Source organism: Chloroflexus sp. (genome assembly GCF_056331925.1).
This window is the reverse complement of sequence record NZ_JBWGQH010000032.1, coordinates 1-57,671: the sequence shown is the minus strand read 5'-3', so window position 1 is coordinate 57,671 and position 57,671 is coordinate 1. Positions and strand designations below refer to the sequence as shown.

The window sequence follows — 57,671 nt, the reverse complement described above, 5'->3', positions numbered from 1 at the left end:
ATGTTCATAGAACATGTTGTCTTCTCACTATAAATCTCCATTTTTTGTTATTCCTATCACAAAAATAGTACCTTTAGGCGATACTACTATGTACACTCGCAAGATTATGATACTGTCAACAAAATGTTCATCTTTCGACAACCCACCGTCAACGGTGACCGCACAACATCGTTGCGATTGCTGTTAGAACTGATACCCGGAGGAAGCTCATACATGGAACTCACTCGCCGGAATCTTCTTGAGGGAGGAGTTGCACTGATGGCCGGGTTAGCAGCCGCCGGTTTTGCTGCTGTAGGTAGCCCTGCTACCCCGGCTACCGCTTGTCAATACATACCCCCCTCGCTACGTACCATTGCAATGCGGCGTTTAGCATTCGGCCCTAGCCCTGAACTGATGGCGATGTACGATGCGACGCCGGGAGCAAGCGACGAAGAGCGATTCGACAACTGGGTGCGCCAGCAACTGAACCCTACAGCTATTGATGATACCCCCTGCACTAACCGGATCGCTGCAACTCAACTTAAGATTCGTTACACCCGCAACAACCAAACTGTCAACGAAGTCCGCTCACTGAGCTGGCTTAATGCTGCGCGTGAAACACTGTGGCAGCAACGTGTCGTACCAGATTTAGATTGGTCTGAACGGATACGTCCCTATGTCGAAGTACGGGTGGCAACGTGGTTGCGGGCCTTGTATAGTCGCCGGCAGCTTTTTGAGGTATTGGTCGATTTCTGGCACAATCACTTCAATGTGCGCGCAGATGCCGACTCACGGATTGCGGCGACATGGCCAGATTATGACCGCATCATTCGCACCCACGCGCTTGGCAATTTTAATGCTATGCTCCTTGATGTGACCAAGAGCGTGGCAATGATGTACTACCTCAACAACGTCAGCAATAAAGCCGGTGGTGGCGAAGGGGGTAATGAAAACTTTGCCCGTGAACTCTTCGAGTTACATACGCTCGGCAGCGATAACTATCTCAAATTTTACGATCAGCGCGGGGATATTCCGGTCGTTGAGTATGGTAATGAACGTTATGCTTCTGCTTATATCGATTACGATGTGTACGAGACGGCACGCTGCTTGACCGGTTGGACGATTGCCAACGGACGCGACGGACTACCCAACACCGGTGCATTTTATCTCTTGGAAGCTTGGCACGATAACTTCCCAAAAACCGTACTCGCTCCGGCTCCCTTACCCGGAGTTCCGCCAGCGCCTAATTTCTCATATAACAGAGGTGCGCAGGAAGACGGTGAAAAGGTCTTGCGCCTGGTGGCTCGCCACCCCGGAACAGGACGCAACCTGTGCAAGAAACTTTGCCGGCGACTCGTAGCCGATGATCCACCTGAGTCGTTGATCGATCGCGCAACCATAGTCTGGATGGAACATCGTGACTCGCCCGATCAGATCCGAAGAGTGGTGGAAACGATTTTGTTGTCACCAGAAGCCAAAAACACTTTCGGGCGAAAGGTGCGTCGTCCGTTGGAAGCAATCTGGGCCTTCTTGCGTGCTACGAATGCCACTGCACCTAACGACGTCCCTTCTGTCAATGGCGACGAGACGAAGGGAAATTATTGGCAGAGCCTCTTCTGGAGTGTCGATCAGACCGGTCACCGTTTATTTGGGTGGGATACGCCGACCGGTCACCCTGAGCGTGCTGAGTATTGGGCTAACACGAATGCGCTCACCAGGACATGGAGTATCTTCTACACGATCACGCAATCGTGGGGAGGTAACTTCGCGATTGACATCGTTGGTCAAACTCCAGCCAGTCTCTCGTGTGTCGGCATTGTTGATTTTTGGCTGCAACGGATGTTGTCCTATACACCAAGCGGCGATCTACGGACGCTACTGATCAACTTTTTGGCGCAAGGTGGTGATCCAAATCAGCCACCGCAGCCGTTGCGCGGTGCGCCGGATTGGGGAAGTGCAGACGCGGTACGTGACCGCATCAATGTTATGGTGCAATTATTGGCGATGAGTCCTGAGTTCTGGTTGCGGTAAGCGGCGCCTCACCAAAGGAGAGACTGACATGCAGTGGACACGCCGTGAGTTTCTGATGGGTTGTAGCGCCGCGATTGCCGCTATGGCAGCGGCCCGGATCGGCCACTTGGCCTTTGCTGAGCCGGCACAGCCGCAGGCCACCAATGAGATTTTTGTGCAGATCTTCTTGCGTGGTGGTTGCGATGGCCTTAGCCTGCTTAGCCCCTACGATGATACCCACTACCGTTCGGCAAGGGGGGTGTTGGCCTTGCCATTAAGCGGCCCCAACGCGCCGTTGCGGATTGATACATACAACCCTTCGTATAACACGAACAGCTTTGGCCTTAATAGCAAGATGGTGCATGTACGCGACCTCTACAACAGTGGTCATCTTGCGTTCATTCATGCCTGTGGTCTTACCGATGATACGCGCAGCCACTTCGACGCGATGGATTATATTGAGCGCGGGACACCGGGCAATAAAACCACAAACAGCGGCTGGCTCACCCGTCATTTGCAGTCGCAGGGAGGAAGCAGTAGTTTACTACCGGCAGTTGCAGCAAATACCGCCGTGCCGGCCTCACTGCTCAATCACCCGCCGGCAGTAGCACTGTCGTCGCCGAGCGGTTTCACGGTGAGCACACATTGGCGATACAACCGCGAACAAGATAATTTTCCGTTCCTGAGTACACTGCGCGAGATGTACAACCGCAGCACAGTCTATCCGTTGGCATCGGCCGGTCGGCGAGTGGCACAGGTGTTTGATCTGATGCGTACTATGGGGAGCTACACACCCGCTTCAAGTATCGCTTATCCTTCCGGTACATTTGGCGATGCGCTGAAGACGGTAGCTCAGTTGATCAAAGCTGAGATTGGTTTGCAAGTAGCGACCGTTGACTTCGGTGGCTGGGATACACACGAAGCACAGGCAAACAGTGATGGTAGTGGCTACTTACCCGATCGACTCGGTGTGCTTTCGCAGGGATTGGGCGCGTTTTACAATGATCTTGCAGCATATCACAACCGCTTGACCATCGTTGTTCTGAGCGAATTTGGTCGTCGCTTGGGACGTAACCAGTCGAACGGTACCGATCACGGACACGGAAATGTGATGATGGTACTGGGCGGCAATGTTAATGGACGCAAAGTGTATGGTACGTGGCCGGGGTTGCATCCCGATCAGCTTGATAAACGGCAAGATTTGCAGATTACAACTGACTTCCGACAAGTGCTGAGCGAGATCTTGATCCGTCGGTTGGGCAACCCTCGGCTTGGAGTGATCTTCCCTGGCTTGACGTCGTATACGCCGCTCGGCATTGTGCGTGGAGCCGATTTGCCGCCGGTACTTTCGGCGGAAACGGTAGCACCTACTACTACGGAGCATCGTATTTTCGTGCCGGTGATTCAGCACTGTCGGTAGTAGTGAGGAAGGTTCGGTGGTACAGCGTATACACATACAATGGTGTGCGATCCTCTTATTGATGATCACGGTATCATTGAGCGCATGTGCTGCACCAACACCGGTAGCCGATCTCACCCTGAATACTGGCGGTTGCATGCCAAGCAGCATCACGTTGCCACCAACACACGAACCGATGCTTACCATCCACAACACAGCGCACGAGGCGATGGTGGTGAGTATTCCTGTTATGGATCTCTGGATTGAAGTTGCACCGAGAGACAGCGGAGTCCTGGAATTACCACGCTACATTATGGGTACGTTCGATCTCTTTTGCCTCAGCGCTGCCGATCACCGCGCCCTTGGCGGCGACAACCCATTTCTCTGCGTACTTGAACCAGATGAGTTACGGCCGGTGTCACGTTCGAGTGGCAAACTGATCATCGAGCCGCACGACCGCATCCGGGAGGTGCTTGAACAGGGGCGGTAGGGTTGGCGGAAGAATGCATGCGTTCCGGTCGTGATTTACTTTGGAATGCGGCAAAATAACTGCCGCATTCCATACGTTGCTCGGCGAGAACTACCTCACGGCGGGCACTTGCTGACTGAGACAATGCCACGCACCTAATCCCCACACCACGTCGGTGGCATCAATCCCAACGATGCGCCGGTCGGGGAAACAGCGCTGCAAGACCTCACATGCTCGTTGATCGTTAGGATGATTGAAAACCGGTACAATCACCGCATGATTCGCAATGTAAAAATTAGCATACGAGGCGGGTAGCCGCTGCCCCTGATAATACACCGGTGGCGGCATCGGAATGGTAAGAATCGTCAGTGGTTTACCGGCAGCATCGTGCATATGTTGCAGACGCTGCAAATTGTCTTGGAGCACGTGATAATTTTCGTCGGTAGAATCTTCTTCGACGACCGTAACCACTGTACTCGGGGCGACAAAGCGGGCCAGATCATCGACATGACCATCGGTATCATCACCGACAATACCCTCACCAAGCCAGAGAATGGTATGGACGCCGAGCATATCGCGGAGACGTTGTTCAATCTCTGCTCGGGTCATGTGTGGGTTGCGGTTAGAGTTGAGTAAACATTGTTCGGATGTGAGCAACAACCCATTACCGTCAACCTCAATCGAGCCACCTTCGAGCACCATTCCACCGCAGAAGCGGGGCACCCCAAGATACTCGGCCATACGAGCCGGTATCTGGTTGTCAAGATCGTAGGGTGGATACTTATTGCCCCACGCATTGAACTCCCAATCAGTCGCCGCCAGTTCACGACCATGCGGGCCATCACGCACAATAAAAATAGCCCCGTGGTCACGGCACCAGGCGTCATTGGTCGGGAACTCGTGCAAGCGAATATCACCCGTAGCACCGACCTCGGCCAAAAATGCACGGGCTTGCGCAGCCATCGCTGCATCATTCACGTTGATGTGTACGGTCTCGCTGCAGGCCAGTTCGGCGACAAAACGCGCATAGACCGGCCAGATCCGTTCGATCAGCCCCGGCCAGCTCGCCTCTTTATGCGGCCACGATAGCCACGTTGCTTGATGCGGCGCCCATTCTGCGGGCATGAAGTAACCTAATTCAGCAGGCGTCGGCATCGGCTTACTCCTCATCGATATAGCGACGGGTAATCTCGCCATAAGCGTCGATACGGCGATCACGTAGGAACGGCCAGTGGGTACGTTGCACATCGATCTTGTCTAGATCGACCGGTGCAACCAACACAGCCGGTTCATCAACCGGCGCACGGGCAATCACCATTCCCGCCGGGTCGGAGATAAAACTCTGTCCCCAAAACTCAATGCCGCCATCGGGATCGCCTTCGTGTCCGGTACGGTTGATACTCACCACATAGCAGCCGTTAGCAATTCCGTGTGAACGCTGAATGATCTCCCAACTTTGATGCTGGGTGACTCCGTATTCGGCTTTTTCTGAGGGATGCCAGCCAATCGCAGTGGGATAACAGAGAATATCAGCCCCACGCAACGCCGTCAGGCGCGCCGCTTCAGGATACCACTGATCCCAGCAGATAAGCACACCAATGCGAGCGTAGCGTGTCTGGAATACTTTAAAACCAAGATCACCTGGCGTAAAATAGAACTTCTCGTAAAACAGTGGGTCGTCGGGTATGTGCATCTTGCGATATTTGCCCAGATAACGACCATCGGCATCGATTACCGCCGCCGTATTGTGGTAGAGACCTTCGGCCCGTTTCTCAAACAGACTCGCGACGATCACGACACCCAACTCAGCCGCCAACGCACTAAAACGTTCGGTACTTGGACCGGGAACCGGCTCAGCCAGCGCGAAATTGGCGTGATCCTCGCTCTGGCAAAAATACAGTGAACGAAACAGTTCCGGTAAGCAGACGATCTGCGCCCCTTGAGCCGCAGCAGTCCGAATACCGGCTTCCGCTTGCGCAAGATTAGTATCTGGATCGGCAGTACAGCGCATCTGCACTAACCCAACATTGACGATACGTTTGCTCATTTGCTTACTCCGTAACGGCTCATGACCACTCGCCGCTGTCGATCAACCATAATTCACCACGTCGAATAGCTGCTTCTACAACAGCTCCGGCAATGTACACCCATGCCTCACACGATGCGGTAGCCGTCTGAACCGTCCTGATAACCCGCTCGTAGAGATTACCGACACGACCGGGGACAAAATCCTCTAACTCATCGAGCAGCGCCAACGTTTGCCGATACTGGTTCACTGCCACTGTCATGAGTTCACCAAAAACGGTCGCGCCGGGTGGCGCCAGATCAACCGCTTCGATCAGAAATGGATATGGACCGGCGGTATAGAGCGCAGCGTTGGGCAACCAAGCCCGCATTTCACTCACCGTCCGCCCGGCCAATAGGCGAGCATAATTTGATTGTCCCCGCTTCAACGTTCCGTAGACAAAAAATGGACGCATCAACTATTTTTTGCGGTATACTAGCATTTAAGCCGCAATGTGGCCCACAGATACTATACCATCATTGTACGGGTACAGCGCTACGATCAACCAAACAAGGGTAGCGCTACTACACACCAACAAGGAGCAGCACCATGCCGATTGAAATCGCTCTCATGATCGAAGGTCAAAACGGGTTGACATGGCCACGTTGGCAGCGCCTGGCTCAAGCGGCAGAAGATCTCGGCTTTGTCGGATTGTACCGATCTGACCATTTCACCAATGCCAACCCCCCGGAAAAAGAATCGCTCGAGCTGTGGGTTTCACTGACGTGGCTGGCTTCGCACACCAAACGGATCGAATTCGGCCCACTCGTCTCACCGGTCTCGTTCCGCCATCCGGCACTCACGGCACGAATGGCAGCCGCCGTCGATGATTTGGCGGGTGGTAGATTACAGCTCGGCTTAGGCGCAGGTTGGCAAGAGCGCGAACATACCATGTTTGGCTTTGATCTCCTTCAGGTTCAGGAGCGGTTTCACCGTTTTGCCGAGGGGCTTGAGGTGGTCACACGCCTATTGCGCAGCGAGACACCAATCACGTGGATCGGGGAATACTACCAATTACGCGACGCCATCTTGCTCCCGCGTCCACAACGTCCAGGCGGTCCACCGATTGTAATCGGTGGCAACGGCGAAAAGCGCACCCTTCCGCTCACTGCCCGCTACGCCGATGAGTGGAATGCCGTGTTCGTGCCACCGGATCGCTTTGCCCAACTCAACACTAAACTCGACGAACTGTTGGTGGCAGCCGGGCGTCCTCGTGCGGCTGTCCGACGGTCGCTGATGACCGGGTCGGTCTTTGGGCGTGATGACGCTGAAGTCAAACGGATGCTCACCGGACGTGACCGGGCAACACTACGCGCACGCGGGGTGCTGGTAGGTACAGCCGGTGAAGTGATCGAACAGATTCATACCTTCGCGGCGGTAGGTGTTGAGCGGCTGATGGTGCAGTGGCTCGATTTAGATGATCTCAACCGGTTAGAAGCATTTGCTACACAGGTGTTACCGCATGTCGGTTGAGAACGGCGAAGCTCAGATCATGAACTTTTAGGCATCGTGGAATAGCTCTATCGAGTCAGGATAAGGACCACACGGTAGCAACAGCAACCATCTGATCGATATTCGTTGTACCAATTTCAGACCTCCACACGGCTGTTTAGACCTACTCGAAGCGTATCGCATTCATCAAAAACTTATGCAAACACGTTGGCAAACAACTTTATGGATCATGTTCGTTGCGCAATTCCTTTCGGCAATCGGATTTTCAATTATTTTCCCTTTTTTACCACTCTACGTCGCTTATCTCGGTGTCGCTACGGTCGGTGATATTGCCTTATGGTCTGGGTTAGTCTTCTCATTGCAAGCCCTCACCATGGCCATTGCTGCACCGATTTGGGGATCGTTGGCCGACCGGTTCGGCTACAAGTTGATGGTCGAACGAGCAATGTACGGTGGTGCAATAATTCTGTTGCTGATGGGATTTGCACGGTCGGCTGAGGAGTTAACGCTCCTACGGGCAATTCAGGGGATGATTACCGGCACGATTTCGGCAGCGAATGCGCTGGTAGCAACTGTTACCCCGCGCGAACGAATGGGGTTTGCAATGGGAACGTTGCAGATGGGACTATGGAGCGGCACAGCTACCGGCCCACTGATTGGCGGACTGATGGCCGAGACGCTGGGATTTCGGGCCACATTTATCGCAACTGCAGCGCTCTTACTTGTATCAGGTATACTGGTAACGGTAGGAGTGCGTGATGGTCGGCCAGCACCGGTAAAGCCCAAACAACAACCAACCGGAATGCTACGCGGTTGGTTGACGATTCTGCGAACTCCCGGCATCGGCCCTGCATATGGTATGCGCTTTCTGAGCAGTTTGGCGCAGACGATTTTGCTGCCGTTTGCGCCACTCTTCATCGCCAGCCTGCTCAGTGCCAACGACCCGGTGAGCGCTTATACCGGCCTGATCGTCGGGGTTTCATCTGCTGCCGGTACGGCCACAGCGATCTGGCTTGGTCGCCTCGGTGACCGGATCGGGCATCGACACGTGTTAATGGGTAGCGCACTCCTTGCCGCTCTGACCTTTGCACCACAAGGTTTGGTGAGCAATGTCTGGCAACTTCTCATCTTACAGGTGCTCAGCGGAGCAGCAATCGGCGGGATTACCCCTTCGTTAAGTGCATTGCTTGGCCGATACACGGCAACCGGCAATGAAGGGGCCGTGTATGGCCTTGATAGTTCGATTGTATCGGCAGCACGAGCAGTTGCACCCTTGATCGGCGCGTTGGTAGTAGGACCGTTCGGCTACGGAGCAGCGTTTGCGGTGAGTAGTTTAGCATGTTTCGCCATCAGTATTGGCGCAGCACGGTTGCCTATCGAAGAACGGCAGATTGTATCAAAACCGACATAGCAGCGGAGATGACCGTACTGTAAGGAGGCATTGATTTGGATCGTCGCCTTGTTTGGATTGTTGGGATCGTCACATCAGGCACGGTCCTTGTCGCCGGTTTCTTGGGTTGGCAACGGGCATTTCAATATGAACGCCTTTTTCACCTTGTCCGTCTTGATCCGCTTGGCCTCAACATGGTTCGCAGTACACCAACAATGCCAGCAACGATAGTCTTCGTTGGCGATTCACGAGCAGCAGCATGGCCAGCGCCTACCGGCGTTACGATTGACAACTGCGGTGTACCCGGTCATACGACTATGCAAACGCGGCTCAGCTACCCCCTGCTGGTGAGTCCACTCAAACCGCAATGGGTTATCATCCAAGTTGGGGTTAATGATCTGACAGCGCTCGAGGTATTTCCCCACGACACCGAGATGATCATCCAAAACACGATCACCAACGTGCGCGCAATTATCGAACTCGCCCGCGCCGATGGTAGTCGCGTTATCCTCACGACCATCTTTCCGCTCGGCCCAAATCCCTTCGAACGGATCAATCCGGGAACCGGCTTAATTGCTACCGGTATTGAGCGCGTCAATACCGCTATACGAGCAATGGCAGCACCTGATGTGCTCATCTTCGATAGTAGCGCGGTATTGGCCGGAAATGACGGTTTTGTCGCTGAAGGTTACCGTCTTGACTTGCTACACATTAATCGGGCTGGGTATCGAGCATTGAACGAAGCACTTGGTCCATTGTTAACCGCACACATCGGCCCATGAACCAAGAGCTTGCCACCACAATCTCACATGCGACGGCGTAACTCGTTGGGAACTGCACCGAGCGACATGAATACCGGGACTTCATGCCCAAGTGTGATACCGGTTGGTGTAACCGGGCAAAGATAGGCGTATATCTCAACCCCAAGTGTGCGTGCGGTACGTAACGCTCGGCTAAATGCCCGATCAATTGTCTCATCAGGAGCAAAGGCAACCCCTTGAGACCGCTGGATGATAAACACTACTGCTGCTCGTTGACCGTTACGCGCTGCGTTGGTCAATAATTCGAGATGCTGACTACCACGTTCGGTCGGAGCATCAGGAAAGACTGCAACCCCATCGATCAAACGAGTAACCGACTTGACTTCGAGCAAGCAGGTATCCAACCCTTCGCTTAGGCGAAAATCGATCCGGTGCGGGCCGAGCTGTACCTCGCGCTGAATGTTACCATAACGTGCAAACTGAGGTAATGCTCCCAACGACAGCGCAGCAGCGATTAGACGATTGGGTAGTTGGGTATCAAGTGAGACTAAATCGTTGTCTTGATAGACCGCCACCACTTGAAACGCTGTTTTGCGACCAACTTCTTCGCGCGGAGCAAGCAACAGACGAGCGCCGGGGACGAGGAGATCAACCAGACGGCCACGGTCGGCTAAATGTGCCCGCACCATGCGTCCGCCCATCTGCGCTTCAACCAAAAATTGGCCAGACCGTGCAGCAAATGTCGCCTCGATTAACGGTACGCCGGCCGAGAACGGTACGCGCACAATAGGGTGAATCTGCTGACCGGTTCCATGTCCTGTATTCATACCTTTTAGTATATCACATTAGTATATCACAGCGAGTATCATGACTTGACCTAACCGATGCCACCACCATCCGATACTCATAATGGTACAATAAGGTGGGAGCACGGCTAAGAGGAAGCGTAATGCTGACCCACGACGATATTGCCCGCGTATTGGCATACTACGACGTCGGCGAGTTACGGTCGAGCCGTCCGGCAAGTCACGGTGCGATCAACGAGACAGCATTTATCGAAACAACCGTTGGCAGGTTCGTCATCCGACGTAACCGTCGTCAGCACGGTTTGCAAGCCGTCCGCTTACGCCATCGCCTACTCGAGTGGCTGCATCAGCGCGGTTTTCCCGCACCAAGGGTGTTACCGGCTCGTAACGGCGAGCCGGTAGTCATCCTTAACGACCGGGTGTACGAACTGAGCGTCTTTATTATCGGTGATGAGTTCAACCCCAACCGACCACGCCAACTAAGTGACATTGGCCGCGTGCTGGCCAGTTATCATCGGGCGGTGAGCGACTTTCCCGATCCGCCACCTGCACCGCTACCCCGCTATCTCCCATCGAGCCTTGGTAGCTTAACCGAACGCCTGATCACGCGTGACATTCTCGGTGATTTGACAAATGCTTTGCACTGGTACGAACGACGGATCGCCGAACTACGTCGCCAGTTAAGAGATGAAGCGTATGCGGCGTTACCGCATTTACTTATCCACGGCGATATTCATCGCGATAACCTGATCTTTCGTGGCGATGCGGTGGCAGCATTAATCGATTACGATCAAATTGGCATTGATGCCCGCCTTGTCGATCTGGTTGACGGTCTGGTTGATATGGCTATCGGCGCACCGCCGCCCAACTGGTCAATGTGGGGAGTGTATCGAGCGCCGCTTGACATCGAGCGGGTAAAATTGTTGCTGAGCGCATATAATGCGATTGCACCCTTGTCGACGCGTGAAGTGAACGCCCTCCCGGCAATGCTCGAAACGGTGTGGCTGCAAGGTAATCTTCGACGTGTCTTAAGCACGCCCGATGCCGACCCTGATTATCATCTTGAGCTACTCGGGCAAGGCCGGTGGTTGTCCGAATGGATGGATCGTTATCGTGAGCAAGTGATCGCTGCGGCAATGGTATACTAACACCATACGAAACGTGGCGCTCGCACCGTACAATCTGATGGAAGACACTCGTTCGCTTTGCGTCATCCACTATCATCAACAAGAGGCATGATCACACGTATACAGCACTGGCTGGGCGTTCTGGCCCGTCTTTGGACAATCATGCTGTTCGGCGTAGTGATAAGCTTACTTGGGGGGCTGGCCATTCGCTGGTTAGTGCCGGTATTACCGTGGGCTGAAACGCCAACTGCGCAATTGCGTGATCCCTTACCGCAAAGTCAAGTTGTACCGCCGCGTAGTACCATCACGCTCGTCTTTAGCACGCCGATGAACCCGTTTACGGTTGTGCGGGCGTTACGCATCGATCCGCCAATCGCCGGCAAGCTGGAATGGTCGGAAGACCGACGTAGTGTGCGCTTGATCCCGGATCAACCGCTGCAACCGGCTACAACGTACCGTGTACAGGTGATGACCAACGCGCAGAGCCAATGGTGGCGGCCCTTGGCTCGGTCACTTGACGTTGAGTTTACCACTGCTGCCCAACCTACCGTTACCGCGGCATTGGCCCCGCAGTCGCGTACAGCCCCAATTGCGCTTATCTTTAGCCAGCCAATGGTTGAACCAGACGCAATCGGTCAACCTGCATCGCTGGAACAGATCCGAATATCACCACCGCTACAACTGAATGGCGAATGGCTTGATCGGCAAACGTTGTTGTTGCAGCCGATAACTGCCTTTACGGCCATCACCACCTACACTCTCACCCTCGATGCGAATCTCCGTGATGCACGTGGGATTGAACTTGGTCAACCGTTCCAATGGCAATTCACAACGCCATGGCCAATTCTACTCGAACATACACCATTGCCCAACGAGCAATGGGTAAATCCGCAACAGCCTCTGACCTTGGTGTTTGATGTCCCAATTGATACTCGTCTGCTCAGCTCAGCGTTAACTATTACTCCGGCTGTCAGCGGCAATTTTAGCAGTTTCATCGATGGCAATCGCTATATCACTATCTTTACCCCCTATAACGGTTGGTCACCCGGCCAAACCTATCAGATCCGCCTCCAACCCGACCCAAGTGGCGAACCGGTAGCTGCATGGAGCTTCACCGTCGAAACTGAACCGCTCCTTATCGCATCATTTCCGGGGCAAGGCCAGACGCTCGCTCCAGGTCAAGCGATTCGCTTGATCTTCAGTACCCCAATGGACGAAGCTGAGATACGTGCCGGTTTGCACGTTGATCCGCCGGTGGCAAGCCTCGAACTGGAAGTGGACGAGAATCGAATCACCTTGCAACCGCTCGTACAGGCAGCAACGACGTATACCATCACCATTGCTGCCGGTACACGTGATCGCAGTGGGGTGCCACTTGCCCGTGATGTGTCGCTCACCATTCGTACCGCCAGTGCACCACCGCAGTTACAGGTCATCGGCGAGACCATTCTCTCGTTTCTCGCCAATGTGCAACCGGTAGTAACTATCGAGCGAATGAATCTATCGGTGATCGACAGCCAATTGTACCAACTCGATCCGTCAACCCTGATCCGAGCGCTCTCACTCCGACCGACCGAATGGGCTAGCTTCGTTCCCGAACGGTATGGGCAACCGCTCGTGCGTGCATGGCGTGAGCTACTGAACGATCCGGCCGATACCCTTGTGCGTAGTTTGCTCCCGATCACGACCAACAGTGCCGGTGATCCCTTGCCGCCGGGAGCATACTATCTACGGATGACCGGTAGTGCCGGTTTGCGGGCTGACCGATTATTGCTCATCTCATCGCTGAATTTGTCGCTGTTGGTGAACAATGATGAACTGCTACTTTGGGTGACAACCGGTGGAACCGGGACACCTGCCGGCAATATTCCGTTGACGGTTTATATCGGAGAGACAGTACTGGCGCGCGGTACAAGTGACGATCAGGGGCTGTGGCGGGTACCGTTGACTGGTCTGTCAACCGGGAATAGTAGTTTGCCACTCCCGATAATTGCTTTGGCCGAAGGCAATGGCTTGGCGCTAGCCCGTACCGAACTAAGAACGACACAACCACGAATACAAGCCCTGCTTGCCCCTGATCGGTTGAGCTATCGTCCGGGTGGCGTCGTGCGAATCAACGGCTTGGTTCGTGCTCAACAACCTGATGGTCGGCTGGGGATGCCAACGAGCGGCAATTGTACCGTTCAACTCGACGGCCCAAACCTGATCGACCAACCACCCGCAGTGGCCTGTACGGTGAGTGATACCGGTATTGTTAACGGCAGTCTACAATTGAATGCCCGTACTCCACCCGGCCTCTATACAGCAACCGTCGTTATCGGCGATAGCGTCTACCGTTTGCCAATTCGAGTTAGGGAACCGTCTACCGTTACGGCCGTTCAAATCACGCCCGCACGCCCGGCCGGTCTGGCGGTTGATGTGACCCGTGCTGGACTACCGGTGAGCGGTGCAACCATCAGTTGGACACTCCGCCTCGAAACCCTCGCGGTCGCCGAACTTGACGGAGTCAACGGCGTGGTGATCGGTGGGGTGAGCGAAAACCAAGCCGGTGCCACCACCGACGCCAGCGGTCGGGCGATGATCAATCTGCCGGCCGATGAAAACCTGCTACGCCCACTACGCTATCAACTCGCTCTCACCGTCCTTCTCCCCGATGGCGAACAGCTCTCACGTGAAACAGAGGGGGTAATTACACCTCGTAGTTCGCGGTTGGTGATCGACGCTCCGGCGATCATTGAGCGCAACGAACGGGCCACCATCACGATGTGGTTGCACACAGCCGATGGTGCAGCGATTGAGAATACGTTGGTTGAACTTGAAGTGCGCCGTAACCCAACCGAACCGCCGCTGATCGTGCGTCGTGTTCGTACCAACAATGATGGTCAGGCAAGCGCCGATCTCGTACCACTCGCACCGGGCCGCTACGAACTCACCGCCCGCGCAGGCATGGCTCTCAGCCGTCGGCCCTTGTGGGTCGCCGGATTCGGTCTATCTACTGCCGAACCGCAAATCATCCCCGATCGCTCGTCCTATACAGTGGGCGAAACGGCTCGTGTCTTGATCACCGGACCGGCCGGCAGTCGAACGCTCCTCCTCATTATCGGTCAAGGCGCTCATGCCCAAACCCTCATCACTACTGCGCAGTCTGGTACGGTGCTCGATCTACCGATAAGCACTGATCTGGCGCCAATGACCCTACTCACCGCCCTGATTGATGATGGAGTACGGCATTGGATGACATCTACCACGATCTCCATCGATCCTCCACCGCCACCAGAACTGAACATCAGCCAGTCCGATGTCTTACCTGGCACAACGGTCACGTTCACGGCAACGGCAGCAACCGACACCCTGCTGGTTGTGCTCACGTCGCTCCATTCGCCGCCAGTTGACCTGACGCACTGGAATCAACCTCTCGCATCTTTAACCCGCGCACCAAAGCAACAGACCGATTTTGACGGGATTATCCTGCCGGCGAGTATTCAATCCAACCAAAACCAACACACGATCAGTGTGACCCTGCCAAATCAACTCGGCCGCTGGCGACTCAGCGTGATTGCGGTTTATCCAAACGGTATCGCTACCATCGCCAGTGCTATGCTCGATACCAACCAACTCCTTGAAGCGATTGCCATTCCTCTCCCGGCCCTACGCCCAGCCGACACGGTGACGGCAACCCTCATCCTGCGCAATCTCGGTGGACAAGACCGCACGGTGCGCAGTCGGCTTTGGCTCAATGATGGTATCCTCCTCGATCCGCTTGAACAGACCACCACCGTACCAGCCGGCACAACCGTCCCAATCGCCTGGCGCTTACAACCACAACCCGATGCCAAGCTCGTAAGTTTGCGCTATGAAGTGTTCGATACGATCAGCTTGCCACCAATTGAATACTCCATACCGGTATGGCGTGACCCTCCACTGTATACTACCGGCCAGACATACCTCGCCGCCGACCCAATCACCATCACCCTTCCCGATGGTGACAACGAAGTCGTCATTGCAGCAAGTGTCCGTGCCGCTTTGGCCGACCAAGCCCAACGGTTGTTGCAAACTACGCCCCCAACCGCGGAAACGCTGGCCGCTGCCATTGTGATCGGTCGTGAACTCGAACGTACCGCTACCACAACTGCCGAAGCCGACCGGTGGCGAACAGCTATCGAGAACGTGTTACCACAACTGCGCAGCCTTCGTAACCCCGATGGCGGATGGGGCTGGTGGCCCAATACGGCCTCCGATCCCTTCGTGACCGCCTTTGTGCTCGAAGCAATAGGCCGACTTCCTTCACCGTCTGACGAGCATCGTGAATTGAGCGAACCGGCTCTAAGCTATCTACGCCGTACACGGTTGATGCAACCGGCCGATGCTCAGGCTTATATTAATTATGTCATGTCGCTCCACGGTGCTAACCCGGCGCCGGCCCTCCCCACCGGTGCCGGACCGGCCGGACGTGCGTTTACCGCCCTGCAATTGCCAAACGAGCGTGGTACACTGCTCAATCCCTTACAAGTTACTGTGAACAGTCATTTGCTGTGGTCCGGCGCCGAAGGATTACCACCGAGCACTCTCGCCGTCAGTGCGAGCGTCATTCAGGCATTAGCGCAAGATCGTCCCTCCGATCCACGTCTTACCCAATGGCGCACGGCTCTCATACAGCACTGGCAGATCGATGGTTGGGCAACGCCGTATGAAGTGGCACGAGTTGCCCTTGCCCTTAACACCACATTATTGGCCGACGATGGCGAGGTGCAGGTCTTCCACAACAATATGTTGACAACCGACCGGCCACTAGGTGAAGTGGCACGTTTCCGGCTCAACGGCGGCACCCTGCGGATCGAACCGGCTCAGACAGCCGCACTCATCACGGTGCGTCGTCCAGCACCTCCTGCGCAGCCAAACGAAGTGCGTGCTCGCCTGCAATACCTCACCAGTACCAACTCGCTCACCGTTGATCGGCCGGTGCAGATCGAACTCATCCTGCTCACCACTCAGCCACTCTTCCGGCTTGATGTTGCCGTACCTCTCCCGGCCGGTCTGACTCCGCTCGCAGTTGACGCCGGTACTGAACTTACCGTTCAACCGATCGATCGTGAACGACGGCAAGTGCGGCTCGGCGGTGTACGATTAGCCCGTGGCGTGTATCGCATTCTCATCACGGCACAGACCACCGCAACCGGTAGCTTTACTGTGCCACCGGCATTCATCAGCATGCCGGGGAGTGATTTAGCTCCGGTCGTAGCAGAATGGCAAACGATGATTGCGATTACGCCAAAAATTGACGAATAATAGTATGGTGAAACCCGATTCAACCACTGCTAGCACTGTCGTGACATCGATGGACAAGACGATTCTCACTACGCCGCGCCTCTGGCTGCGCGTGATGGCACCGTGCGATAACGAGGCAGTTCGCGGCTATTTTTATCGAGCCTGGACGTTTGGCGAAGACTGGTTGCCAATTCCACCTGCCGATTTTTTTACCTTACAAGGGCAGCGACGCCAATTGGCTGCGGAAGAAACGATGCGCGCCACCGGCCGCAACGTGCGCCTCTTCCTCGTGCAACAGGACGACCCTTTTGAACGGATTTGCGGCGATATTTGGATCGACTGCATTGATCGTCTCGTATACCATACTGCCCTGATCGAGTGTCGCATGGAGGAACGGTCAAGCCGGAAGGGGCTGATGAGCGAAGCGTTAGCCTCCGTTATTGATTACGCCGGGCAAGTACTTGGACTTCATCGCCTCGAAGCATTGATCGCACCGCAACACATCGCTGCACGCCGCTTGGTCGAACGATGCGGATTCGCGCCGTTGCCGAACGTAACCTGTTGGCGGCAGATCGGGCAGGGCTGGGTTGAACATCAGGTATATACAATGACGCTAGCATCCTCACTTCTTGAATGCGACCACGACAGATGAGATTACTCCTCGATCTGACATTACTGCTCACCACTACTGTAATGTTCGTCGCCGATGCACCTGCTCCACACCGGCTCATCACCCAACCAATCGCGATTCGCAGCCCAACTGGGCCACTGGCTATTGGTATCAACAGTCATCTGGCAACTCGTTATCCCGACGCTGCCACGATGAAAATCCCGGCGGCGATTATCTCCGACCTGGGAGTGCAGTGGGTGCGTGAAGACCTGCATTGGTATCGCATCCAACCTCAACCCGATGTCTGGGATTGGGTATTTACCGATGCCGCTCTCCATGCGCTCAGCCGTCAGTATGTACAGATTCTGGGTGTGTTCGGCCCATCCGTTGGCTGGGCTACCGCCGATCCGACCGATCATCCCAACCTGATTTCGTTTGCCCCACCTGAAGAAGCTGCATTTGTTACCTACGTTGGGGCTGTCGTCCAACGTTATCACCATTTGATCAAGCACTGGCAGATTTGGAACGAACCGGATCAGGCCTTGTTTTGGCAACCCGCACCCGATCCCGAACGGTATACTCGTCTGTTGATCGCGACTGCGCGTGTGATCCGCACCATCGACCCAACGGCCACCATTGTGCTTGGTGGTATCAATCCCTTTGACACGACCTTTCTACGCGCTATCGCCGAGTACGGCGGCTGGGACGGCTTCGATGTAATTGCTATTCACCCCTACGTCGATCCACTCAGTCCAGAAGAGGGAAATCTTATCGCTGCTGCTGATGGTGTGCGTGCCGTGGCTGCCCGATACGGTATGAAACCGATTTGGGCTACCGAAGTTGGGTGGGCGAGTGGCCCCGGCGACCGCGATGCCCTCGGCTTGACAAATGCTGCTTATCAAGCTGCGTACCTCGCCCGTGCCTACTGTGCGCTTTGGTACGGTGGCGTGGCTGTCGTCTTTTGGTATATGCTCAAAGACGATCCACACAATCCGTATGGGCTGTTTGCGTATGGGAGCGGACGAGCCGATTTCAGCATACCCAAACCGGCAGCGACAGCGATGCGTAAACTAGCCAACACACTTGCCTCGTGTCGCCCAGAACCACCTACTACTACCGTTCCACTCCTTACCGGCAGCCAGCCTGTGCAATGGCAACGTCCCAGCCAGCCCAACGGTTCACTCCGATTGATCGAAGACGGTAGCGTCTTCCGCATCAGCTACCGCTTTACCACCCGGACAAATGATTACGTGGCCTTTGAGCTGAGCGATCCCATCCCGCTGCCCAACGACACGACCGCCATCACCGTTCAGCTTTTCGGCGACGGCAACGGAAACCGACTCCGACTTTGGTTGCGTGACAGCGAAGGTGAAACCTTCGCACTGACTGCCGGCATTATCGGCCCAACCGCCTGGCAAACCATCAATACTCCCGTGAGCCGTCGACCGATTCAGGATAAACTGATTGCCGGGAACGGCAACAAGCGACCTGACGCTCCACTCGCATTAGCGGCCATCGTTATCGATGACGAAGATGATGCCTGGACCGGAATGGGTGAAGTGCTGATCGAGCGCATCGTCGCGGTACGCACCACACTTGACGCAGCATCACTCTCGACGTATACTGTCACTCAATGGCGATGACGGGGACGAGTAGCTACCGTCTGCCCGCCAGCGAGCCCGGGATGGTGGAAGCCGGGTGGAGCCAGCGGTAGTGAATATCACCCCTGAGCCGGCAGGTGAACCGTGTGATCATCGTCACGCCTAGTAACTGCGCCCGGAATGCCCACCGTTACCAGGGCAGAGCGTTGATCGACACGCACTGTGTGCGATACGTGCATTTGATGTCCATACATTCTTCGCACCTTTGCCCGAGACGCTCACCGAGTGCGATGGCTACGTTGTTGGCGTACCATCGAAGAGGGGTGGTACCGCGGGGTTGATCAGCCTCGTCCCCACGTGGGACGGGGTATTTTGTTTTGGCGTGTATGGAGGTTGCATGTTCAAACCGGTTGATCCAAACGTTAAGTTCCCCCAACTCGAAGAAGAAGTACTGGCATGGTGGGAAGCCAACAATATCGTTGCCAAATCACTGACTGCCGGCGAAAAGCCGTTTGTCTTCTATGAGGGACCGCCAACGGCTAACGGTCGCCCTGGTCTTCACCATACCATCTCGCGCAGTTTCAAAGATGTGATTTTGCGCTATCGCTCGATGCAGGGCTATCGCATTATTGGCCGCCGTGAGGGATGGGATACCCACGGTCTGCCGGTTGAGATCGAGATCGAGAAGAAGCTCGGTTTTAGCGGCAAGCCCGACATCGAGCGGTTTGGCATCGCTGAATTTAATCGCCTCTGCCGCGAGAGCGTCTGGGAGTATATCCAAGAGTGGAAGGCGTTTACCAAACGGATCGCGTTCTGGCTGAGCGAAGACGCTTATATCACCTACGAGAATGACTATATCGAATCGACGTGGTGGATCTTCCGTCAGTTGTGGGATCGCGGCCTGCTCTTCCGTGACTATAAGGTGACCATGCACTGCCCGCGCTGTGGCACCAGCCTCAGTGACCACGAGGTGAGCCTTGGCGCGCGCGATGATGTCGATGATCCGAGCGTCTATATTAAGTTTCGCGTGAAAGGCACGACATTACCACCACCGGCAGTTGATGGTACGCTCGAAGGTGCCTTCCTGGTGGCGTGGACAACCACACCATGGACATTACCGGCCAACGTCGCTCTCGCTGTGAAGCACGATGCCGAGTATGTTGAAGTTGAACACAACGGCGAGCGGTTGGTGATGGCAGCAGCGTTGGTCAATCATGTCTTACCCGCCGAAAGTTTTACCGTGATCCGCCATTTCCGCGGTAACGATCTGGTCGGTCTTCGCTACGAACCCCTCTTCCGCGGTGTGCCCGGTACCGGCGATACCGTCGATTGGGAGACAGCCTACCGCGTGATCGCCGACGAAATTGTCAGCCTTGAGGACGGTACCGGTATCGTGCATATCGCGCCGGCCTACGGAGACCTCGACGTCGGGCGCAAGCACGGCTTACCTACCCTGTTTTCGGTTAGTCTCGACGGTCGGGTATTGCCGGAGTTTGCCGACCTTGGTTTTGCCGGTAAGTTCTTCAAAGAGGCCGATCCCGACATTATCCGCAATCTCAAGGTCCGTGGCCTCCTGTTACGGAGTGGCCGGGTGCGTCACTACTATCCATTCTGTTGGCGCTGCGGTACGCCACTCCTTTACTACGCTAAGCGTTCGTGGTACATCCGCACCACTGCATTCAAAGACGATCTCGTCGCTAACAATCAGCAAATCCATTGGGTGCCCGAACACATCCGCGATGGTCGCTTCGGCAATTGGCTTGAAAATAACATTGACTGGGCGATCAGTCGCGAACGCTATTGGGGAACACCTATTCCGATCTGGACGAACGCCGATGGCTCGCATATGGTCTGTATTGGCTCGCTTGCCGAACTCGAAGCGAAGGTAGGCCGTTCGCTCCGTGATATTGACCTCCATCGGCCCTATATTGACGAAGTAGTGTGGGAAGACCCCGAACATGGGTTGATGCGTCGGATTCCCGATGTGGCCGACTGCTGGTTCGATAGTGGTTCGATGCCGGTCGCGCAATGGCATTATCCATTCGAGAATCGTGATGTGTTCGAGATGGCCCATCCCGCCGACTATATCTGTGAGGCGGTAGACCAGACCCGCGGTTGGTTCTATACACTGCATGCGGTAAGCACGTTACTTTTCGACCGGCCGGCGTTTAAACATGTGATCTGTCTCGGCCACATTCTCGATAAAGATGGTCAAAAGATGAGCAAGAGCCGGGGCAATGTGATCGAACCCCAAGAAGTAATCAACGCTTACGGTGTTGATGCCCTGCGCTGGTACCTGTTTACCGCTGCCCCTCCCGGTAATGCCCGTCGCTTTAGCATGGATCTCGTGAGCGAGAGCATGCGTAAGTTCTTGCTTACACTCTGGAATACGTATGCGTTCTTCGTCACCTATGCCAATCTCGACCGATGGCAGCCTAACAGTGAACGTACCGCTGAGTTCCAGCCAATCGATCGCTGGGCTTTGGCCGCACTTAATCAACTTGTCCAAAAAGCAACCGCTGCCTTCGAGGATTACGATGTCTACTCGGCAGCTAACGCAATCGAGCACTTCGTTGATGAGTTGTCGAACTGGTATGTGCGCCGCAACCGTCGTCGCTTCTGGAAGAGCGAAGGCGACGCAGATAAGGAAGCTGCCTACCAGACCCTCTATACCTGTCTGGTCACCGTTGCTAAGTTAGCAGCGCCGTTTATCCCGTTTGTCAGCGAGGAGATGTATCGCAATCTGGTCGCCGAACGGGACGCTTCCGCTCCCGAAAGTGTTCATCTCGCTCGTTGGCCAGAAGTCGATCAAGCACTGCTCGATGACCAACTGGTGGCCGATACCGAAGCATTACTGACAGCAGTATCACTCGGACGAGCCGCGCGCAAACAGGCTAATATCAAGGTTCGTCAGCCCCTCAGTGAGCTGTGGCTGCGGGCTAGTACACCGACACTGCTCAACGGTGTCCGCCGTTTTGAGACGGAATTGCGCGATGAGTTGAACGTCAAAGCGGTACGTTACCTCGATGCGCAGAGCGCTGTCGTCGAGTATCGGCTGAAGCCTAATTTGCGCCTCGTCGGCAAGAAGTTCGGTAAATTGGTGCCGGCGCTCACCGCAGCATTACGCGATCTCACCGGTGATGACGCACGAGCCGCAGCGCAGGCCGTTGAAGCCGGTCAGCCGGTACACCTATCGGTTGACGGCCAAACGATTGAGCTGCTCGCCGAAGAGGTGCTAGTCGAGAGCAGTGCGCCCGCAGGGTACGCGGTTGCCGAAGCCGATGGTATGCTGGTCGCATTGAATACCACCGTGACGGAAGAACTACGTCTCGAAGGGGCCGCTCGCGATCTGGTCCGCTACGTGCAAGATGCGCGTAAGAGTGCCGGACTGGCAATCAGTGACCGCATCCGACTCTTCCTGTCCAGTCCCGATGAAACTGAACTCTTGGCGACGACACTGGCTCAATACGAGCAGTATATTAAAACCGAGACCCTCGCTGTTGAGTTGACCGTAGGCACACCGCCAGACGGTGCGCACGTTGCGACCGATGAGTTCGGCAATAGTACGATAACAATTGGGGTGGTGAAGGCCGGCTGACGCCAACAATACACTGCTGCGAGACTAAAAGAGCTGTAGGCTTGGTCCCGAGGTCCAGACGAACGGCAGCGCCTGCCTGCATCAACAATCGCAAGAAGACTATTACGGCCTTGGCACGGTTACCTACGAGCATTGCCACTCTCGCGTGGATCGCGTGCATACGATCACACCTCGGCTCTACCATGAAACCCAAACGGTAGGTGTCGAGGACGGGTACGTCCAAAGGATGCCGGCAACCCGGAAGCTGGTTTGGGCCATCAGCGACGTGGGGATGGGTACACACGCGGATGGTGTGCCAAGCCCAACGTTTTGGCATGCAGCCGATCAAGTGCCGAGTGCCGGCATCCACATCATCGCCGCTGTGCGGTCAGTGGGTGGTCCATTGTGATCACGCGTAGACGTGTCAACACTGTGGCACGCACCACAGCGGTGCCGTGAATGCAGTACTCAATCACAACCGGCCGGCAACCGCACACCTGCCCGCCCTATGACAAGTCCATTCGGCAATGGCGGTGCTGTGACATAAAGGATTCCTGCTACAGTCGGTGACGTGACGCCTGTGGAGCGATGAGCTGATATGAGTCACGCGGCTTAGCCAGAGAACGTGCACACGTTCTCGATAGCGGGAGATCCACGTATCAGATGAGAACAGTTATCACATTCGCGATCACACGGTATGGCATCGCTTCCGCTCCTCCCGCGCTGTAGCGGTGGGGCAGGTGTGGTTCGGCTCGCCAGCGGGTTTCGCCTGATCCGTCCCCCCGGCCCCGCCAATCGCTACCGTAATGCGCAACTCGATAATGTAGGGCGCCGACCTAACGCTGTGCGAGCACTGCGGCCACCATTGACGATCCGCCTCGTCGCCCGCGCGTCACATCCGGTCGGCCACTTAGTCGGTACTGCCGGTTTTGGCCTCTGGAGCTACCCGTGGGCCTGGCCCCCGCGTATGCCACAGGCAATCTGGTTCTTCTTCGGCGCACCACCACACGATATGCCGCTTGCCCTTGGCATCCCCGGTTATGGCTGGAAGGCAGCCACCATCGACACCGGACGACCAGCAGCATTGGGTTGGTTACCGGCGGCACCCCTGATCGTACCTCTGCTGAACGTACCACCGCTCTACCGCCGTCTCTGGCCCCGTATCCAACGCGCAGTCGGTGTCGCTGAAGCGGTCGTCAATGTTGACCTCACCCGGTGGCACGAGTACGAGATTCGTTGGGGAACGACTCTGAGCGAACTCCTGGTTGATGGAGTTGTCGTCTTACGGGCACCGTCACCACGCGGCCCCCTCAGTACCGTCATTTGGATCGACAACCAATACACAATCGTCCGTCCAACCGGTCGCCTCGGTTGGGGGTTGCAGGCGTGTAACGAAGCACAATGGTTGGAAGTCAATCTGTTATCTTAAATCACCAACACGACCCTTACAACTCCCACTTACGCAACTCTTCCAGCCAACGATGACTGGTCAAATCCATATGCACCGGTGTGAGGCTCGCGTAGCCTTCACTAATCGCCGCAATATCGGTCCCCTCTTCATAATGGTCTTCTGGCTCGGCACCGTCGATCCAATAGTAAGGCCGCCCACGCGGATCGTAGCGTACCACCAGCTCATCGCGATACACACGACGCCCCAACCGACCAACTTTGATCCCACGAAGCGTTTCGGGCGTCACCACCGGGATATTCAGGTTCAGTAACAACTCCGGCGGCAAACCCCGTTCGCGAATGAGCATCACCAGACGACGCACTGCCACTTGCGCCGCCCGAAAATCCCACTGCCCATCCTTTGGTCGTATTTGCGACACCGCCAACCCTGGCACACCAAACACAATCCCTTCCATCGCAGCGGCAACCGTACCAGAATAGAGCAGATCGGTGCCGAGGTTCGCGCCTAGATTGATCCCCGACACCACCAAATCAGGTTTGCGGTCGAGGAGACCCAAGATGGCCAACGCCACACAATCGGCCGGTGTCCCATCACAGATCAATGCCGGCGAACCATCACTTAACGTCCCTTCCCACGCCCGCAGCGGATCGAACAGCTTGCGGTAATGACCGGCGGCGCTCCAGTTGCGGTCAGGGGCAACCACCGCCACCTCGCCGATTTCGCTCAACACGGCGCGCAATGCCGCTAATCCCGGACTTTGGTAGCCATCGTCGTTGGTGACAAGAATGTACATACGTGGTGTCCTTATGTGAAATGCCTACGGTATGCCGATGCACACGTAGTAGAGGACGTAAACGCAAAGACGCAGAGGACGCAGAGGGTTGTGGGATAATTCGCAGAACCGCACGGCTGTGCGGCTCTACCCCCCAGCGGGGGGATGCTAGGAGGAGCATTCTGATCACTCCTTCGGCAATTCGATGTCGGTCAAGCGTACCGTCTTACGCCCTTGAAACTTAATCGTCTTTTGGCCCTCGCTCGACATTTGGCCATGCTGTTCGAGGTTGGCAATCTCTTGCTGCATCGTCGCCGCTAACTCCACTTCTCCCTGATTGAGCAGGCGCGTCACCGCACTCTTCAGCTTCTGGGTTGCACCACTCACATCGCCGGCAGCCAAATCTTGCAAGGCGCGCGTCTGTAGCTTAAATGCACTCACCTTCTCGACGATGTTCATCACCGTTGGATTAAGCTGCTGCAACTGAGCTGGATCATTGGTAAAGGTCAGCATAATATCCAACTTGGCTTTTTCTCCCACCAACTGCAATGCGGGCACGTCGTAGCTCAACTCGGCTTGCCCGATCCGGTAGGTGCCGAGCGGGCGGGGATCGATCAACAGTTCGATCAGGAGTATCCGGAGTTGCGAACTTTCGAGTTCACCGAGTTTCACACTCACCGCCCGATCACTGATCGGTTGGTAGCCGAGATTGTCGATCAGCGGTGTCACTTGCCAGACGGCGCGCGGCGTTACGCCTTGCACTAACCGCAAGGTAAGCACACTGTTCTGAATGACGGTCTGTTGGGCGCGTTGGACGGTGTGCTGGAAGTAGTTGACGATTTCGCTCGGTTGGGCGATGTAGTCGGCCACGCCCTTCGAGCGATTCGCCATCTCGATCAAAAGATCTTCGTTCCAATCTTTACCGATCCCAAGGGCAGTAATCGGCACACCCAGCCGTCCGGCATCGTCGGCCCGCAAGAGGCACTCTTTTTCGTGCTCGGTTTGGCCGTCGGTAAGTAATATGAGACGGCGTACACCCGGTGGCATCTTCTGCAACTCCTGCAACCCTTTTTCGACCGCAGGTGCAATCCGCGTCCCACCGGCATCATGAATACGGTGAACGAGATCGAGGATCATCGCGCGGTTACGCACCGGCTGAGCCGGAACCAATACTTCGGTACGATGATCGAAAATCACAATCGCAATAGAGTCCTGCTGATCGAGCAGCTCAATCGCCTTCACCACTGCTTGTCGCAATCGCTCGATCTTCTCACCCTTCATCGAACCGCTCCGGTCAAGCACAAAACAGACATTGACCGGCATTCGCACCTGTATCATCTGCGAGGCCGGCTGCGTCTCGAGCAGCACGTAGGCCACTTGTGGCGTGGTTGTGGCTGCTAAAAAGGGACGCGCTAACACGGCGCGCAGAGAAACTTCTCCAGCCATAGCACACTCCTCGTCTCAAGGCACTCGCCATCTGGCGAGAAGGCTTCGACGTATGCGACGATGCAAGGTCAGCAGTGGTTGCAATCAGGTGTATTGTATCACGAGCTTATCAGCAGATGATGAATACAAAATGAGGTAGATGCACATACCATCACTAGGAGGCAACGTGATGATGTACGCCGAGGGTACCGGTCACGAGATCGATCTTACCGCCGATACCGCATCACTCGTCCATGAAGCAGACTCGCCAACAAAAGTCGGTCAATCAATGGATCGCGTTGCATCAACAGATCAACCTCTGACCGACAATACGGACACGAAGCAACATGGTGCGCAATCCGTGCTTGCTGCGCCGGTGGGAGTAATCCTTGACAGTAATCAACTAACAGATCGGTGCTTGGGCAAAGAACGCGATACAAACGATAGCGCAACGCATGTTGCAGATTCCGCAGGGTCGCGACGCGCTGACGACAAAGAGGGCATTCGTTGAGATGGGCGAGGATCGTTTCATCGGCTTCACCATCAACAGCAGCTATCAGCTCCAGACCGGAAAGATGGGTTGCGCCGTCACTCAATTGTTCTTCCTCCATACCGGCGCACCTCCGTGAGCAACCAGTTCAGCAGGTGAACCTGCAAGCGTTTCCTGTTGAAAGAAACGCAAACGGGAACGTTTTTCACGTTCCCGCTCACACAAGATTTTAGGTATTGACTCTGTAGGTGCTCTGTATGGTTCAAAACCGCTGCTCGATCCGTGTCGCTCCGTCGCACTCGCGCCCCATGCCCTTGCGTCACCGTCTCAATCGCGCTTCATCGGTAGAGCCGCACAGCCGTGCAACTCTACCGATGACCCTAAACCTTCTGCGCCTTTGCGCCCTCTGCGCCTTTGCGCTTGAACCCTCTGCGCCTTTGCGTTTGAACCCTCTGCGCCTTTGCGTTTGAACCCTCTGCGCCTTTGCGTTCACACCTGCGCAAACAATGCCCGCAGATGGCTATTGCGGCTCAGCCGGCTCAATACGTTGCGTTTGACGTTGTACACGTCGTAGACGCTCTCGAAGAGGGAAGCGTAGCGTTCGAAGATAGCGCGCGGCGTCAGGCCGAGCACAAACGAACCGTAGACCACCACTCGCTCGCTCTCGTTGTGCAATTGACTATCAATAAAGCGCCAAAACTCTTGTCGATCAACCCGCCGCATCGCCTCTTCATCGGGCATCGTGCGTGGTGTACGGTGGATGTCGATCCGGTCTTCCGTCACCATTTCTGCCCATGATTGAGCACGTACTGCATCGATCACCACACTCGACGCGCACAGTTGCAGATATTGCAACAGTGAGGCCAGATTCGGGAACGACGCAAACCGTTCGGGAGTCACGGCACGCCAAAACTTAGCAAATGCTCCCACCACAAAATATTCGCTGCTCTCACCACTACTGGCAAATGCGCCACTGCGGCGGATCCAGCCCTCGACCAGGGCACTGTACTGCTGAAACAGATAGCTCCACGCCGTTTCATCACGCTCGACGAGGGCACGCCGGAAGAGTTCAAAGCTGTACCGTGAGTCGTGCGGCTGACCACGATAGAAACGCTCACTCTCGATCACACATCGGTGTGCCAGCTCATCTACTTCCATTGCAGCGATGTTGTCTGCTACATCCTCAATTCCAACTGATATAGGTAACGGTGTCGGTGGATCGAAAGTGGTCATTGTAGGCGCAATCATTGACTTCCTCGCTGCATTGTCGTGCGCTATCCTCCGCTGCCCAACGTTGATTCGCTGCGACTGACGGAGTTGCGCGGCTTGCGATAAACCTTCTGCGCTGCATTGTAGGAAGTTGTGCGCCTGACGAGAAGTAGTGTAGATGAGCAGGAGATGACAAATACGGTAAAAAAAAGGTTGAATTGGGAAATCGTGGACGAAAGAAGAGCGTTATCACCCACGAACAACAATGGAGGGTGAGAAGCAGACCTACTGCGCGCTTCTACCTCTATCTACCCCACTGACATCCGGTCATACCTCGCGCAAACGTGCGGCTGCTTGTTCGGGGGTTAAATCACGTTGTGGTTGACCGAGCATCTCGTAGCCGACCATAAACTTTCTCACCGTTGCCGAGCGCAGCAACGGCGGGTAAAAATGGGCATGAACGTGCCAACCGTCGTGCGGTAAGCCATCGGTAGGACGTTGATGAAAGCCCATACTATAGGGAAACGTAACATTAAAGAGCCGATCGTAGCGAGCCGTCAATTCACGCAAGATGGCGGCCAAACCTGCCCGTCCTTCATCGGCAAGATCACCAATCGCACCAACATGTGCGCGTGGCAATACCAACGTCTCAAACGGCCAAACTGCCCAAAATGGCGTCAGCGCAACCCATGTCTCATTGGCGCAGACGATCCGCTCACCCAACGACAACTCGAGCGCCAGATAATCGCAGAGGAGGCAGCGATCGTGTTCTTGCCAGTAGGCAGTTTGGGTTGCCAACTCTTTTCGCATCTCGTTGGGTAACTGCTCGTTCGCCCAAATCTGGCCGTGCGGATGCGGGTTTGACGCCCCCATCATCGCACCACGATTTTCAAAGATCAGTACCGACTGGACCCAATCAATCGCCGCCAACTCGTTATACTGCTCGACCCATACCTCAACCACCTGCTGCACTTCGTTTTGGGTCATCTGGGCCAATGTCAGATCGTGACGTGGTGAAAAGCAGACCACCCGGCAGATACCACGCTCAGCTTCAGCGTGCAGCAAGATCGGTCCGCTTGCATCACCTCCGGCCCGGACACACACCCGTTCAAAGGGAACATCGGGAAGCAGCGCGGCAAAATCGTTCTCAAACACAAACGTTGTGGTATAAGCCGGATTCCGGATTCCGTTAGCACGGGTATTGCCCGGACACAGATAGCAGGTTGGATCGTAGGTCGGTAACTCCATCGGTGGCAATTGCTCAACCTGACCCAGCCATGGCCGCTGCGTGCGATGTGGCGACACCAATACCCACTCGCCGGTAAGCAGGTTGAGACGCCGGTGTGGCCGGCTAAAGAGATCGGGCATAGACGATTCTCCCGTTCAGCGTCCGGCCAACCCGGACGTAGCAATGCCTTCGATAAAGTAGCGTTGGGCAAAGAGAAAGGCGATCAAGGTCGGTAATACGGCCAATGTCGAGCCGGCCATAATCAGATCAACGCGCGCCGCGTAGAGGGCTTGCAGATCCACCAGCCCTTGCGTTACCACCTTCCGCGTCGGGCTACTGATAATAATGAGCGGCCAGAGAAAACTGTTCCACGCATACAGAAAGGCAAACGTCGCCAGTGTCGCGATTGCCGGGCGAGCCAGCGGTAGAAAGATACGGAAGAGGATCCCCCAATGGGAAGCGCCATCGATCAGGGCGGCATCTTCAAGGTCTTTCGGGATACTCATAAAAAACTGGCGCAACAAGAAGGTACCGTAGGCGGTGAATAGCCATGGAATAATCAACGCCTCCAGCCGATCAACCCAGCCGAACACGAGCATCAGCCGATACATCGGCACAATCAAGACGGCAAACGGTACCATCAATGTAGCTAAGTACGCGCCAAATAGCCAATCGCGACCGGGGAACTCGAGGCGTGCGAAGGCATAACCGGCCAGAACAGAGGTAATCACCCAACCCAACACCACAAAGACGGTCACGATCACCGTATTGATCAACTGCGTGCCAAGCGGGACGATATTTAGTACTTCTAAATAATTCGTCCAACGGATCTCACTCGGCCACAGGGTCGGCGGCACCTGCACCACTTCGGTCGAGGGCTTCAGCGAGGAAAGCAGCATATAGATAAACGGAAAGACCATGACAAAGCCGGTCACACTCAACACGGCATACGCCAACACGCGCTCCCATGGTCGCCGTAAGATTACATTCGCCATCGCACTGCCTCGCTACTCGTAATGCACCCAGCGCCGTGACACCCGGAACTGAATGAGCGTCAACACCATAATAATCACAAACAGGAGCCACGCCAACGCTGAAGCGTAGCCCATCCGTCCACCGATAAATGCCTCGCGCCAGAGCAACGGAACAATCGTCAACATTGAATCGGCCGGTCCAACCGTATTCGAGCGGGTAAGACCGAGCGCAATTGGCACGTCAAAGATTTGCAAACAGTTGATCAGCGTTGTGACCAGCACAAAGAACGTCGTCGGCGAGAGCATCGGCACGGTAATGAAGAGAAACTGCTGCCAACGGCTGGCCCCATCAAGACTGGCCGCCTCGTAAAGTTGTGGCGGTACGCCCTGCAAACCGGCGAGAAAGATAACCATCGGTGAACACAGCGCTGCAGAGTACAAATACAATGCGTGGTGCGGGTCATTATATAGTTGTTATCGAAACCATGCAAGTATCGTAACTGTACGCTGCATAGCAACACGGCGCTCTTGGCAACCTCACGTTGCAGCATACCTCCCTAAAACGCGGTACAATGTATCCATCTACGTGCTATTATGGAGATCCTAAACACCGGAAAGGAGTGAGTTGTATGCAACCTGAGTGGAGTGGCGATCCCGAGGTCAAGCCGGTCTTATTCGCAGTAACGCTGACCGGAGCGGTCGCATTTCTCCTCATGGTGTGGCTGTTCGCATTTTACTGGTAAGGATCCGTGCGCCCGCCCTCATCACACTGAGGACGGGCGCAACCGTGTACTACTTGCTAAATCCACAATTACTGCTAAAATAGTTGATAAATCTAGGAATAAACTATGCCCGAAATCAGTACCTGCGACTCTCCACAAATCGAAGCGTACCGTCTCTTCCTGAAGCTCCACCGTCGCTTTCAGGAGCTTAACCGTGAAGAGTTTCGTCCGTATGACCTGTCAACACCGCAATACGCGATTTTGTTCTACGCAACCGAAGAGGGGGTACCGCTGAGTTATATCTGCAACGAAATGTTAGCCGACAACTCAAATCTCACCCGCTTGGTCGACCGTCTCGAGCGGCGCGGTTTGGTGCGGCGGGCAACTGATCCACGTGACCGACGGGTGACGCTCGTGCAACTGACGTCAGCCGGTAAGGCATTGATCGATGAATTACGCCCGCGTCATCGTCGACTTGTTGAACAACGGCTAAGTTATCTCTCTCCTGAAGAATTAGCGGCCTTCCACCAGGCCATGCAGCATTTGTACGATGCGCTGCAAACGCATCAAGATCAGGATAACCAACCAATACAATGAGAAGTAGCCCTGCCCTCAGCTCACCTCATCATCGTGCAGCCATATTCCGGGCCTTACGCCATCGAAATTATCGTCTCTTCTTTATCGGGCAACTGATCTCACTAACCGGGACGTGGATGCAGAGCGTTGCACAGGGCTGGCTAGTCCTCCGACTTTCCGACTCACCTTTCTTACTCGGTGCAACGGCAGCGGCCAATTCGCTGCCGGTATTGTTGTTCTCCCTGTTCGCCGGCACTGTAGCCGACCGCTTTCCAAAACGCCGCATTTTACTCGTCACTCAATCGACGGCGATGGTATTGGCGGCGATATTGGCCTTCCTAACGTTCAGTGGTGTTGTACAAATTTGGCATGTGATGATCTTGGCACTCCTGTTAGGGATCGTCAATGCATTTGATGCACCGGCTCGACAGGCCTTCACCGTTGAGATGGTGGGACGCGAAGATCTGCTCAATGCCATCGCACTCAATTCGTCAATCTTCAATGGGGCACGCACCGTCGGGCCGGCGTTGGCCGGTATGGTGGTAGCTTGGATTGGTGAAGGACCTACATTCCTGTTTAATACGCTGAGCTTTGGAGCCGTTCTCACCAGTCTTCTCTTGATGCGTCTTGATACGCAATTGCACCGCGGACCGCATCGGGGTGGAATGTTACGCGCCGGATTGGCGTATATTGCCGGTGAACCGCATGTTCGCGCCCTATTATTACGGGCCGGCGCCGTTAGTTTCTTCTGTTTCGTTCATATTCCGCTTTTGCCAATATTTGCCCGTGACATTCTTCAGATCGGAGCTACAGGTCTTGGATGGCTATCGGCAGCCAGCGGTTGTGGTTCGCTGGTCGCAGCACTCATCCTCGCCCAACTCCGCGATGATGCACCGCGCGGTAAGTTGCTATCAATCGCAGCTACCATTTATGCGCCTCTCCTTATGATGTTTACCCAAGTTCGTAGCCTACCGCTCGCATTGCTCTTCATCAGTCTCTGCGGCTGGGCCGGGGTCACCACAATGGCGCTCACCAACACACTGATTCAACTTACTGTACCCGATGAACTGCGCGGGCGGGTTATGAGCGTCTTTACCCTGCTTTTGATGGGGCTTAGCCCCTTGGGTGGTATGCTGGCCGGCAGTATCGCTGAACTGGTTGGGAGTGTACCTACCGTAGTAGCTGGCAGTGCTGTTATCGGTTGGCTCCTTGTGCTGCTCGTCGAATGGCAAACACCGCAATTACGCCGGTTATGAATGCTATTGCACCGGTGCACACGACGGTGATGATGTTAACCACGGTGCAAAGGTAATATTGCTTCCTACTGCATCACCGCTTCCCAGCGGATTACTATCCGGTTCATATGGTCCAGAAGCATGTCCCCACCAGTTATTGCGCATATCGAGCGCAATCTCACTGGCTGCGCCGCGTCCGATCCCAAACGTCAGATATGTCGGACGAATCACCGGTGTGTGCTCTTCGATTCGGTTCTGTTCGATCCGCAATGGCATGAGAAACGTACCGTCGGGTTTAACTTGCAACGTTTCGGTACGCACACTCAGCCCAAGATTATCGCCGACCAGCGCATTACAGACGACACTACCCTGTAGTATGCCATTCGTCGTTAATTGCAGATTTGCACTACCACCTCGGAAAAGATTACCCTCGACTGTCAAGTTCAGCGTCTCGCGGGCATTCTGATTAGCCAGTCGCACCATTGGTGCACCGGTGCTGAGACGGTTACCGGCAATCCGATTACCGATCAGTTTCACACTATTCCCGCGGCTGTACGAGACCTCGAGGGCGGCACCGAACGGTATATCGTTACCGGCAATCTCGCTGTGACTCAACTCGAACTGAGAGTCGACGACAAGCACGCCACCGCCGTTGTCGGTTATCCGGCTAAAGCGAACAACCAAACCACCCTCTTCACCGACCAAAACAACCCCGCCGAGACCACCACCGCGAATGTCGGTATGTTCAAGCGCGATAAAACCACCGGTCCGACCAAAAATACCACTCCAGCGCGTACCGGTCGCGGCCACAAACCGTACCGGCTGGTCGGGTTGACCGAGGGCAATCATCCGTCCACCATCAACATAGATTGCCACACCCGGCGCAAGCCGCACCTCGACTCCCGGCTCGATGATCAGTTCGCTGCCGGCAGGAATTTGAACATCACGGTTCAGCACGATCGGCCCCTGCCCGGCAGCCCAGCGTGTACTGCCTCGCAATACCAGCGCCGGGATTGGCGTCGGAGCCGGTGTGGCAGTCGGAACTGGAGTTGCCGTCGGCGGCGGTGGCACGGTCGGGCTGTCATCGATCACGAGATCGGAACTGGTTGGAGTTGGCGGTGGTGGTACCGTTGGGGGGCGAATCGTCGGTGGCGGAGCTGAAGGAGTAAACGTAGCCGTCGGCGGAATCGTTGACAAGACCGGCGGCGTACCTTCCGGCACCGGATACGCTGGCACCGTCGTGGCCGTTACCACACTTTCAGCCTGCACCGTCGCAGCGAGGGCGGTAATTTCTACCACCACACTCGTCTGCGTTTGGGCAAGATTAGACACCAAGGTAGTCGGCTGACCTACCGGATAGGCAGTACTCGGCGTGACTGCGCCACCGGCAGGTACGGTCGTTGCTATGCCGGGATATACCCCAACCTGTGTCGGCGGGCGCGTACCTATCACTGAAGGCGCCGGTGAGGGAGTACTTACATCGTTAATGCCAGGCGAAAAGACAAACGTAAGCGCAACTCCCAACCCCAACAACGCCAATGCTCCCAGCAAAAGCAAGGTGTCGCGATTCAAGCGTGGCGTCGGCGGCAAAGGATTCGGTGACGGTTCAGTCTCTGACACAGAAAAGCCTCCGCTACAATGCAGGCATCCCTCGCTATCTTAACATATCGCTGCAAGACGACCAACCCCTTAAGCGAGCCACTAACACCCAAAGCAGGCATCCCTCGCTATCTTAACATATCGCTGCAAGAGACGCCTATAGGGGCAGAATCGCCAACTCGGTCAACATTTCAGCCGGCGTCAAACCACCATGCAATCCGCGAAGTGTAAACGGACGAGCACGTGGATGCTCCCAACTCAAAGCCTTCCCGGGAGCAGGCAAGACGGTCAGTTCACCTAAACGGGCAAGCAACCGTTCACCCGGTTGCGGACCAAAATAGCCCGACGTCACCAATTCGGTAGTCGTCACTACCGTCGCCTGTTCACCAAGACGCAGTTGCAATTGGACTTGCACCTCAGCCACCGTTTCCGGTTGCAAGTGGAGCACCATCACCCGCGGCGAACCGGATGGTGGCAGCGGTTGGCGATCACCGCCACGGCGCAAGTAGCGGGTCAGGTCTGGCCACAACCGATTAAGCACAATGGCGTGTTGTGGATCGACCGACACCTGACCGTGATCGGCAGTCAACAACAAAAGGGCAGGTTTTGGCACCGACTGCAATACCGGCATCAGATGCCGTTCGAGCTGATCGAGTGTTGCGGTAATTTCAGCGGTGACCGCTGCTGAATCTGGTCCGTGCAAATGCATCACCGCATCAATCGTATCAAGGTAAAGATGGTAGAATGCCGGCTCTTGTTGGCGAGCGAACAACGCATGCAATCGGGTCGCAGCATCGGCAATCGTGTGAAAGGGCGTCACTAACGCGCCTTGGCACAACGTGCGCGTATAGACAGAGTGCGTAAGCGCCATCGGCAACAATACGGTACTCGTCACACCGGCGTCTTGCAAACGCCGATACCAGCGTTCGGTCGGATAAATCTGCTGCGGATCGACCCCGTAAGTCGCCAGTATATCGGATGTATGTTCAAACACCGGTGAGAAGAGTAACGAGCCGATAACCGCTTGCAAATCGGGTTCAAAGATATACCACTCATAAATCCCACTCCGATCGGCGGCCAGGCCGGTATGGAGTAACGTCACGTGAACAGCCGTGGTCGAGGGAAAAGCGCTGGTCAATTGGAGGATCAGACCATCGGTACTAAACCGGCGTAGAAACGGAGCCTGGTCAACAAACCGACTAAAAAACTGCCACCCAAACGAGTCGAGCATCAGTAAGATGACGGTCTGCGGTTGCGACGGCAAGCCGGTAAGGGCCGTTGGTGGCAAACCTGCCGAAGCTGCCCCGGTAAACCAACCCTCAATCGTGGCCGGAATACGCGCAAAACCAAAGGTGTCATAGAGCGGAACCACGTGATCAGGCCTCCGCACGGCCGCTGTTACCGCAGAGGTTGATTCGGTAATCAACATAATCCACTCCTCAGGTATAGCGACAAGCTAACCACACTGTACCATAATCTACAGTGCTACCACCAAGCAATTGTCAGACAATACTCACCATGTTCTTGACAAGTCATCAATTGACGATTTGCCTACCTGAGGATAGAATAGAGGCAAGTCTCGCCATCAAGAATACGGCGCCATTACATTATGAGCACACGCGATCTCGTAGGACTTATTGCTTCGTTCGGTTACGCATTTAGTTTGCTCATTATTGCCGAAGTTATTCGCCGTTGGCGCGGGTACCCTCAAGACTTTACGCGCAAATTTGTCCATATCGGCGCCGGTATGTGGGTCTTTGGTGTACTGGCGCTCTTTGAGAACTGGACAATCGGGATTATTCCTTTTGCCACATTCATTGTGCTCAACTACATTTTTTACCGTTTTCGGCTACTCGAGTCGGTTGATTCGCCTGACAGTAGCCCCGGAACGGTATATTTTGCCCTATCTATCACCCTTCTGTTTCTGGCGTTCTGGCGTACTAATTCGGCCGATGATCGCGGCTCCATCGCGGCTGCCGGCACGATGGCGATGACATGGGGCGATGCACTGGCAGCGATTGTCGGTAGACGCTGGGGGCGTCACCATTACCAAATCGGGCGTGGACGGCGTTCAGTTGAAGGCTCGGTGGCGATGTTCATCGCCAGCCTCATTGCAATGCTGCTGACTCTCCTATACGTACCGGGTTCAGCACTTAGTCCCCTCAGCACACCGATCAGCTTCACTGCGGCGCTATTGTCGAGTATTGTTGCAGCAATCGTCGCAACGCTTGCTGAAGGGGTCTCACCGCACGGAACAGATAACATTAGCGTACCATTACTAGCGGCTGCCGTGATTGCCGGAATGCTGGCAGTTGTGCAATAATATGTGGAGCGAATACCCACGCTCGCTGGAATGGTAGAGGAGCGCGTCTTGGACAATCTTCGCATTCCTATCTTGAAAATCGGAGACATCCTGATCGCCTCAATTCAGGTGGCGCTCCACGATGCCTCCGCAGTTCAATTCAAAGACGATCTCTTGCAAAAGATTCACGATACCCGCGCCCGTGGTGTTATTATCGATCTGACCGCGCTCGACGTGGTCGATAGTTTCATTGGTCGCCTGATTGCCGACATTGCTGCGATGGCCGGGTTAATGGGAGCACGAGTGGTACTGACGGGCCTCCAACCGGCGGTTGCTATTACACTCGTCGAATTAGGGCTTGAACTACCGCGTGTGCTCACAGCGCTCAACCTCGAAAAGGGGTTGGCTATGATGCAGCGGATGACCGCCGAGGAGAGCGACGATGGCGCAGAGTAAGACTGCTGTCATTCGGAGTGACCTTGATATTGTCATCGCGCGCACCATGGCTCGCGATATGGCCAAGGCGCTCGGTTTCGGACCAATCGATCAAGCGCGCATCGCGACGGCAGTGAGCGAGTTGGCCCGCAATATTTTTCTCTACGCTGGGACGGGCAATGTGACCGTGCGCAATATTGAGAAGGGATCACGTAAGGGCATCGAGATTATTTGCGAAGATCAAGGACCGGGTATCCCCAATATCGATCTGGTGATGCAAGACGGCTACAGCACCTCGCGTGGGATGGGGATGGGTCTACCCGGCGCTAAACGCCTGATGGATGAGTTCGACATTAAGTCGCAAGAAGGCGTAGGTACAACGATTATTTGCCGGAAGTGGCGCACGTAGAAACCTTACTGCACACGCAGTGTTGGAAGAGGGGCACAACGATACGGTGCCCCATAATGATGCTGCTTACCCAACCATTCGCTCACCTTCGTCATACGCCTTAGCGTACAACTCAATAATCTCTTGCTTGGTCGGCTTGCGTGGGTTATTCGCTGGGCTGCCACTGTCAATGGCTGCATCGGCCATCGATGGGGCAAGTTCCATCAACCGTTCACGTTCAACCCCCAACTGACGAAGCGAGGGAATGTTGATGTCCCGTACCAAACGCCGAATCGCGACCACGGCACGATCGGCGGCTTCCATCAGTGATAACCCCTCAATCGGTTCTCCCATCGCGCGGGCAATATCGGCATACCGCTTCGGATCACCAACCAGACTAAACTCGGTCACGACGGCCAACAACGCTGCATTCGAGACACCATGCGCGATGTGGAAGTGCGCACCGATCGGGCGCGACATCCCATGAACCAGTGCTACCGATGAGTTGCTAAACGCAATCCCGGCTTGGGTTGCGCCCAGCATCATCTTTTCGCGCGCTTCGATATTATTACCGTTGGCCCACGCCTGGCGGATATTGCTCGAAATTAGCTCAATCGCCGACAAACACAACACATCGGTCATCGGTTGCCGCTTTACCGAGACGTAGGCCTCAATCGCATGCACCAACGCATCAACTCCGGTCGCAGCGGTCACGCTCGGCGGTGATGAGATGGTCAGCATCGGATCGACAATCGCAATTGTCGGCATCAAGTAAGGGCTACCGATCAACATCTTGACATCAGTCTTTTGATCGGTAATCACCGTATAGATCGTCGCTTCACTACCGGTACCTGCTGTGGTTGGAATTGCCACCAACGGTACGCCAGGGCTGGCAATCTTACCAATCCCCTTGTACTGCTCAATTGAACCACCATTGGTGACCAATACCGCTACTGCTTTGGCCGTATCAATCGGGCTACCACCACCGACGGCAACGACAAAATCACAACCGCCCTCGTGGTAGCTGGCAAGCGCCTCTTGCACATACTCAACCACCGGTTCAGTATTGACACCGGCATACACGACACCGGCAATGCCGTGATTCGCCAGATTCTGCTCAACCTGCCCGACAATACCGAGCTTCTGCATAATCTGATCGGTCACGATGAGTGCCTTCCGCCAGCCCCGCTTCGCACACTGCGCGCCGACCTGCTCAACCGCACCGGAACCGATCACCATCTGGGCCGGCATAATAAACTCACGTGGTGGCATCATACGCCCCTCCTTTCTGCTATGGAAGCTGTTCACATCGTTGCGCGGTGAGGAATAATTGGCTTGAAGTGTAATACAATTTGCACGCTGCGTCAAAGAAAGACCAAACGAGCGACATACCACAATTCAGCACAGTCAAGGTATAATCAAGACGCTCGTGCTGCGGCAAGCATAACCTGCTCTGCCCGATACAAAGGAGTATCGCAATGGATCTGACCGCCAACTATGACATGTTTCTCGGCCCCGAACACGACCTCCTGCGCCAAACGGTGCGTAACTTCGCCGAACGTGAAGTTGCTCCGTACATCCGCGAATGGGATCGGAGTGGCGCAAAAGCTGAAGGGCCAGAAGATCGCCCGCACTTGCGCCCGATCCTCAAACGGATGGGCGAACTAGGCTTCCTCGGCATCTGTATTCCACAGCGGTACGGTGGTGCCGGGATGGATTATCTGGCGCTCGCAGTAGTCTGCGAAGAGCTGGAACGGGTTGACAGCTTTCTGCGGGTTGTCATGAGCGTGCATACCGGCCTCAATTCGCTCTCGCTCCTGCAATGGGGCACGGAAGAGCAGAAACAGCGCTTCCTGGTACCGCAGGCACGTGGCGAGAAGCTGGCCGCCTACTGCTTGACCGAGCCTAACAGCGGCACCGATGCCGCCGCCATGCAGGCTACTGCGCGCCGCGATGGTGATGTCTATATCCTCAACGGCGAGAAGATTTGGATTAGTCTCGCCGATCTGGCCGACAACTTTCTCGTCTTTGCCAAAACCGACCCCGCTGCCGGACCACGCGGTATTACGGCGTTCATTGTTGAACGCACTATGCCCGGTGTAAGCAGCTACCCAATTCACGGTAAATTGGGAGTACGGGCCGGCAACACCGGTGGTGTTGTGTTCCAAGATGTCCGTGTACCACTCTCACATCGGCTAGGCGAAGAGGGTGAAGGTTTCAAGATTGCGATGGCCGCGCTCGACAATGGCCGTTACACCGTCGCTGCCGGTGCTACCGGCCTGATCCAAGCCAGTCTTGAAGCGAGCATCCGTTATGCCCGCGAACGACAAACCTTCGGTGTGCCTATCGGCGAACACCAACTGGTCAAGCGAATGATCAGTCATATGGTGCGAAAACTCGACACCTCGCGCTTGCTCGTCTACCGAGCCGGTTGGATGAAGAATAAAGGCATTCGCAACACCCGCGAAACCACCCTCGCGAAATGGCACGCGACGGTAAGCAGTTTTGAAGCCGCTGATGATGCGCTCCAGATTCACGGTGCGTATGGTTATGCCGACGAGTATCCGGTTGAGCGTTATTTACGCAACGCCCGTGGTGCGATCATCTATGAGGGGACACGCGAGTTACAAGAGCTGCTACAGGCCGATTTTGTGATGGGCTACCGCAAATATCCAACCCTGCGGTGTGAATTACCGGCCTACGACCCGGAGCTTTGGGAGGGCGAAGCGTAGCCTACAGGGAGCTGGGTAGAACACGCAGGGATATCAGCCTTCCGTGCGAATACTGGAAGGAGAAACGGAGCGGGGTGGTAGAAGCGCAGTAGCATCCATCCCGTTCCTATCTTTTACCGCAAGTTCTTTCACTCGGTGTGGATCGCTCTATCGAACGGCATCACTGCTCTTCATTCAAGATCGCTAACATCTCCTGTGTATCGATCAGATGGTTATTAAAAATTTGCCGAGCCACATCGAGCAATTGGAAGATCATCGGATCACGAACACGGTAGTAGACCGTCGTACCCTCCTTACGAGAATCGACGATATTCTTGTTGCGCAGCACAGCCAACTGCTGCGAGACACTCGATTGCTCAATCGCCAGTGCCTGCTGCAACTCCTGCACACTCCGCTCACCGGCGCGCAACTGATCGAGAATAGCGAGCCGGGTAGGATGCCCAAGGGCTTTAAAGAACTCGGCTTTGAACCGATGGAGAGGCATAGGAATCTCCTTTGAATATTCTAATATTTTGATACTTTTAACACGAATCGACCGAACTGTCAACCTACGTGTATGAACTCACCAAGCATACATTGGTTGTTTTGGTGTTACCGAGCATAGGTTCCATAACCACGTGCTTGGCAGGTTTCGACAACTTTGACGCATCTCCCGGTGAGCATCCGGCGCTCAACTGTTACGTTTGCCGAACGGTCAAAGCGCACGTTACCTATCTCAACATCCACCATACGGCGGATTGACATCAGACTACGAGTGTGTTACAATTCTTTAAGTTATTAAAATATGAAATTATTATCATATTATGATTAAGGAAATCCCTATGAACAACTTGCTCGGTCGCTTACCCATCCTCTCCACTTGGCAACACGAATTTGCCGGTTATTCACTCAAGCACCTGCGCTCAGACATACTGGCCGGTTTGACAACCGGCGCCGTTGCGTTGCCTCTCGCACTTGCCTTCGGTGTCGCATCCGGCGCCGATGCTCCCGCCGGTTTAATCACCGCCATTCTAGCCGGATTGATCATCGGTGGTCTTGGTGGCGCCGCTTATCAGATTAGTGGTCCGACCGGTGCAATGTCGGCCATTCTGATCGCGATCTCGGCGCGCTATGGTATCGAAGGTGTGTGGGTTGCAACGCTCCTGGCCGGCCTGATAATGATCGGTCTTGGGCTAGCCCGACTCGGTCGCTATATCGCATTTATCCCCTCACCGGTCATTGCCGGTTTTACCAGTGGGATTGCCCTTATTATCGCCATCGGTCAGCTTGATAACGTGCTCGGTATTCAAACTCCGAAAGCTGAAAACGCACTTGAGAAGTTACTCCACTACTTCACCCATCCCCTGTTTCCCGACTGGCATACGCTGGTCATTGCCGGTATCGTGATCGCGATCATGATCCTCCTGCCACGTTTTCACAAAGGTATCCCTGCCTCGCTGGTTGGGATTATTGTAGCAACGGCGATCAGTGTCGGTCTAGGGTGGAATGTACCGATCATCGGTGATATTCCACAAACGATTTTGCTCGACCATCGCCTGACATGGCAAACCATTCCATGGGATCATCTTAGTGACCTATTAACACCGGCCGTCTCGATTGCTGCACTCGGCGCAATCGAGAGTCTGCTATGCGGTGCGGTTGGCTCAACGATGAGCGGTAAACCGTTTGAGAGCAATCAAGAATTGGTGGCTCAAGGGATCGGAAACCTACTCATACCGTTCTTTGGTGGAGTGCCGGCTACCGCTGCGATTGCCCGTACCAGCGTAGCAATCAAGAGCGGAGCGGTAACCCGACTAACCAGTATTGTCCATGCCTTACTGCTGCTCCTCAGCGCACTGGCCCTGGGGCCGATTCTGCGCTACGTTCCCCTTGCTGCGCTTGGCGGTGTCCTTCTGATGACTGCATGGCGCATGAATGAGTGGGAGAGCATTCACTTCTTCGTCAATGCACGTCTCCGCCACGCGCTCATCGGCTTCTTCATCACGATGCTGGCGACTGCTGCGCTTGATCTCACGCAAGCGATCTTGATCGGAATTGCGATCTCGGCAGTAATCTATCTCCGCCAATCAGCCACCAGTACGGTAGTGACCAGTTCGCCTATCAATCCACAGCAACTGCAAGGGCAAGGTTCGCCGATTACTGCAACGTGCCCCAGCATTCACGTCTACTACTTGACCGGTCCTCTCTTTTTTGGTAGTGTCACCACGGTGCTAGAAGCGTTTGAAACCGCCGGCGATTATCACACGATTATCATCAGTATGCGCGGCGTACCCCTGATCGATGCAATGGGTATTCAGGCCCTCCATCAGATCGTCGAAGAACATCATGCACGCGGTGGTGAAGTCATTTTCACCGCGTTGCAACCAAACGCACTGGAGATGTTCAAACGCACCGGTCTCTTCGAGCTTGTCGGAGCACGGAATATCTACTGGAGTTCGGCCCACGCGATTGTCGAACTGCACGAAAAACGGCTGGTTGCCGGTTGCCCACGCTGCCATGCACACGGTGATAGTTGTCACGTCTTGCAGATGGCTCGTGAACGACTCGGTAACCAACCGACACCGCCCTCCCTGCCTACAGCTTCTCCATCAACGCATACGAGCTAACCCAACCGATTGAGCGGTGAGTGGACAAGGCGGCCTGAGTGGCCGCCTTTTGGTATACTAAGATTGGACAAATACCACTTAGCGGCAACGGATGCATGATGGCAGCTTCACCAACGTTCTGTATTATCACGCCTAATCCGGCCCTCGATCACATCTTACTCGCCCCATCGTTACGACTCGGTACCATTCAGCGGGTACCCCAAACTCATCTGGCAGCCGGCGGCAAGGGGTTGAACGTCGCTCGAGTAGCGCGAGCGTTAGGGATGAACGTCACCGTATGTGCGCCGCTCGGCGGATTTACCGGACAACACGTAGCCAGACTCGCCGCGCGTGAAGGTATTAACCTCACCGCTGTCCCGATTGACGGCGAGACACGCATCTGCACGCTCATCGTCGATCCGACGACCGACACAATCACGGTGCTCAACGAACAAGGGCCATTCCTGACCGATCGCCATTGGCAGGCATTTATCGATCGCGTTTTGGATGTTCAGGCAACGTGGAATCTCATTTGTGGTAGTTTACCACCGGGAATTGCGCCTACCGTCCTCACCGATCTCATTCGTGAACTGTGCCGGCAGAACCGCTATGTACTGGTTGACACCAGTGGGCCGGCGCTAGCCGCAGCGATAGCAGGCAAGCCCGACGTGGTCAAAATCAACGGTGATGAGTCCGGCGAACTCCTCGGTATGTCGGTGACAAGCATTGTGACCGCACAACAGGCGGCAAGCGAACTCGTTCGACGCGGGATCGACACCGCCGTTATTACCCTCGGTGCTCAAGGAGCGGTCGGTATCGGACGACGACATCGGCCGGCCGGCGTGATCGCCATTCCACCACCTATAACTGCCCGCAGTCCGATCGGCTGTGGCGATTCGTTTTTTGCCGGCCTTGCCATAGCACTCGCCGACGACAGATCACTGGCGGAAGCGTTACAAATCGCTACTGCCTGTGGTGTGGCTGATGCCCAAACGATCGAGCCGGGCCGGATCGACCCACACATCATCAATACGCTCGCTCAACAGATAGCCATCAGCTATTGGTGAACTTCAGCTTCTGTCAGGTGCGGCGGTGTCGCACCGATCAAGCGAGCAAGTAAGCGCATCTGGTCAGCGGTCAGATACGCACTACGCTGTCCATTTGCGGTATAAAAGGTCAGATCACCTCCTGCACCGAGGATCAACCGATAATGCCCCACCTCACGGATACGCTTCTGCACCACGCTAAGCAATTCGCGCAAAACCACCACCTCATCGGCGTTGAGTACTACTGCATCGTACCCACGGATCAGGTGGTGCAAAATCAGCGCCGGCGTCGCATCAGGATGGTACGACACTTCAAACTCACCGATGAGCGTGATCGGCATCCTCTGCCTCCATCCTCACCGTCCGGTCGCGAGTTGCGATCACCACCTGCCAGACACTCTCTTCGGTAAAGGGTACTGGTGGCAACGCTGCATCACCGAATACGCTCAGCGGACGTAAACCGGCAGCACGCAGCATTGCCGTTAATTCCGGGAAACCGTAGAGCCGAATCTGGTCACCGGGATGAGTGACATCAATTCCGCGACTGGCATCGATATAACGATAATCAATTTCGAGAGTTGCTCGTCGAGGGTCAAAACGCGCTTCACGCAACACAAATCCGCTACCGATTGGATACCAACCACTGCGAAAATCTCGCAAGTAGCGCTCAATTTGGTATGGATTGAGACATTGGATCAGAACTTTACCCCCGGGAACCAACGCTCGCGCGATACCGTGTAACACTGCCTGATTCGTCGCATCATCGAAAAAACCGAGACTGCTGTTCATCAGCAGCACAACATCGAACCGTTCGTGATAGGGCAGATCACGCATATCGCCGATAACAAACTCCACGCTTAGCCCTTGTTCGGCAGCAGCAGCGCGCGCATGGTCCAATACCGACGCTGCGGCATCTAACCCCACCACCGTCCAACCACGGGCTGCCAAGGCCAAGCTGTGGCGTCCACCGCCACATGCCAGATCGAGGATCGTCTCCACACCGCGTAACCCAAGGGCATCGATGAGAAAATCGACCTCACGGCGTGTCAACTCATCGGCATACTGGCGGTAGTGGGCGAACTCATAGACTTGGAGTAATTCTTCCCACCAATCACGTGACGCCTGCTCGGCCATACCACACCCCACCTGCTTACAAATCGACCGTGCGTGGCATAATGGGCAACTCATCAACCCGCAGGCTTGGCGGCAGCGTACAGACCCACAACAATGCCTGCGCCACGTCTTCGACGGTCATCAACCGTTTGCGCAACTCTTCAGCCGGGTTCAGCGGCGCAATATCGGCATCGATCATTCCGGAAAAGACGGTCGTCACAAAGACATTGTAAGGTCGCAACTCTTGGGCAAGCGCCTGCGACAACCCTGACAGCGCGAATTTAGCCGCGCAGAACGGTGCAATGTTGGCAACCCCGATCTTGCCCACCCGCGAACCGAGGTTCACAATCGTTCCGCTTCGCTGACGCTTCATATAGGGCACCACTGCGCGCATCAGGTAAAACACACCATTGAGATTGACATTCATGACCGACTGCCATTCGGCATCGCTAAACTGCTCAAGCGGTGCGATCTTCTCGACGTTACCGGCACAGTTGAGTAAAATATCGATCCGACCAAGCATTTGCACCGTTGTATCAACTAAATGCTGGACCTGTGCTGAGACTGTAATATCGGTGGGGATCGCAAAGGCGTGATACCCTTCCGTAGTTATCATACTGACCAAATGTTCGAGGCGATCACGTCGGCGGGCGGCAACAATGACGGTTGCCCCTTCACGAGCAAACAGACGGGCAGCCGCATAGCCAACTCCACTTGAAGCACCGGTAATAATTGCAACGCGCCCTTTCAATCGCATAGTGTCTTCTCCGATGATCAGTCACAATGGCTTCATGGGTATTATACCTGAGGAATATCTGAAGTATAGACCATTTTCGGCATGGTAATGTCACAGTAGGAGCAATACGCTACCATTGCGTTGACAAACAAGAAGTGGTATAACATAACAGGTAACACAACATTAGGAGAAGGGGCACAATGTACTGGGATACCATCGCTGATCTCCTGCATCATCCACGGGTTATTGAGACACGCTACCACATGCACCACAGTGTTCCAAAGCACGATCATTTGCTACGCTCAGTACATTTCTCGTACTACCTCGCGCCATTCTTTGGCGCCGATCGGGTAACGTGCGTGCGGGCAGCCCTTCTCCACGACCTCGATTCGCGGTATGGCACACTGACAACGCACGGCGCAATTGCTGCCCGTGTTGCCGCCGAACTTGGCGAATCGGAAGCCGTTTCGGCAGCAATTATCAGCCACATGTACCCTTTTGGGCCACGTCCAACCACACGCGAAGGATGGGTGTTAGCGGTTGCCGACAAGCTAGCATCTTTGGCCGATTTGGGGGCATTTGTCAGTGGGCTACTTTCCGGTCACAGCCTACGGGTACGCCGACAACTATGCCAAAGTGATCCGTTTTATGCTGCACGGTATGCACGTCGGCGCCATCGTCGTCTGATTAATTCACTTTGGCGACGGCTCGGACGGAACGGAGGATCGCGCTGGCGTTTCGGCAACCAAGCCCAACAGGTCTAGCTGATAAGCAATTCAGTGATCGGCACGGAAACGTTAAGGGTGCGGGAGACCGCGCCCTTAGCAGGTTTGTTATCATCGAGGTTCATCAAGTGGGCGTGTTCGGGGAACGTCTTCCGAGGTGGGCGGAGACGGCGCCGATTGATCGGTCATGGATTGGGCCACTACTTCGGTAAGAGCTGCTATCGGACGCAACCGTTCAGGCAGAACACCTGCCGGACGGGGCGGATCGCTCAAACGACCGTAGAGATAGAGGAACAGATCGCGGGCCATTGCACTCAGTGGCGCCGAAAGGATCGCTCCCAACAAACCAAAAACCTGCGAACACACGACCAGCACAACCATGAGGATCGCCGGATGGACCCCCACGCTTTCGCCGATAATGCGTGGCACAAGGATATGATTCTCGAGCTGCTGGATAGCAATGTAGAGAATAGTAACGGCCAGCGCAGTCGTCGGCGAATCGGCCAGACCCAACAAGATTGCCGGGATGGCACCGATAATTGGTCCGATCACCGGTACTAACTCGGTAACACCGGCTACGACCGCTAACAACACCGTATATGGTATCTTCATCCCCGCCATATTCAGCGCCGTGAGGCCGATCCACGCGGCCAAGCCAACGGACGTACCCAGAATCAACTGACCGCGCAGATAACCGCTCAGGTCGTAATCGATAATTGATATCATCGCCCAAAAATCGGCCCGTAAGCGGGGATGGATCAAGCGATTGAGATAATCGCGCCCGGTGCGCTGATCCATCAGCACGTAGAAGAGCCAAAATGGCACCAGAAAGAAACCTAGCAGAAAGGTGACCGTATTAACAACCGATAACACACTATTAATCAGAAACTGGCCGATTCCTTGCAAATAGTTGACGAAATTAGCCCGCAGGGTGCCCAAGCCCTCTGAGGTCGCCGATGCAATCGCGCTTTGCACCTCAGACTGTATAGCAGGTGGCAAACTGGCAAGCAACTGCTCATACTCATCGAGTAACCGATTAGCCTCACGCTGGATCGTTGCAATATCAGGTAGGGCACGGATCAGTTCGGCGATCTGGGCAATCAGTGGTGGGATGACAAACGCAATCGCAGCCACCACTGTGCCAAAGGTCAGCAGATACACGGCCAGAATTGCTAACCAACGCGGCATCCAGCGCTCAAAGAAGTTGACTAGCGGTAAAAATAGATAGGCGAGCACACCGCCAAACACAAACGGCGTAATCGCCGAACTGGCATGACTAATCAGCCAGCCAACAAAATAAATTGACACCGCAACAAGCAACCAGCGCGCAATCCGGCGGATTTGAGCTGGGGTGAAGATGGTCATGCAACCTCGATCAAGGGTGGCACTGACTTGCCGTCAGTCAACGATCATCACGTAAATTTAACGTATTGACGGTCAACATTGTTGCAATCGAATTACCGACGTTTGTCCAGCTATAGGCAGTATCATCGTGGAAAAAGAGGGTATCGCCGCTTTCGAGATCGTACTGCTCTTCACCTAATGTATAGCGCACATGGCCTGACAGCACGAATACCATTTGACTACCACGTGACGAAAAGCCTTGCTGGCTACTACCGGGGTAGGCTTCGATCAGACGTGCGTCAAGATCGCTGTTCGGCGGTAGCAAGGAAAAAACTTGCACCGGTGCATCATCAAGGGAAAGCCGTACTCGTTCGGCGGGACGTACTACCTGACCAACCTGCTGATTATCTTCACCCTCAAAGAAATGGGTCATCTTCACGCTAAAAAATTGGGCCAGCTTGCGCAGGTTTGCCACTGATATATTCACTTTATCTCGCTCGAGGCGGCTGAGGAACGATGGTGTCAACCCCGACCCTTCAGACACCTCTTGCAAGGTTAGACCACGTTCCTGGCGTAACCGCCCGATCTTTTGTCCGAGTGACATACGCAAACTCGATAAATAAAAGCAAGTGCTGCACACACTTGCACGCTGACAATAACCGTCACCTCAACAGTTCCAATTCGTCAGTTGTGATTATACGCCAACAGGAAACCAATGTCAAGGTGTTGCACAGGCTACGAAGAGCCTATTTAGATGATTGGGAGGCAGTCTGAAGTAAAAATTGCACATTTTTCATAAATGAAAAATGTCGCAAAGTTCATGCAGAGGAATATTAGATCATACGATCACGACGTCGCAAGATCCATGCAGCAATGAGCAGGCAGACCACGGCATACGTACCCAATGCCAGCCAACGCCCGATTAGATGAGCCGGATCATGGTTAAAGGCTGCTTCAGTTTCGAGAAAACCGGGGGAACAGCCGGGAGGAATACTTCCCTGATCATCGGTGTTAGGCAGGTTGCATAACCGATTAATATCAAGACTAGCACCGAGCGCATCCATCGCCCACCGACTGATCGTGAGCCATGAGAGCGGCGTAGCAAGACCCTCGATGGCAAAGATCAGCCCGGCAAATAAGATTTGAGGGATGAGAGCAAACGGTACCAGACTGATCGCCCGATCCGGTGTTGCCGACGCCGCGCTGATCGCCAACCCTAACGACATACCGGCACCTGATGAAAGTACCAGTGTGATGAATGTCTCGATAAGTGGTGGCAGGAAGATGCCGGTATCATCGGGAAACCTTACTTTGAGGAGCACGATGGCTAATAATACGATTGTCTGCACCACGATCAGGCCGCTAAGAACCGTTACCTTCGAGCACAAATATGGCCCGATCCGCAGATTGACTAACCGTTCTCGCCGATAGATCGCTTGCTCTTTAGTAATCTCACGAGCAGCGTTGATAATCCCAAACCAGACACTGACCGTCGCCAGCATAAATAGTACCTTTTTTGCTTCACTACGCTGGATCAGGTCTTGGGCTTGTGTCCCGGTCAGCGCATCGCTACGGACGACTAATACCAATAGTAAGGCGATGATCGGCGCTTGGAGGAGTAAGATCAGTACGTTACGCCGGTCCTGCCGCATGAGATCGAAGTAGCGGCGGGTCAAGAGACCAAACTGCCGCCATGCTGAGACACGCTGCGGTGCCTGCTTGACGGTAGGATTCTGTACCTGTGGCCCACTCGATGCACTAGCCAGTCGCTCTACCACGTACCGTTGGTAGAGTGATGATTGACGATAGCGCATTTCCCACAATTCGGCCAGTGTCGGCGAGCCATCCGCTTGAGGATGCGCCGAACACCACATGTCGTACTCGGTTTTCAGATCGCGTCGTACCACCGGATGATCAGGACCGGCTATGCCTTCAATTTTGGTGTAAATATCGGCAAAATCGCCGCTCGTAATCTGAAAGAACCGCAGCGCTTCGGCAGGCGGCCCGAAGAAGACCATGCGACCATTCCCTGCCATAAAGATAACGTGATCACATTGCGTGATGTTGGCCGTGGCATGCGTCACCAGCACTACTGTCCGCCCACTATCGGCGAGACGGCGCAGTGTATACATCATCTTCTTTTCGAGACCGGGATCAAGCCCACTCGTTGGCTCATCGAGAAAGAACAGGCTGGGATCGGCCAACAATTCGGCACCGATACTGACACGTTTGCGTTGCCCACCCGAAAGGGTCTCAATCGGCTTATCACGGTGCGGTGTCATCTCGACATCGTCGAGCACTCGCTCGATCCGAGTTACTACTTCTTGGTCAGACGTATCGGCGGGTAAACGCAGCCGAGCAGCATATTCCAATGCCCGTTGTACCGGTAACTGTCGATGAAGAATATCATCTTGCGGCACGTAACCTAAAACCGTGCGGTAAGCGGCAAAATTGCGATAGAAATCGTCACCATTGACCAGCACGTGTCCTTGATCGGCCGGTGCATACCCGCAGAGTGCTTTCATCAGAGTACTTTTGCCGGTACCTGAACCGCCGACAATCGCAACAAATTCACGCGGTGCAATCGAGAGAGAGACATCGTTGAGAATAATCCGCCGAACACCGTTGCGCATAACCACACGCGACAAGTTGCGGGCATCGATCCGTAACGCGCCTTGCTGGTCGTAACGGTCAAGACGGGTAACGTTGTAGACGAGTTTAAACGCGCCGATCTGGATTACATCACCCGGTTTCAGCATTACCGGCGCTGTTACCCGCTGACCGTTGACGAATGTGCCGTTGGTACTACCCATATCCCGCAGCACTACTCCACCAGGAGTACGATCAATCTGTGCGTGGAAGCGTGATACCTGCGGATTATTGAGAATAATGTCACAACCTACTCGTCCGATGGTGATTTCCGGATCGTTCGGATCGAGGGGGAATTGTTGTGGTACGGCTTGCCCTGCCGCCGTAGTAGTCAGCATTGGGTTGTGATATATTAACGAGACAAAGTTACCGGTGGCCGGATCACCGATGCGCAGAACATCACCATCCGCCAGCTCACGCTCGCTGACCCGCTGGCCGGCAAAGAGCAGACCATTACGACTGCCGACATCGACAATTCGATGCCCTTGACCACTCGGTTCGATGCGGGCATGTCGTCCGCTGACAAAGCGTGATTGCAACACAATATCGTTATCGGCAGCCCGCCCAATTGTTAACGGTCGACTACCGAGCAACACGTGACGTTCATTGCCGAGTTCGCTAATCTGCAAAACGGCATTACCAGTAGCAAGGATGGTGGTCGGGTCGTGAGGGGGGGAGGGGGACAACGCTCGCCCGCACGACGAACAAAAGCGAGCATCAGGCCGGGTAAGCGGGGCCTGGCAGAAGGGGCACAGCGGCGTTTCATCGGTCGCCACAACGGTAGCTCCTATGCTATAATGCGAGTTGCTTCTCGGGTTCCGTTCTTGTGATAGCATGGATCACTACGATTTGCAACCGCAATGCATCCAACATCCGTTGTGTGACGTCGTATGTGTTGCCTGACGCATAGGCGCTAACGCAAAGACGCGAAGGGCGCAAAGGAGCGAAGGGATGCATGCACCAAATCAACCGGTACGTTCGGCTCACACCAATACGCATCGCACCACGAGATAACATTACGCCAGTATATGTTCATTACGAGCGAGTGGAGTAAGATACCAGCAAAGTTGCTCCCATTCCGACCTACCATATGATGAAGGTAAGCGGTGGCAACACAAGAGTCTGGGCAATGCAGAGTTTGTGGCAACCCAATCGGAACGGCACAGCAAGTATGCCCTCACTGCGGATCATCACTTGCTACGCCATCCGAACAGGTGATTATTACCGGCGAACGCCAATTAGTACTCGTGGCCGACACGATTAGTTTACGTGATTTACTGGCGATTATCGAAACCAGCCTTGCGTTCTGGCGTCGGCGATACGAGAACGCAACCGGTGTCGCCCGTGACAAGGCTGCCGTAGCGTTACAAGAACTGTCACAAATTCTTGCTAGCCTGGGGCAGCAGATTGCCCAAGGGCGCGAGACTGTTCATATTACCACCCGCTTGCCCGCCCAACGACGCTATCCGCTCGCCTGTCCGTTCTGTGGCCGTGGGAACCGTGCGCAAGCTCGCTTTTGCGTCTCGTGTGGTTCTAGCCTCCAACCACCATTGCAGAAAACGTATCCACCGCCACCACTGCAACCACAAGTGGCCTTCCATAGCCACACCGGTCGTGTCCGCCAGATTAATGAAGATACCGTGTACGCCGGTACTTTTAGTCGTGGGAACGAGCATATCGGCACATTACTTATCGTCGCCGATGGCATGGGTGGTGCGTCAGCCGGTGAAGTTGCCTCACAATTGGCAGTAACGACGGTGAAGCATTTCTTACAACAGGCGCTGAACAAGAACCTCCCCGGCGACGACGAGGCGTGGCTTGCTTTGTTACAAGCCGCGATGCAGACCGCCCACGAACAAGTCGCTCATGCGGCCCACGCCGACCAACACCGAGCCGGCATGGGTACAACGCTCACCATCGCACTGACGGTTGATCGACGGGCCTACCTCGGCCACATTGGGGATAGTCGCGCATACCTCATTACTGCCGGAACTGACAATGAGGCGCCGTTGTGTCAGCAATTGACGACCGACCACACGATTGTTGCGCGGCTTGTCGATATTGGTCAGATCAGCCCGGAAGCAGCCCGCACCCATCCACAACGCCACATCCTCTATCGTTCATTGGGTACTGACCAGCCGTTTGTTGTTGACACCCGTGTACAGGCGCTAGCACCCGGCGATATACTGTTGTTATGCTCCGATGGATTGGTGAACCACGTCACCGATGAAGAGTTAGCCCAACTGGTCGTTACCAATCCACCGGCACGTGCTGCGATGGCGTTAGTCGATCTTGCCAACCAACGCGGCGGACACGATAACATTTCGATTATTATTGCGCATTTTAGCGCTCAATCTGCGATGTAGATGACATATGCGTTGTTCGTTATGTGGCACTGAAAATCGCCCACAAGCTCGCTGTTGCGCCATCTGCGGACAATCATTGCCGGGACGCCAACCGCTTGCGGTTAGTGGAGGATGGTTAAGCGACATGCTCGCTAGTCCGCTCGATCCACCCACACAACCGATCGCCGGTGAGGAGGAACTGATGGAACCCAACCTACCACTCTTTGCTAACCGGTTTGCGCCAACCCACCCACTTACCGAACCATGGTCGACCGGACCGCTCGAAGTACGTGATTTAGCACCGTGGCAACGCTGTTGGGCATGTGGTTCGACGGCCAACGAAGCGCACGAGTCGTACTGCATCGATTGCGGAGCTGCTCTCGAAACAAGGGTCTATCCCGCTTTCCTTTCCCCCCGTGATACTCCATCTGGCCCGGCCTTGATCGATCGCTTGGCCGATCCGCTAGCACGCGCTATTTTGCCTGAAGTTCTTGAACAGCATGATCTCGATGGCTGGCGCCTTACGGTCTTGAACGATAGTGAATTGCCCCCACTTAGCACACCGCTCGATGAGACAACAGCCCTGACCATCGGCGCCGCACTGGCCCAACTCCTGGTCAATCTTCACGGATCACACATCGCTCTTGGCAAATTGACCGTCGAGGATCTCGGTTTGAGTGGGCCACAACAGATTCGACTCCGTCAGGTAAATCAGTTGCGGCTGGTTAATGATGATGAACGCGAAACTGTGTTTTACGCCGATCTCGTTGTGCTTGCTGAGATATTGGAACGATTGATGGCCATCCCCCGCACAACGCAGCGCCTTGACGAACAGGCGTTGATTGAAGCAACGCAGATCACCGATAGTCTAGGAACCGTCCTGCGGCAAATCCGTACCGGTGAACTACGCGATGCAACCACGGTTGCTACACGCCTCAGTGCATTACGCGATGAACGCACCCATCCCATACCCCTCATCCAAATGGCCGGTTCGTATACCGATGTGGGCCGCGTGCGCGATCACAATGAAGATAGCCTATTTCGCCTAACCGTCTGCCTTGAAAATAACGGTCAACGACAGAGCTGTGGCATATATATCGTCGCCGATGGTATGGGTGGACACGCAGCCGGCGAAGTCGCCAGTGGCTTAGCCGTGAGGAATGCTGCTCGCCTACTGATCGATAACTACCTGCAACAAATGATAGCCGGATCACGTCTGTATCACGAGTCTGAGATGCGGGAATTGGTACGGCAAGCTGTATTATCCGCCAATGAAGCGATCTATCACGAAGGCCACGCGCAGGCCAATGATATGGGAGCAACCTTAACCATGGCGCTCGTGATCGGTGATCGAGCGGTAATTGCTAATGTTGGCGATAGTCGGACATACCTCTTTCGCAATGGCAAGCTCCGACGGATCAGTAAGGATCACTCCCTGGTGATGCGGTTGGTCGAGCTTGGTCATTTGCAAGAAGAGGATATTTACACTCATCCACAGCGCAATGCCGTACTTCGTTCGTTAGGTGATCGCACGAAGCCAGAGATTGATCTGTACAGTGTCCGTCTCTTTGCCGGTGACGCGCTCTTACTCTGCTCCGATGGACAATGGGAGATGACGCGCGATCCGGAGATGGAGCGGATTATTACCGAAATTGCCGATCCACAGCAGGCCTGTGAAGCGTTAGTCGCATCAGCCAATCAAGCCGGCGGTGAAGACAACATCGCTGTCATATTGGTGAGAATAATGCCATGAAATGTCCACAATGTGGGGCCAGCTTTAACAAAGACGTTATCTTTTGCCCCGAATGTGGAAACCGCATCCGCAGCACCGATCAACCGGTTGCAGCATCTGCCCCATTAGCAGTCTTGCAAGGCCGGTACGAATTACGTCGGTGCCTTGGTGCAGGTGGGATGGGGGCGGTCTATCTCGCGACCGATCGACGATTGGGTACAATCCAATGGGCAGTAAAAGAGATGAGTGATACCCTGATCACTTCGCCGATCGATCGCCAACTGGCCCAAGAGGCCTTTCGCCAAGAAGCAGAACTGCTGGCGAAACTAAACCATCCCTATCTCCCGCGCGTCACCGACCACTTTGAAGAGAATGGCCGCCACTATTTGGTGATGGAGTTCGTGCCTGGCGAGAATCTGAGAGATTATACCAATCGCGTTGGCCTGCCGCGTCCATTGCATGAGGTGTTACGATGGACCGCCCAGATTTGTGAGGTGCTTACCTATTTACACGCGCAACAACCGCCGATCATTTTCCGCGATCTGAAGCCGACCAACGTGATGATTACGCCAGAAGGTACGATCAAGCTGGTCGATTTCGGTATTGCCCGCTTGTTCAAACCGGGTAAGGAACGCGATACCCAAGTCTTTGGCACGCTCGGCTATAGCGCACCCGAACAGTACGGTCGTGGTCAAACCGATCCGCGCTCCGACATCTATAGCCTCGGTGTGCTGATGCACCATCTGCTCACCGGTCATGATCCGAGCACGACACCGTTCCGCTTGCCACCGGCCAACCAGCTCAATCCCGCCATCCCGCCATATATTGCCAATGTGATAACCCGCGCAACCGAGAGCGATCCATCGCGTCGCTTCGCCAACGTGATCGAGCTACAACAGGCACTGTTTGGGAATAGCGGTCAATTGGTCAACCCGCAGATGATGCAGGAGTCGGTACACCAAGCAGCCCGCAGTAACGCCATCGCTGTGAAACCGATAGTTGTGCATGCAAGCACCGGAATGGCGAGTGCGGCACGTTGGATCGGGATTATCGGTGCGGTGATGATGACAATCGCAACTGGATTGGTCGGTATCAATCTGGTGTATAACAATGATGCACCGGTATTGGCCGGTATCGGTATTCTCATGGCCTTGGGCGCACTTCTGTTTGCGCTCATCGGTGGCATCGTGAGTTTGATCGCACTGGCTAATCCCAAGACCGCCAACACGGAATATGGTCGCCGCGATACAATCATCGGTTTTGTGACAAGTTTAGCCGCCTTTCTGTTCTGTTGTGTGATAGCAGCACTGATCAACCAATGGCCTAGTTAGCCGCATAGTAAGGGTACGAGCATGCCTGAATCAGTTACTTTGACCTGCCAATGGGGACGCGCACCTATACCTGTAAGTAACACACCACAAGTTGGCTATCTCCTGGTTGAAGCAGTTGCCCCGGCTTCACCAACTGCGACATTGCCGCTCAATCTCTGCTTCGTCCTCGACCGTTCAGGGTCGATGCAAGGCGAGAAGCTCGCGAACCTAAAAATAGCTACTCGCCGAGTGATTGAGTTGTTGCGTCCACACGACGTAGCAGCCATTGTTATCTTTGACGACACGGTACAAACCCTCGTACCGGCAACTCCAGTTGGTGATCGGTCGACGCTCCTCGCAGCCGTTGCAACCATTACCGAAGCCGGTGGGACGGCAATGTCGCTCGGTATGAAAGCAGCGCAAACCGAACTCCAAAAATACCTTGGGCCTGATCGGATCAGCCGGATGCTGTTACTGACCGATGGGCAGACGTGGGGTGATGAGCCAATCTGTCGTGATCTGGCACGCACCCTTGGGCAAGCAGGTGTGCGCATTACCGCATTGGGACTAGGCACAGAATGGAATGAGCAGTTACTCGACGATATTGCTGCGGCGAGCGATGGGTATTCCGATTATATTGCCGATCCGGCACAGATTGAGACGTTTTTTCAGCAGGCAGTGAAAGAAGCACAGGCTGTCGTTGCTACCGATGCACGGCTGCTCCTCCGGCTTGTCCGTGATGTGACGCCGCGTGCCATCTATCGCGTCAAGCCGGTAATTGCGAACCTCGGCTATCAACCTATCGGCGATGCAGCGGTTGCAGTGCGGCTAGGCGATTTAGTCGGTGATCAACCGGCAGCCATCTTACTCGACCTGATGCTTCCTCCACGCACGCGAGGCCGGTTTCGGATTGCACAGGCTGAGTTACATTTGACACCGGTTGATCAACATAGTGAAACGGTGATCAAGCAAGATATCTTGCTCGATGTCGCCGATCAGGCCGGGCCAGAGAGTTATGTTCCCGCTGTCATGAATCTGGTCGAGCGGGTGACGGCGTTTAAGTTGCAGACTCGCGCCTTAAGTGAAGCAGCAAGCGGTAATACGGCGGGTGCAACCCAAAAACTCCGTGCAGCCGCAACTCGTTTGCTCGATCTGGGTGAACTAGAGCTTGCCGAGAAGATGAATCAACAAGCGGCAACGCTCGAACAGGGTCAACCGCTCGATCCGGCTACCCAAAAAGAGTTGCGTTATGCTACGCGACGACTGACCCAGCGACTAGAGAAAAACGAACAGGCATAGCAGTGGGATATTCTTGCAATCGCTCCATAAGATTGCTTGCAGCATGAGGAACAACTATGATCATCTGCCCTTCGTGTGGTGCCCAAAACGAACCAACCAACCGCTTCTGTGATCAGTGCGGAACCCGCTTGGTCAGTCCAACACCGATGACCGTCTCACCTGATCAGCCAACAGCTCTCGCACCGTCATGTCCGGTTTGCGGTGCAACGGTCTTGCCCGGTGAGCGTTTCTGCGATAACTGTGGTGCTGATCTGCTGAATACACCGGCTGCACCTTCAATTCCATCTGACCAAGCAACACTAATCGCCCCACCAGACGCCCCCCAACTTTTTTGTCCAAGCTGTGGCGATCCAGTCTTACCCGGTGAGCGCTTCTGCGACCATTGTGGCGCCGATCTTAGCCACCTAACGGCACCATCCTCGGATGCACTGACCGTCATCGCACCGCCCGCACCTGAACCGTCCGCGCCACCATCCGCCGATGCACCGACCATCATCGCGCCACCCGCACCCGAACCGTCCGCGCCACCATCCGCCGATGCACCGACCATCATCGCGCCACCCGCACCCGAACTGCCGGCACCACCCATCGACACACCGACCGTCAATGGAACAGCCTCCATCGCCGAACCGGTTGCACCGGCAGTTGGGACCGCACCTTTCGCCTCGGCGGTACCACCGTCGCCCAGCGATTGGGCAGCCGAACGAGCGCGATTAGAAACCTTACTCGCCGCCCACCGTGACACCGTCGCTCAGTATGAGCAGATGGCTGCCCGCTA

At 55.0% G+C, this 57,671-nt stretch carries 47 protein-coding genes; 26 read left to right on the top strand and 21 right to left on the bottom strand.

Translation table 11 applies throughout. The annotated features are described in order from the left end of the window. Window positions 1-213 precede the first annotated feature (213 nt). The 3 genes from AC01ZF_RS15365 to AC01ZF_RS15355 are packed head-to-tail and all read left to right on the top strand — an operon-like array spanning window position 214 to window position 3,878. Window positions 214-2,010, top strand: a complete 1,797-nt coding sequence (locus tag AC01ZF_RS15365) for a DUF1800 domain-containing protein (RefSeq protein ID WP_424677106.1) — start codon at window positions 214-216, stop codon at window positions 2,008-2,010. Window positions 2,011-2,038: 28 nt separating this feature from the next. After that, window positions 2,039-3,409 (top strand): DUF1501 domain-containing protein, encoded by a 1,371-nt coding sequence (locus tag AC01ZF_RS15360; protein ID WP_424677105.1) that lies wholly within the window; start codon window positions 2,039-2,041, stop codon window positions 3,407-3,409. Window positions 3,410-3,425: 16 nt separating this feature from the next. Then, window positions 3,426-3,878: a cupredoxin domain-containing protein gene (locus tag AC01ZF_RS15355; RefSeq protein WP_428132553.1), complete on the top strand. Its 453-nt coding sequence runs from the start codon at window positions 3,426-3,428 to the stop codon at window positions 3,876-3,878. A gap of 90 nt (window positions 3,879-3,968) precedes the next feature. On the opposite strand, the gene AC01ZF_RS15350 is transcribed toward AC01ZF_RS15355, so the two are convergent. The 3 genes from AC01ZF_RS15350 to AC01ZF_RS15340 are packed head-to-tail and all read right to left on the bottom strand — an operon-like array spanning window position 3,969 to window position 6,337. Then, window positions 3,969-5,012: an agmatine deiminase family protein gene (locus AC01ZF_RS15350; RefSeq protein WP_424677103.1), complete on the bottom strand. Its 1,044-nt coding sequence runs from the start codon at window positions 5,010-5,012 to the stop codon at window positions 3,969-3,971. A gap of 4 nt (window positions 5,013-5,016) precedes the next feature. Next, on the bottom strand, window positions 5,017-5,904 hold the full coding sequence (locus tag AC01ZF_RS15345; protein ID WP_428112626.1) for a carbon-nitrogen hydrolase: 888 nt from the start codon (window positions 5,902-5,904) through the stop codon (window positions 5,017-5,019). A gap of 19 nt (window positions 5,905-5,923) precedes the next feature. Then, window positions 5,924-6,337 (bottom strand): gamma-glutamylcyclotransferase family protein, encoded by a 414-nt coding sequence (locus tag AC01ZF_RS15340; RefSeq protein ID WP_424677101.1) that lies wholly within the window; start codon window positions 6,335-6,337, stop codon window positions 5,924-5,926. Window positions 6,338-6,471: 134 nt separating this feature from the next. Between AC01ZF_RS15340 and AC01ZF_RS15335 the strand changes: the two genes are divergently transcribed. From AC01ZF_RS15335 to AC01ZF_RS15325, 3 genes are all read left to right on the top strand, one after another. Further along, window positions 6,472-7,395 (top strand): LLM class F420-dependent oxidoreductase, encoded by a 924-nt coding sequence (locus AC01ZF_RS15335; RefSeq protein WP_476575478.1) that lies wholly within the window; start codon window positions 6,472-6,474, stop codon window positions 7,393-7,395. 175 nt (window positions 7,396-7,570) lie between these two features. Beyond that, window positions 7,571-8,785 (top strand): MFS transporter, encoded by a 1,215-nt coding sequence (locus tag AC01ZF_RS15330; protein ID WP_428112630.1) that lies wholly within the window; start codon window positions 7,571-7,573, stop codon window positions 8,783-8,785. 35 nt (window positions 8,786-8,820) lie between these two features. Then, window positions 8,821-9,546: an SGNH/GDSL hydrolase family protein gene (locus AC01ZF_RS15325; RefSeq protein WP_424677097.1), complete on the top strand. Its 726-nt coding sequence runs from the start codon at window positions 8,821-8,823 to the stop codon at window positions 9,544-9,546. Between the two features lie 23 nt (window positions 9,547-9,569). On the opposite strand, the gene sfsA is transcribed toward AC01ZF_RS15325, so the two are convergent. After that, window positions 9,570-10,352 (bottom strand): DNA/RNA nuclease SfsA, encoded by a 783-nt coding sequence (sfsA, locus tag AC01ZF_RS15320; RefSeq protein ID WP_424677096.1) that lies wholly within the window; start codon window positions 10,350-10,352, stop codon window positions 9,570-9,572. 122 nt (window positions 10,353-10,474) lie between these two features. Here sfsA and AC01ZF_RS15315 point away from each other — a divergent pair, with 122 nt between their 5' ends. The 6 genes from AC01ZF_RS15315 (at window position 10,475) to AC01ZF_RS15290 (ending at window position 23,940) form a co-directional block, all read left to right on the top strand. Then, complete coding sequence (locus AC01ZF_RS15315; RefSeq protein ID WP_424677095.1) at window positions 10,475-11,479, top strand: homoserine kinase; 1,005 nt, start codon at window positions 10,475-10,477, stop codon at window positions 11,477-11,479. Between the two features lie 87 nt (window positions 11,480-11,566). Then, window positions 11,567-16,744, top strand: coding sequence for an Ig-like domain-containing alpha-2-macroglobulin family protein (locus tag AC01ZF_RS15310; protein ID WP_476575477.1), 5,178 nt, complete (start codon window positions 11,567-11,569; stop codon window positions 16,742-16,744). 4 nt (window positions 16,745-16,748) lie between these two features. Further along, on the top strand, window positions 16,749-17,375 hold the full coding sequence (locus tag AC01ZF_RS15305; RefSeq protein ID WP_424677093.1) for a GNAT family N-acetyltransferase: 627 nt from the start codon (window positions 16,749-16,751) through the stop codon (window positions 17,373-17,375). Next, window positions 17,372-18,976, top strand: a complete 1,605-nt coding sequence (locus AC01ZF_RS15300) for a glycoside hydrolase 5 family protein (protein ID WP_476575476.1) — start codon at window positions 17,372-17,374, stop codon at window positions 18,974-18,976. Before AC01ZF_RS15305 ends, AC01ZF_RS15300 begins: the two co-directional genes overlap by 4 nt. A gap of 355 nt (window positions 18,977-19,331) precedes the next feature. Next, window positions 19,332-22,532, top strand: coding sequence for an isoleucine--tRNA ligase (ileS, locus tag AC01ZF_RS15295; protein WP_424677484.1), 3,201 nt, complete (start codon window positions 19,332-19,334; stop codon window positions 22,530-22,532). A gap of 676 nt (window positions 22,533-23,208) precedes the next feature. Next, window positions 23,209-23,940, top strand: a complete 732-nt coding sequence (locus AC01ZF_RS15290; RefSeq protein ID WP_424677483.1) for a hypothetical protein — start codon at window positions 23,209-23,211, stop codon at window positions 23,938-23,940. A gap of 16 nt (window positions 23,941-23,956) precedes the next feature. On the opposite strand, the gene surE is transcribed toward AC01ZF_RS15290, so the two are convergent. The 7 genes from surE to AC01ZF_RS15255 all read right to left on the bottom strand — a co-directional run bounded on the left by surE (window position 23,957) and on the right by AC01ZF_RS15255 (window position 30,434). Continuing rightward, window positions 23,957-24,715: a 5'/3'-nucleotidase SurE gene (gene surE / locus AC01ZF_RS15285; protein WP_424677482.1), complete on the bottom strand. Its 759-nt coding sequence runs from the start codon at window positions 24,713-24,715 to the stop codon at window positions 23,957-23,959. A gap of 165 nt (window positions 24,716-24,880) precedes the next feature. Then, on the bottom strand, window positions 24,881-26,140 hold the full coding sequence (locus AC01ZF_RS15280; protein WP_424677481.1) for a vWA domain-containing protein: 1,260 nt from the start codon (window positions 26,138-26,140) through the stop codon (window positions 24,881-24,883). A gap of 206 nt (window positions 26,141-26,346) precedes the next feature. Beyond that, window positions 26,347-26,730 carry a zf-HC2 domain-containing protein gene (locus AC01ZF_RS15275; RefSeq protein ID WP_424677480.1) on the bottom strand — a complete coding sequence of 128 codons (384 nt, stop codon included), beginning with the start codon at window positions 26,728-26,730 and terminating at the stop codon, window positions 26,347-26,349. 368 nt (window positions 26,731-27,098) lie between these two features. Then, complete coding sequence (locus AC01ZF_RS15270) at window positions 27,099-27,857, bottom strand: RNA polymerase sigma factor (protein ID WP_428112638.1); 759 nt, start codon at window positions 27,855-27,857, stop codon at window positions 27,099-27,101. 288 nt (window positions 27,858-28,145) lie between these two features. Then, a complete protein-coding gene (locus AC01ZF_RS15265; RefSeq protein WP_424677575.1) occupies window positions 28,146-29,186 on the bottom strand; it encodes a UDP-glucose--hexose-1-phosphate uridylyltransferase in 1,041 nt (346 codons plus the stop codon). Between the two features lie 15 nt (window positions 29,187-29,201). Further along, the gene (locus tag AC01ZF_RS15260; protein ID WP_424677574.1) at window positions 29,202-30,041 is read right to left on the bottom strand and encodes a carbohydrate ABC transporter permease; all 840 of its coding nucleotides are present in this window, start codon (window positions 30,039-30,041) and stop codon (window positions 29,202-29,204) included. 12 nt (window positions 30,042-30,053) lie between these two features. Continuing rightward, window positions 30,054-30,434 carry a carbohydrate ABC transporter permease gene (locus AC01ZF_RS15255; RefSeq protein ID WP_428112639.1) on the bottom strand — a complete coding sequence of 127 codons (381 nt, stop codon included), beginning with the start codon at window positions 30,432-30,434 and terminating at the stop codon, window positions 30,054-30,056. A gap of 434 nt (window positions 30,435-30,868) precedes the next feature. Here AC01ZF_RS15255 and AC01ZF_RS15250 point away from each other — a divergent pair, with 434 nt between their 5' ends. Then, window positions 30,869-31,339: a MarR family winged helix-turn-helix transcriptional regulator gene (locus AC01ZF_RS15250; protein ID WP_424675436.1), complete on the top strand. Its 471-nt coding sequence runs from the start codon at window positions 30,869-30,871 to the stop codon at window positions 31,337-31,339. Beyond that, window positions 31,336-32,574 carry an MFS transporter gene (locus AC01ZF_RS15245; protein WP_428112641.1) on the top strand — a complete coding sequence of 413 codons (1,239 nt, stop codon included), beginning with the start codon at window positions 31,336-31,338 and terminating at the stop codon, window positions 32,572-32,574. Before AC01ZF_RS15250 ends, AC01ZF_RS15245 begins: the two co-directional genes overlap by 4 nt. Window positions 32,575-32,577: 3 nt before the next feature. Here AC01ZF_RS15245 and AC01ZF_RS15240 read toward each other — a convergent pair whose 3' ends face one another. Further along, a complete protein-coding gene (locus AC01ZF_RS15240) occupies window positions 32,578-34,173 on the bottom strand; it encodes a hypothetical protein (protein WP_476575475.1) in 1,596 nt (531 codons plus the stop codon). Between the two features lie 136 nt (window positions 34,174-34,309). Continuing rightward, entirely contained in the window at window positions 34,310-35,581 is a 1,272-nt protein-coding gene (locus tag AC01ZF_RS15235) for an alkaline phosphatase family protein (RefSeq protein ID WP_424675439.1), read from the bottom strand. Window positions 35,582-35,761: 180 nt separating this feature from the next. Between AC01ZF_RS15235 and AC01ZF_RS15230 the strand changes: the two genes are divergently transcribed. From AC01ZF_RS15230 to AC01ZF_RS15220, 3 genes are read left to right on the top strand one after another with little or no spacing between them, the layout of a single operon-like run. Beyond that, window positions 35,762-36,475, top strand: coding sequence for a diacylglycerol/polyprenol kinase family protein (locus tag AC01ZF_RS15230; RefSeq protein ID WP_424675440.1), 714 nt, complete (start codon window positions 35,762-35,764; stop codon window positions 36,473-36,475). 48 nt (window positions 36,476-36,523) lie between these two features. Continuing rightward, window positions 36,524-36,910 carry an STAS domain-containing protein gene (locus tag AC01ZF_RS15225; protein WP_041470350.1) on the top strand — a complete coding sequence of 129 codons (387 nt, stop codon included), beginning with the start codon at window positions 36,524-36,526 and terminating at the stop codon, window positions 36,908-36,910. Beyond that, on the top strand, window positions 36,897-37,298 hold the full coding sequence (locus AC01ZF_RS15220) for an anti-sigma regulatory factor (RefSeq protein ID WP_424675441.1): 402 nt from the start codon (window positions 36,897-36,899) through the stop codon (window positions 37,296-37,298). Before AC01ZF_RS15225 ends, AC01ZF_RS15220 begins: the two co-directional genes overlap by 14 nt. A gap of 66 nt (window positions 37,299-37,364) precedes the next feature. Here the strand turns inward: AC01ZF_RS15220 and AC01ZF_RS15215 are convergent, their stop codons facing one another. Next, the gene (locus AC01ZF_RS15215; RefSeq protein WP_424675442.1) at window positions 37,365-38,552 is read right to left on the bottom strand and encodes an iron-containing alcohol dehydrogenase; all 1,188 of its coding nucleotides are present in this window, start codon (window positions 38,550-38,552) and stop codon (window positions 37,365-37,367) included. Between the two features lie 203 nt (window positions 38,553-38,755). Here AC01ZF_RS15215 and AC01ZF_RS15210 point away from each other — a divergent pair, with 203 nt between their 5' ends. Continuing rightward, window positions 38,756-40,009, top strand: coding sequence for an acyl-CoA dehydrogenase family protein (locus AC01ZF_RS15210; protein ID WP_424675443.1), 1,254 nt, complete (start codon window positions 38,756-38,758; stop codon window positions 40,007-40,009). Window positions 40,010-40,169: 160 nt separating this feature from the next. Here AC01ZF_RS15210 and AC01ZF_RS15205 read toward each other — a convergent pair whose 3' ends face one another. Then, a complete protein-coding gene (locus AC01ZF_RS15205) occupies window positions 40,170-40,493 on the bottom strand; it encodes an ArsR/SmtB family transcription factor (RefSeq protein ID WP_424675444.1) in 324 nt (107 codons plus the stop codon). A 337-nt stretch (window positions 40,494-40,830) separates the two neighbouring features. Between AC01ZF_RS15205 and AC01ZF_RS15200 the strand changes: the two genes are divergently transcribed. Further along, the gene (locus AC01ZF_RS15200) at window positions 40,831-42,615 is read left to right on the top strand and encodes a SulP family inorganic anion transporter (protein WP_424675445.1); all 1,785 of its coding nucleotides are present in this window, start codon (window positions 40,831-40,833) and stop codon (window positions 42,613-42,615) included. A gap of 98 nt (window positions 42,616-42,713) precedes the next feature. Continuing rightward, the gene (locus AC01ZF_RS15195) at window positions 42,714-43,661 is read left to right on the top strand and encodes a 1-phosphofructokinase family hexose kinase (RefSeq protein ID WP_428112646.1); all 948 of its coding nucleotides are present in this window, start codon (window positions 42,714-42,716) and stop codon (window positions 43,659-43,661) included. On the opposite strand, the gene AC01ZF_RS15190 is transcribed toward AC01ZF_RS15195, so the two are convergent. Genes AC01ZF_RS15190 through AC01ZF_RS15180 form a run of 3 tightly spaced genes read right to left on the bottom strand, consistent with a single transcriptional unit; the run spans window position 43,652 to window position 45,510 of the window. Further along, window positions 43,652-43,981: a hypothetical protein gene (locus AC01ZF_RS15190; RefSeq protein WP_424675447.1), complete on the bottom strand. Its 330-nt coding sequence runs from the start codon at window positions 43,979-43,981 to the stop codon at window positions 43,652-43,654. The genes AC01ZF_RS15195 and AC01ZF_RS15190 overlap by 10 nt on opposite strands. Next, complete coding sequence (locus AC01ZF_RS15185; RefSeq protein ID WP_424675448.1) at window positions 43,959-44,774, bottom strand: class I SAM-dependent methyltransferase; 816 nt, start codon at window positions 44,772-44,774, stop codon at window positions 43,959-43,961. Before AC01ZF_RS15185 ends, AC01ZF_RS15190 begins: the two co-directional genes overlap by 23 nt. A 16-nt stretch (window positions 44,775-44,790) precedes the next feature. Continuing rightward, the gene (locus AC01ZF_RS15180; RefSeq protein ID WP_287906269.1) at window positions 44,791-45,510 is read right to left on the bottom strand and encodes an SDR family oxidoreductase; all 720 of its coding nucleotides are present in this window, start codon (window positions 45,508-45,510) and stop codon (window positions 44,791-44,793) included. Window positions 45,511-45,689: 179 nt separating this feature from the next. Between AC01ZF_RS15180 and AC01ZF_RS15175 the strand changes: the two genes are divergently transcribed. Further along, entirely contained in the window at window positions 45,690-46,253 is a 564-nt protein-coding gene (locus AC01ZF_RS15175; protein ID WP_424675449.1) for an HD domain-containing protein, read from the top strand. Between the two features lie 72 nt (window positions 46,254-46,325). Here AC01ZF_RS15175 and AC01ZF_RS15170 read toward each other — a convergent pair whose 3' ends face one another. The 3 genes from AC01ZF_RS15170 to AC01ZF_RS15160 all read right to left on the bottom strand — a co-directional run bounded on the left by AC01ZF_RS15170 (window position 46,326) and on the right by AC01ZF_RS15160 (window position 50,983). Next, entirely contained in the window at window positions 46,326-47,579 is a 1,254-nt protein-coding gene (locus AC01ZF_RS15170) for an AI-2E family transporter (protein WP_428112648.1), read from the bottom strand. 37 nt (window positions 47,580-47,616) lie between these two features. Then, on the bottom strand, window positions 47,617-48,162 hold the full coding sequence (locus tag AC01ZF_RS15165) for a helix-turn-helix domain-containing protein (RefSeq protein ID WP_424675451.1): 546 nt from the start codon (window positions 48,160-48,162) through the stop codon (window positions 47,617-47,619). Between the two features lie 229 nt (window positions 48,163-48,391). Further along, a complete protein-coding gene (locus tag AC01ZF_RS15160; RefSeq protein ID WP_424675452.1) occupies window positions 48,392-50,983 on the bottom strand; it encodes an FHA domain-containing protein in 2,592 nt (863 codons plus the stop codon). A gap of 330 nt (window positions 50,984-51,313) precedes the next feature. On the opposite strand from AC01ZF_RS15160, the gene AC01ZF_RS15155 reads away from it, so the two are divergent. The 5 genes from AC01ZF_RS15155 to AC01ZF_RS15135 all read left to right on the top strand — a co-directional run. After that, the gene (locus tag AC01ZF_RS15155; RefSeq protein ID WP_424675453.1) at window positions 51,314-52,573 is read left to right on the top strand and encodes a Stp1/IreP family PP2C-type Ser/Thr phosphatase; all 1,260 of its coding nucleotides are present in this window, start codon (window positions 51,314-51,316) and stop codon (window positions 52,571-52,573) included. Window positions 52,574-52,697: 124 nt separating this feature from the next. After that, on the top strand, window positions 52,698-54,305 hold the full coding sequence (locus tag AC01ZF_RS15150) for a Stp1/IreP family PP2C-type Ser/Thr phosphatase (protein ID WP_428112650.1): 1,608 nt from the start codon (window positions 52,698-52,700) through the stop codon (window positions 54,303-54,305). Then, the gene (locus tag AC01ZF_RS15145) at window positions 54,302-55,615 is read left to right on the top strand and encodes a protein kinase domain-containing protein (protein WP_424675455.1); all 1,314 of its coding nucleotides are present in this window, start codon (window positions 54,302-54,304) and stop codon (window positions 55,613-55,615) included. Before AC01ZF_RS15150 ends, AC01ZF_RS15145 begins: the two co-directional genes overlap by 4 nt. Before the next feature lie 21 nt (window positions 55,616-55,636). Then, the gene (locus AC01ZF_RS15140; RefSeq protein WP_424675456.1) at window positions 55,637-56,893 is read left to right on the top strand and encodes a vWA domain-containing protein; all 1,257 of its coding nucleotides are present in this window, start codon (window positions 55,637-55,639) and stop codon (window positions 56,891-56,893) included. A gap of 56 nt (window positions 56,894-56,949) precedes the next feature. Next, the coding region (locus AC01ZF_RS15135) for a zinc ribbon domain-containing protein (protein ID WP_476575474.1) at window positions 56,950-57,671 on the top strand (722 nt) is incomplete at its 3' end.

Coding starts and splice junctions, on each gene's coding strand:
- AC01ZF_RS15145 (WP_424675455.1), top strand. CDS start 54,302: ATGAAATGTCCACAATGTGGGGCCAGCTTTAACAAAGACGTTATCTTT.
- AC01ZF_RS15165 (WP_424675451.1), bottom strand. CDS start 48,162: ATGTCACTCGGACAAAAGATCGGGCGGTTACGCCAGGAACGTGGTCTA.
- ileS (WP_424677484.1), top strand. CDS start 19,332: ATGTTCAAACCGGTTGATCCAAACGTTAAGTTCCCCCAACTCGAAGAA.
- AC01ZF_RS15230 (WP_424675440.1), top strand. CDS start 35,762: ATGAGCACACGCGATCTCGTAGGACTTATTGCTTCGTTCGGTTACGCA.
- AC01ZF_RS15330 (WP_428112630.1), top strand. CDS start 7,571: ATGCAAACACGTTGGCAAACAACTTTATGGATCATGTTCGTTGCGCAA.
- sfsA (WP_424677096.1), bottom strand. CDS start 10,352: ATGAATACAGGACATGGAACCGGTCAGCAGATTCACCCTATTGTGCGC.
- AC01ZF_RS15215 (WP_424675442.1), bottom strand. CDS start 38,552: ATGATGCCACCACGTGAGTTTATTATGCCGGCCCAGATGGTGATCGGT.
- AC01ZF_RS15150 (WP_428112650.1), top strand. CDS start 52,698: ATGCTCGCTAGTCCGCTCGATCCACCCACACAACCGATCGCCGGTGAG.
- AC01ZF_RS15350 (WP_424677103.1), bottom strand. CDS start 5,012: ATGCCGACGCCTGCTGAATTAGGTTACTTCATGCCCGCAGAATGGGCG.
- AC01ZF_RS15210 (WP_424675443.1), top strand. CDS start 38,756: ATGGATCTGACCGCCAACTATGACATGTTTCTCGGCCCCGAACACGAC.
- AC01ZF_RS15195 (WP_428112646.1), top strand. CDS start 42,714: ATGGCAGCTTCACCAACGTTCTGTATTATCACGCCTAATCCGGCCCTC.
- AC01ZF_RS15235 (WP_424675439.1), bottom strand. CDS start 35,581: ATGTTGATTACCGAATCAACCTCTGCGGTAACAGCGGCCGTGCGGAGG.
- AC01ZF_RS15305 (WP_424677093.1), top strand. CDS start 16,749: ATGGTGAAACCCGATTCAACCACTGCTAGCACTGTCGTGACATCGATG.
- AC01ZF_RS15365 (WP_424677106.1), top strand. CDS start 214: ATGGAACTCACTCGCCGGAATCTTCTTGAGGGAGGAGTTGCACTGATG.
- AC01ZF_RS15310 (WP_476575477.1), top strand. CDS start 11,567: ATGATCACACGTATACAGCACTGGCTGGGCGTTCTGGCCCGTCTTTGG.
- AC01ZF_RS15255 (WP_428112639.1), bottom strand. CDS start 30,434: ATGGTTATCTTTCTCGCCGGTTTGCAGGGCGTACCGCCACAACTTTAC.
- AC01ZF_RS15270 (WP_428112638.1), bottom strand. CDS start 27,857: ATGATTGCGCCTACAATGACCACTTTCGATCCACCGACACCGTTACCT.
- AC01ZF_RS15315 (WP_424677095.1), top strand. CDS start 10,475: ATGCTGACCCACGACGATATTGCCCGCGTATTGGCATACTACGACGTC.
- AC01ZF_RS15185 (WP_424675448.1), bottom strand. CDS start 44,774: ATGGCCGAGCAGGCGTCACGTGATTGGTGGGAAGAATTACTCCAAGTC.
- AC01ZF_RS15290 (WP_424677483.1), top strand. CDS start 23,209: ATGGCATCGCTTCCGCTCCTCCCGCGCTGTAGCGGTGGGGCAGGTGTG.
- AC01ZF_RS15180 (WP_287906269.1), bottom strand. CDS start 45,510: ATGCGATTGAAAGGGCGCGTTGCAATTATTACCGGTGCTTCAAGTGGA.
- AC01ZF_RS15275 (WP_424677480.1), bottom strand. CDS start 26,730: ATGGAGGAAGAACAATTGAGTGACGGCGCAACCCATCTTTCCGGTCTG.
- AC01ZF_RS15340 (WP_424677101.1), bottom strand. CDS start 6,337: ATGCGTCCATTTTTTGTCTACGGAACGTTGAAGCGGGGACAATCAAAT.
- AC01ZF_RS15280 (WP_424677481.1), bottom strand. CDS start 26,140: ATGGCTGGAGAAGTTTCTCTGCGCGCCGTGTTAGCGCGTCCCTTTTTA.
- surE (WP_424677482.1), bottom strand. CDS start 24,715: ATGTACATTCTTGTCACCAACGACGATGGCTACCAAAGTCCGGGATTA.
- AC01ZF_RS15300 (WP_476575476.1), top strand. CDS start 17,372: ATGAGATTACTCCTCGATCTGACATTACTGCTCACCACTACTGTAATG.
- AC01ZF_RS15170 (WP_428112648.1), bottom strand. CDS start 47,579: ATGACCATCTTCACCCCAGCTCAAATCCGCCGGATTGCGCGCTGGTTG.
- AC01ZF_RS15205 (WP_424675444.1), bottom strand. CDS start 40,493: ATGCCTCTCCATCGGTTCAAAGCCGAGTTCTTTAAAGCCCTTGGGCAT.
- AC01ZF_RS15345 (WP_428112626.1), bottom strand. CDS start 5,904: ATGAGCAAACGTATCGTCAATGTTGGGTTAGTGCAGATGCGCTGTACT.
- AC01ZF_RS15265 (WP_424677575.1), bottom strand. CDS start 29,186: ATGCCCGATCTCTTTAGCCGGCCACACCGGCGTCTCAACCTGCTTACC.
- AC01ZF_RS15250 (WP_424675436.1), top strand. CDS start 30,869: ATGCCCGAAATCAGTACCTGCGACTCTCCACAAATCGAAGCGTACCGT.
- AC01ZF_RS15245 (WP_428112641.1), top strand. CDS start 31,336: ATGAGAAGTAGCCCTGCCCTCAGCTCACCTCATCATCGTGCAGCCATA.
- AC01ZF_RS15190 (WP_424675447.1), bottom strand. CDS start 43,981: ATGCCGATCACGCTCATCGGTGAGTTTGAAGTGTCGTACCATCCTGAT.
- AC01ZF_RS15260 (WP_424677574.1), bottom strand. CDS start 30,041: ATGGCGAATGTAATCTTACGGCGACCATGGGAGCGCGTGTTGGCGTAT.
- AC01ZF_RS15175 (WP_424675449.1), top strand. CDS start 45,690: ATGTACTGGGATACCATCGCTGATCTCCTGCATCATCCACGGGTTATT.
- AC01ZF_RS15200 (WP_424675445.1), top strand. CDS start 40,831: ATGAACAACTTGCTCGGTCGCTTACCCATCCTCTCCACTTGGCAACAC.
- AC01ZF_RS15335 (WP_476575478.1), top strand. CDS start 6,472: ATGCCGATTGAAATCGCTCTCATGATCGAAGGTCAAAACGGGTTGACA.
- AC01ZF_RS15140 (WP_424675456.1), top strand. CDS start 55,637: ATGCCTGAATCAGTTACTTTGACCTGCCAATGGGGACGCGCACCTATA.
- AC01ZF_RS15360 (WP_424677105.1), top strand. CDS start 2,039: ATGCAGTGGACACGCCGTGAGTTTCTGATGGGTTGTAGCGCCGCGATT.
- AC01ZF_RS15220 (WP_424675441.1), top strand. CDS start 36,897: ATGGCGCAGAGTAAGACTGCTGTCATTCGGAGTGACCTTGATATTGTC.